The organism is Polaromonas sp. (assembly GCF_029945925.1).
Lineage (GTDB): Bacteria > Pseudomonadota > Gammaproteobacteria > Burkholderiales > Burkholderiaceae_C > Polaromonas.
In genome coordinates this window covers 56,514-111,247 of record NZ_JAQSDN010000049.1, presented here as the reverse complement: position 1 = coordinate 111,247, position 54,734 = coordinate 56,514, and the positions used below count along the sequence as shown (strand labels likewise).

Sequence of the window (54,734 nt, the reverse complement as noted above, 5' to 3'; positions counted from 1 at the left end):
CCATCAGCACTGGCGAATCGGCGCAAGCGCCCATGCATTCGCTTTGCTGCACGGTGAACAGGCCATCGGCCGTGGTCTCGCCTGCTTCGATGCCCAGCTTGTGGCACAGGTGCTCCAGGGCCTTTTGGCCATCACGCAACTGGCATGGCAGGTTGGTGCACACGTTCAGCTTGAACTGGCCCACCGGCTGCTGGTTGTACATGTTGTAGAAGGTGGCGACCTCGCGCACCGCGATGGGCGCCATGCCCAGGTACTCGGCGATCAGCTTCTCGCCTTCGGGCGAGATCCAGCCGTTCTCGTGCTGGAAGATGGACAGGCAGGCCATCACCGCGGATTGTTTCTGATCGGCCGGGTACTTGGCCACTTCGCGGTCGAAACGCGCTTTGGTTTGTTCGCTGAGCATGGGTTTGTCAGTCATCTCGCTTCTTAGCGGTCGATCTCACCGAACACGATGTCCATCGTGCCGATGATGGCCACGGCGTCGGCCAGCATGTGGCCACGGCTCATTTCGTCGAGTGCGGCCAGGTGCGGGAAGCCCGGCGCGCGGATCTTCAAGCGGTAAGGCTTGTTGGCACCATCGCTGGACAGGTAGATGCCGAACTCGCCCTTGGGATGCTCCACGGCCGCATAGGCTTCGCCTTCCGGCACGTGGAAGCCTTCGGTGAAGAGCTTGAAGTGGTGGATCAACTCTTCCATCGAGGTCTTCATCTCGAGGCGGGAAGGGGGGGCCACCTTGTGGTTGTCAGTGATGACCGGGCCGGGGTTGGCACGCAGCCAATCCACGCACTGTTTGATGATGCGGTTGGACTGGCGCAGCTCTTCCACGCGGACCAGGTAGCGGTCGTAGCAGTCTCCGTTCTTGCCCACGGGAATGTCGAAGTCCATGCGGTCGTAGACATCGTAGGGCTGGTGTTTGCGCAGGTCCCAGACGATGCCTGAACCACGCAGCATGGCGCCTGAGAAGCCAAGGTTCAGAGCCCGCTCGGGCGAGACCACGCCGATGCCCACGGTGCGCTGTTTCCAGATGCGGTTGTCGGTCAGCAGGGTTTCGTATTCGTCGATCAAGCCAGGGAAACGCTGCGTGAAATCGTCGATGAAGTCCAGCATGGACCCCTGGCGGTTTTCGTTCAGGCGCGCAATGGTCTTGGCGTTCTTGATCTTGCTGACCTTGTACTGCGGCATGGTGTCCGGCAGGTCGCGGTAAACGCCACCCGGACGGAAGTAGGCGGCGTGCATGCGCGCGCCTGATACGGCTTCATACAGGTCGAACAGGTCTTCGCGTTCGCGGAAGCAGTAGATGAGGATGTTCATCGCACCGCAGTCGAAACCGTGACAGCCCAACCACAGCAAGTGGTTCAGCACCCGGGTGATCTCGGCGAACATCACGCGGATGTACTGGGCACGCTCGGGCACGTCGATGCCCATCATCTTCTCGATGGCCAGGCAGTAGGCGTGCTCGTTGGCCATCATCGAGACGTAGTCCAGGCGGTCCATGTAGGGCAGCGACTGGATGAAGGTCTTGGACTCGGCCAGTTTTTCAGTGGCGCGGTGCAGCAGACCGATGTGCGGGTCAGCGCGCTGGATGACTTCGCCGTCGAGCTCGAGCACCAGGCGCAGTACGCCGTGGGCAGCCGGGTGCTGGGGCCCGAAGTTCAGGGTGTAGTTCTTGATCTCGGCCATGATTACTTCAGGCCTCCGTAGTTGTCTTCACGGATGATGCGCGGGGTGATCTCGCGCGGCTCAATCGTCACCGGCTGGTAGATCACGCGACGCTGTTCGGGGTCGTAACGCATTTCAACGTGGCCCGAGGTCGGGAAGTCTTTGCGGAAGGGGTGGCCGATGAAGCCGTAATCGGTGAGGATGCGGCGCAGATCGATGTGACCTTCGAAGATGATGCCGTACAGGTCAAAAGCTTCGCGCTCGAACCAGTTGGCAGAACTCCAGACGTCGTTGACCGAGGCCACCATGGGCAGGTCGTCATCGGTGGCGAAGACCTTCAGGCGGAGGCGCCAGTTTTTTGCCACGGACAAGAGGTGGCTGACCACGCAGTAACGTGGACCTTCGGCATAGATCGAAGCGGCGCCATCCTTGTACGTGGAGTAGTCCATCCCACACAGGTCCTGAAGCTGCTCGAAGCGCAGTTCAGGGTGGTCGCGCAAGGTGGTGGCCACCTGGATGTATTGGGCGCTGGACACGGTCAGGGTCAGTTCGCCCTTGAGGTTGTCCAGCCGCTTGACGGCATCGCCCAGCACAGAGTGCAGCGCGGCTTGCAGGGTGTCGAGTTTGGTGCTCATTGAAACAGTCCTGCGCTCTCAGCGGGCAATGGTGTTTTCGCGGCGGATCTTGGCCTGCAATTGCAGAACACCGTACAGCAGGGCCTCGGCCGTGGGCGGGCAGCCCGGCACATAGACGTCCACTGGCACGATGCGGTCGCAACCGCGCACCACCGAGTAGCTGTAGTGGTAATAACCACCACCGTTGGCACACGAGCCCATGGACAGCACCCAGCGGGGTTCAGCCATCTGGTCATAGACCTTGCGCAAGGCTGGTGCCATCTTGTTGCACAAGGTGCCTGCCACGATCATCAGGTCGGACTGACGGGGGCTGGGACGGAACAGCATGCCGAAACGGTCGATGTCGTAGCGCGCTGCCCCTGCGTGCATCATTTCAACCGCGCAGCAGGCCAGGCCAAACGTCATCGGCCACAAGGAGCCAGTCTTGGACCAGTTGATCAGCGTGTCCGCCGATGTGGTGATGAAGCCCTCTTTGAAGACGCCTTCGATACCCATGTTGATTACCTCATTCCCAGTCCAGGGCGCCCTTTTTCCACTCGTAGGCAAAGCCCACGACGAGGATGCCCAAAAACAGCATGATGGCGGTGAAGCCTGCCATGCCCACTTCCTTCAGGGCCACAGCCCAGGGGAAGAGAAAAGCGATTTCCAGATCAAACAAAATGAACAGAATGGCCACGAGGTAGTAGCGCACGTCGAACTTCATCCGCGCGTCTTCAAAGGCCTCGAAGCCACATTCATAAGGGGAATTTTTAGCTGCATCAGGACGACGCGGGCCCAGCAGGAAGCCAAGCAACTGAGGGACCACCCCGACTCCGACACCCACCAAGATGAAGAGGATGACGGGCAGGTAATTCTCAAGATTCATCATGACTGGCAGCTCTCAGGCAGGACAGAACAGGCAACATGCGATTGAAACACATTCGAAAAGCAAAAAGCGCGCTGAGCTGCGAACTCACACGCGCCTACCTTAGGTGGCTTTGCAACACTGTCCGCGAACATCAAGCAAAATAGCGAGAAGCAGGCTGATCATTGGGTGGTGCGAAGACACGGTTTGAACACTTGGTGCCGACGGCGAGACTCGAACTCGCACAGCTTTCGCCACTACCCCCTCAAGATAGCGTGTCTACCAATTTCACCACGTCCGCGGTTTTTAGCTGTCCGGATTGCATGAGGAACCTTGCGGTTTTTGGCTTTCCGGGCAGTCTCAGAGTTTACCCTGAATTTGTGCCGTTCCCTGAGCAGCACGGCACCTTTATGGCGCTATTTCGTCGGGATCTGACCTGCGCCTGAAGCTGCCGGCGCAGGCGGTACGGCGACCGCACCGGCTGTGGGTGCGGGGGTGGCCGTGCCGGGGATCTGGCCGGCACCGGGAGCGACCGGCGCTGGCGCCGTGATGGCTGCGCCTTCCAGCACGCTGGTGCCGGTCTGTGGACGCGCGTTACCGAAATAAGCCAGGGCCAGCGTGCAGACAAAAAATACCGCCGCAAGAACAGCCGTGGTGCGCGACAGGAAGTTGGCACTGCCGCTGGCGCCAAACAGGCTGCCGGAACCGCCGCTGCCAAAAGCCGCACCCATGTCGGCACCCTTGCCGTGCTGCACGAGGATCAGGCCAATCATGGCCAGCGCGGTGATCATCTGGATCGCCAGAACAATGGTTAACAAAGCGTTCATGTTTACTCCTAATTGAATAGCCTGCTCCGCCCGTCAGACGGCGGCTGCAGCAATAATCGTCAAAAAATCGGGGGCCTTAAGCGACGCGCCGCCGATCAGGCCGCCGTCGATGTCAGGCTGGCTCAGCAGCGTTGCGGCATTGGCCGCATTCATGCTTCCGCCATACAGAATTTTCACGCGAGCGGACTGGTCCGTCGCCGCCTTGAGCTGGGCCCTGAGCACCGCGTGCACGGCCTGCGCCTGCTCGGGTGTCGCGGTCCTGCCGGTGCCGATGGCCCAGACCGGTTCATAGGCCACGACGATCTCGCTGATGCAGTGGCCATTGGCATGAATCACAGCCGCCAGCTGGCGTTTGACGACACTTTCCGTCTGCCCCGCTTCGCGTTCTGCCAGTGTCTCGCCGACACAGACAATCGGCGTGATGCCCGCAGCCAGCGCCTGCTGCGCCTTCTCGGCCACCAATGCATCGGTCTCGAAGTGGTATTGGCGGCGCTCCGAGTGGCCGACGATGGCGTAACGGCAGCCGAAGTCCTTCAGCATGGACGCGCTGATTTCACCGGTGTAGGCCCCGGAGGCCTTGGCCGAGACGTCCTGCGCACCCAGATCAATGGCAGCCAAGGCCGGCAAGGCTTGGGCCAGCGCCTGGAACTGCGCCAGATACGGCGCCGGAACACACACCGCCACCGCACACCCCGGCTGCGCCGGCAAACCGGCCGCCAGTGCCTGCAGCAAGGCTTCGTTGGCAACCAGGCTGCCATTCATTTTCCAGTTTCCTGCGATGAGCTTTTTCATGGGCTGGGTACCTGCCAGGTCAAGACGATTTTTCCGATGTGCTGGTTCGACTCCATCAGCGCATGGGCCTGGGCGGCATCTGCCGCGGCAAAGGTGCAGTGAATCACGGGTTTGATCGCGCCACTGGCAATCAGCGGCCAGACCTTGTCCCGCAGGGCCGCGGCAATCGCAGCCTTGAACTCGATCGAACGCGGCCGCAGCGTCGAACCGGTGATGGTGAGGCGCTTGCGCAGCACCAGGCCGGCATTGAACTCGGCCTTGAGGCCGCCCTGCACGGCAATGATCACCAGACGGCCGTCTTCGGAGAGGCACTCGACCTCACGCGCCACGTAGCTGCCGGCAACCATGTCGAGAATGACATTGACGCCCTGGCCAGCCGTCAGCTTCTTGACCTCTTCGGCAAAGTCGCTGGTTTTGTAGTTGATCGCGTGGTCGGCACCGAGGGCCAGGCAGGCGGCGCACTTGTCGTCGCTGCCGGCCGTGACCAGCACCGTGGCGCCCAGCGCCTTGGCCATCTGGATGGCCGTCACGCCGATGCCGCTGGAGCCGCCCTGGATCAACAGAGTTTCGCCCTTTTGCAGGCGCACCCGGTCAAAGACATTGCTCCAGACGGTAAAAAATGTTTCGGGCAGCGAGGCTGCCTCGATATCGCTGAGTCCCGCCGGCACCGGCAGACATTGGCCCACCGGCGCCACGCACAGCTCGGCATAACCGCCGCCCGCCACCAGCGCGCAGACACGGTCGCCCGCCTTCAGGCCGGCTTGCGCCATGGCCGCGGCGTCGCCGCCAACCACCACGCCAGCCACTTCCAGCCCCGGAATATCGGACGCCCCGGGCGGCACCGGGTAGTTGCCGGTGCGCTGCAGGACATCGGGGCGGTTCACCCCGCTGGCACTGACGCGGATCAGCAACTCGCCTTCGCCGGCAACCGGCGCAGGCCGCTCGCCCAGACACAGGACGTCGGGCGGACCGAAGGAAGTGATTTCGACTGCTTTCATCAGGTACATGCTCATTGTTGGCCGCAGCGCCCGTCAGACGGGCGCGAGCAGCTACCAATCAGATAGCAGTTCAGCCCTGGTCCTGGCCTTGGGCCGGACGATCGAGCAGCGCCTTCATGGACAGCTTGACGCGGCCTTTTTCGTCGGTTTCCAGAACCTTGACCTTGACGATCTGGCCTTCGCTCAGGTAGTCGGTCACGCGCTCGACACGTTCGTGGGCGATCTGGCTGATGTGCAGCAGGCCGTCCTTGCCGGGCAGCAGGTTGACGAGGGCACCGAAGTCCAGGATCTTGGTGATCGCGCCTTCGTAGACCTTGCCGATTTCGACTTCGGCGGTGATCTCGGCGATGCGGCGTTTGGCTTCATCGGCCTTGGCGCTGTCGTTCGACGCGATCGTGATGGTGCCGTCTTCCTCGATGTTGATCTGCGTGCCGGTTTCTTCGGTCAGCGCACGGATGACGGCGCCGCCTTTGCCGATCACGTCACGGATTTTTTCGGGGTTGATCTTCATGACATAGAGGCGCGGTGCGAAGTCAGAGACCTCGGTCTTGGCTTCGCCCATGGCTTCCTGCATCTTGCCGAGGATGTGCATGCGGGCTTCCTTGGCCTGGGCCAGCGCGACCTGCATGATTTCCTTCGTGATGCCCTGGATCTTGATGTCCATCTGCAGCGCGGTGATGCCGGCGGTGGTACCGGCCACCTTGAAGTCCATGTCGCCCAGGTGATCTTCGTCACCCAGGATGTCGGTCAGCACCGCAAAGCGGTTATCTTCCTTGATCAGGCCCATGGCGATGCCGGCCACGTGGGCTTTCATCGGCACGCCGGCGTCCATGAGTGACAGACAGCCGCCGCAGACCGAAGCCATCGACGAGGAGCCGTTGGACTCGGTGATCTCGCTGACGACACGCATGGTGTAAGGGAACTCTTCCTTGGTCGGCAGCACCGCGATCAGCGCGCGCTTGGCGAGGCGGCCGTGGCCGATTTCGCGGCGCTTCGGGCTGCCCACACGGCCGGTTTCGCCGGTGGCGAACGGAGGCATGTTGTAGTGCAGCATGAAGCGGTCTTCATAGTCGCCGGACAGAGCATCAATGCGCTGCGCGTCGCGCTCGGTGCCCAACGTGGTAATCACCAGCGCCTGGGTCTCGCCGCGCGTGAACAGGGCCGAACCGTGGGTACGGGGCAGCACACTGTTGCGGATTTCGATGGGGCGCACGGTGCGCGTGTCGCGGCCGTCGATACGCGGATCGCCGGCCAGGATCTGGCTGCGCACGATTTTGGCTTCGATGTCGAACAGCATGCCTTCGACCGCAACGCCATCGAATTCGACGCCTTCGGCTTTCAGGCCCATCTTGGTCCAGGTGGTCACTTCACGCGTGGCGTGGGTACGGGCCTGCTTGTTGCGGATCTGATAGGCCTTGGCGAGCTTTTCTTCGGCCAGCGCAACCACCTTGGCGATCAGCACCTCGTCCTTGGCGGGCGCACGCCAGTCCCAGACCGGTTTGCCGGCGTCACGAACGAGTTCGTGGATGGCGTTGATGGCGATATTGCCTTGCTCATGGCCAAACACGATGGCGCCGAGCATGATTTCTTCGGACAGCTGCTGGGCTTCGGACTCGACCATCAGCACAGCGGCTTCGGTGCCGGCCACAACCAGGTCCATCTTCGAATCCTTCAGCTGGGTCTTGCCGGGGTTCAGCACGTACTGGCCGTCGATGTAGGCCACGCGGGCGGCACCGATCGGGCCGTTGAACGGAATGCCGGAAATGGCCAGCGCGGCGCTGGAAGCGATCAGCGCAGGAATGTCGCCTTCGATTTCAGGATTGAGCGACAGCACATGGATCACAACCTGCACTTCGTTGAAAAAGCCTTCAGGAAACAGCGGGCGGATCGGGCGGTCGATCAGGCGCGAGGTGAGTGTTTCGAACTCGCTGGGACGGCCTTCGCGCTTGAAGAAGCTGCCGGGAATGCGGCCAGCGGCATAGGTTTTTTCCAGGTAGTCGACCGTCAGCGGGAAAAAATCCTGCCCGGGCTTGGCCTCGGTTTTGGCGACCACGGTGGCCAGCACCACGGTGCCATCCATATCCAGCAACACGGCGCCGCCGGACTGGCGTGCGACTTCGCCGGTTTCCATCGTGACCTTGTGCTGGCCCCACTGGAAGGATTTGGTGACTTTGTTGAAAATGCTCATGGTTTATCTCCACTAGTTTCAAGCACTTGAGGCAGTGCAGGAGCCCGGAGGGGTGGCTGGCAGAACACGATGCCATTCCACAAAATGCCTGGGATACCAGGTCTTTTCTTGTGGAATGACACAGCGCGTGATCGTTTTGCCTTGCTCCGAAGTAAAAAACGCCTGAGCTAGTGAACTAACTCAGGCGCCTTGCAGTCGTTTTAGCGCTTATTTACGCAGGCCAAGCTTGGCGATCAACGCAACATAACGGGCTGCATCCTTGGACTTCAGGTAGTCCAGCAGCTTGCGGCGGCGGCTCACCATGCGCAGCAGGCCACGGCGACCGTGGTGATCCTTGGCGTGGGTCTTGAAATGGGGCATCAGTTCATTGATGCGGCCGGTCAACAGGGCCACTTGAACTTCAGGGCTGCCGGTGTCGCCGGCGGCGCGTGCGTTGGCCTGAACGATGTCGGCCTTGATGGATTTCGCGATCATGGGTTTTCCTTGAAATGACTTGCGAGCGGTACAGTGTTCCCGACGTGGGAGTTGACCGTGGCCGCCGTGTTCTGCGAGGTGCTGCTTCATGAATGAAAAAGCACGCCTTGGGCAGAGCCTTGGATTATAGCCCAGTCTCCGGATCGACTCAGGCGCCGGGCAGCCAGCGGGCCAGGCGCTCCACGCCCTGCTCCAGCCTGGCGACGTCCCGGCTCGCAAAACACCAGCGCAGCCAGCCCTGGGCCTCGGGCGCCGGGTTGACCATGAAGGCATTGCCGGGGGCCAGTCCGAGGCCGGCCTCCACCACCAGGCGTTTGGCGGTGGCCAGCGAATCGCCGAAGCGCGCCTGGTCCGACAGCCTGAAAAACGCATACATGCCGCCCCGGGCCGGCGCTACTTCCACGCCCGGCAGCGCCTGCAGCAGCGGCACCAGCGTGTCACGGCAGGTTTTCAGGTGCGCCACCAGCTGCGGCGTGACGTCATCGGTTCTTGCCAGTGCCACCAGGGCGGCCCGCTGGACGAACACCGGAGCGCACGAGGTATTGAACTCCACCAGCTTGCCCATGTGCGGCGTCATGCCGGGCGGCATCACCAGCCAGCCCAGGCGCCAGCCGGTCATCAAAAAGCTCTTGGAAAAGCTATGGACGACCACCAGCCGGTCTTCCGGGGCCGCGATATCCAGGAAGCTAGGCGCGCAGCCGTTCTCCGTGGGCTCGAAATAAAGCCGCTCGTACACCTCGTCGGCCAGAATCCAGGTGCCGGTGCGCCGGCAGTGCGCGAGCAGGGTGTCCTGCTCGGCGCGGCTCAGGGTCCAGCCGGTCGGGTTGTTCGGTGCGTTGACGATCAACAGCCGGGTCCGGGGCGTGATGGCCGCCAGCAACTCGTCCATATCGAGTTGCCACTGGCCGGCCACCGGCCGCAGGCTCACACAGTGCAGCTTCGCACCCATGATCAGCGGCTGCGCGGTCAGGTTGGGCCAGACCGGCGTGACCGCCACCACCTCATCGCCGGCATCCACCAGGGCCTGCATGGCCAGCATCAGGGCATTCACACCGCCCGAGGTGACGGCAATGCGGTCCGCTTCAATCGCTGCTGCGCCGACACAGCGCAAGCCCGTGGCGTAACGCGCAATCGCCTCGCGCAACTCCGGCAAGCCCAGGTTGTGCGCGTAAAAAGTCTCGCCCTGCTGCAGCGAGGCGATGGCAGCGTCGCGGATGAAGGCGGGTGTGACCTCGTCACTTTCACCAAACCAGAACTTGAGCACATCGCTGCGCCCCATGCCGGCATTGGCCACCTGGCGGATCATCGACTCTTCGAGGTCTAAAACGGCTTGTCTCATGGGTGTCTTTCAGCGGAAGGGTCTTTGGCGAGCGGTTCAGGGCCGCTGCATCCTGCAGTTGTGCGCCTGTTCGGAGCGCGCTGCAGCTATGGTCTTGATCACGCGAAAACCATAGCCCGAGCCTTCGACGTCAAACCGGACACCGGGTGTCCCCTGTTTGTCCATCACGGCCACCAGCAGCGGTTGCTGGAACTGGTGGTCGGCGCTGCGCATCACGCCCTTGTGGCCGGCAAACAGCACGGTCGCCTTTTCCAGCTGAGCGGCGACGGCGGCGGACTCCACCGTGCGGGCTTTTTCGATGCTCTGCGCCAGGGCCTCGACCATCAACTGCATGCGCATGTGCACATAGTCGTCCTGGGGTTTGGGGAAACGCTGGCGGAAGGACTGGTAAAACGCCTCCGACTGGGCACCCGGCTCATTGGGAAACCAGTCGGCCACGGCGATGACCTTGCCAACGCCGGCATCACCGAGCGCGGCGGGGACGCCCAGTGCATTGCCGTAAAACGTGTAGAAGCTGCCTTCAAAACCCACATCCCGCGCGGCCTTGACCAGCAGGGTCAGGTCGTTCCCCCAGTTGCCGGTGAGCACGGCCTGAGCGCCACTGGCCTTGATCTTGGCGGCATAGGGAAGAAAGTCCTTGACGCGGCCCATCGGGTGCAGCTCGTCACCGACGATCTGCACATCGGGGCGCTGGGCGCCGAGCTGCCTGCGGGCTTCGCGCAGCACGGCCTGGCCGAAGCTGTAGTCCTGCCCGATGAGGTAGATGCTCCTGACCGCCTTGTCGTCCTTGAGCACATCCATCAGCGCGGCCATGCGCATGTCGGCGTGGGCATCGAAGCGGAAGTGCCAGTAGCTGCATTTTTCATTGGTCAGCACCGGGTCCACCGCGGAATAATTCAGGTACAGCACGCGCTGGGCCGGCTGGCGCTCATTGTGTTTGTTGATCGCATCAATCAGCACCGCAGCGGTCGACGACGAGTTGCCCTGGGTCACCAGCGTGATCCCGTCATCCAGGGCGGAGCGCAGGGCCGACAGGGCCTCCTCGTTCTGGCCCTTGCTGTCGTAGCGCACGAACACCAGGGGGCGATTGCCGCCGGGCAGCTTGAGGCCACCGCGCGCATTGACGCGCTCCGCCGCCCACACCAGGTTGCGGAACACGGCTTCGCCGGTATTGGCAAACGGTCCGGACAAACTCTCGATCAGCGCGACGCGGACCGGAGCTGGCGCCGCCACGGACTGCTGTGCAGAGGCAACGGCAGACCACAGGCAGGCGCTCGCGCCTAAGGCCAGTACGACACGTTTCAAGACCCGGGAACTGAAAAAATACATTCTGGAATTTCCTTGAAATACGCCTTGGCACGCTTACCTGCTGTGCATGCGGCGATCACGATTGGGAGCCGCGAAGTGTAAGGGGAAAATTTTCCCGATCAACCCAAAGGAGTCCTGATGTTCTATTCACTTGCCGGCCGTCCTGCGCGAAACTTTCAGCGTCCCGCCTCCTCGCTGGTCAGCAATGGCGCTCTTGACAAATTCCTGAGCGACACCCTGGGCTCCCTGTCCGACAGCCGCACCGCCCAATCGGCGTCGGTGGAAGACGGCGACAAGGCCTATTCACTGCAACTGGACGTTCCGGGCCTGGCCAGGGAACAGCTGGACATCGGCATCGAAGGCGATGTGGTGCGTATTGCCAGCAAAGCCGATGCAGCACGCACGGTCAAGGCGGCTTACCGTTTTCCGGTGGAAATCGATGCCTCGGCCAGCACCGCGAAACTGGAAAACGGCGTGTTGACCTTGACGCTGGGTAAAAAGGTCCCGGTCAGCACAGTGACGCAGCTCGCTATCGGGTGAACCCGGCCCCCACGTTCACTTTGCCAGCATGTCGTCCCTCTCGAGGCCTTGCCGGCCGCGGCTCGCGAAACGCCTAGCCGCTGTCGCCTGGATGATGCAGGCGACAGCGGCTGGGGGTTACCAAAAAGCCTGCAAACGGCCTTTGACGACCTTGGAGTCGATGCGCTTGAGCGGACTGTTGCCTTTCTTGATGCAGTCTCCGCTCTTCACATCGAACACCCATTGGTGCTTGGGACAGGTCAGGGTACTGCCCTTCAGTGCCAGCTGCGGTATGTCGGTGGTCTGGTGCGGGCAACGGCTGTCGTACACCTGAAAAATTTTCTTGTTGCGATAGATGAACAGGCCGCGGCCATCGCATTCGGTGCGCGTGACTTCACCATCCCCGACGGCTGAGCTGGCCATCACGTCGTGCCACTGGCCAAGGCTGGTCAAGGCCTCGGGCTGGAACCCGGGGATCTTCATGTCCAGAATGATGTCCACGGCCCAGATGATTTTGGCCAGTCCCAGCGCTGGAAACGCCATCAGCAGCGCATCCAGAACCTCCATCGGCGTGCAGCCCTCGCGCAGCGCACGACCCAGGTATTGGCGAAAGCCGCGATCGGTCTGGGCATGCACTTTAGTGATGACCGAAATCAGATTCCTTGTTTTGGGGTCCAGGTGCTTGCCAGCATCTTTCAGGAACGCGAAATAATGGCCCAATGCCTCGGGCCGGGCTTTGAGCAGGTAGTTCAGTGCATCACTCATGACAGGAAGAATCCGGGGTTATTTAAAATGCAGAGCCAGCACAGGGTGTTCTGACAAACCCATCACCTTTTGCGCCACCCCCCCGACCAGGGCACGACCAATCCGGCTGTCCCCTCGGCTGCCCATGACGATCAGATCAGACCCACTGCTGGTCACGGAGGCCAGAATTTCCGTGAATGGTTTTCCAATTCGTACCTCACCTTGTGCAACCACGCCAGCCAGCCGTGCCTGATCCTGCATCCCGTTGATGAAGGCCTGCGCCGGCTGGCGCTCCTCTTCGGAGGCGACGACGCATACCAGATGCAGTGGCAAACCACACTCAGCGGCGACCGCGGCAGCCGTGGCGACGACCTGACGCCCTTGCGCCGTAGGCTCCACAGCGGCCAGCACGCGCCGGCGCCACATGCATCCCTCCCGCGGCACAATCAGCACATGACAGGGCGCGTGCGCGACGACTTTGCTCACCATCTCGCCGACCAGCAGATTCGCCAGAAAGCTCCGCTTCCCGCGGCGGCGAATGATGATCAGGTCGCTGCCCTGCTCCCGCGCCTCCTGCACGATCTCACAATACGGCTCTTCACCGCGTCGCACGCGCAGGGCTATCGTCACGCCGACCGCGTCCGCCTGGGCGCGCAACTGGGCGATCTTGGTCGCAGCGTCGTGCTCGGCCCGCGCCGCAAGCTGCGGCGCCAGCGCCTCATATTCCGGATTACTCACCAGGGGGAGGACGGTGGCCAGCGGCAGCTGGCAGCGCTGCGCCAGGTCCATGGCCACCGTTTCGGCTCCGGTGTCAAATTCGGTGTGTTCGGTGGCCAGCAACAGACGCGAGAAGAGTTCCGCCATGCTCAGTGCCCTCCTGTCAGAATACCCGAGGCGGCCAGTACCAGCACCGTCGCCACCACGGCACAAATCCCTGCATAGGCGTAATCACGCCGCTTCAGATACAAAGGGATCAAGCCCAGCAAGGGTGGCAGCGAACAGCCGGCCAGCAGTGCAATGCCGATCAGGTTGGACAGGTCTCCTTTGTGCGCCAGGGCCAGCCAGCCCCAGCCCGTGGGGGTGTTCGTGCTTTGCAGGTAGGCACTCACCGGCAGGTTCCAGACGCTGGGCAGTTGCTCCAGAGGCACATGCGGCTGGAGTACCCCGAACAGATAGGCCGCGAAACTGAGTAGCAGCGCCAGTACGCCGACGCGCGTACCCCAATCCAGCAGCAAGGCGTAGCGCCTGGCCTCGGCTTGTTGCTGCTGGGCATTCGTAGAGTTTGCGGTGCTCATCGATCGCTCGCTTTCAGACCCACAGGCCCAAGCCTTTGAACAGGGCGCGTATGCCTGCAAACAGCAGCAGGGTGATGACCATCTTGCGGATGACCGATCCCTTGAGCACATGAAGCAGGCGGGCGCCTATCCGCGCACCCAGCATCATGCCTACGACTGAGGGCACGGCGATCATCGGCAATACCGCGCCGCGGTTCAGGTACACCCAGGCGGCCGAGGAATCGACCAGCGACAACACCAACCCGGACGTACCCGCCGACACCTTCAGCGGTGCACCCATCAGCAGGTTCAGGGCCGGCACATTGGCCCAGCCAGCGCCAATGCCGAACATCCCGGCCATCACGCCAATGCCCAGAAACAGCACCAGCCCCAGAGGCGTTCGGTGTACCTGCCAGTCGATGGACCGGCCTGAAGCGCCATCAATAAAGACGCCATGAATTCCCAATGCCGAAGACAGCCGGTCGGGTTGCGCCACGTGGGGGAATTCTGATTTTTTGGCGGCGAGCATGAGCGCCACAATGCCCAGCACGATCAGTCCCAGCGCTGTCTGGATCACCGGGGCGGGAAGCGCCAGACCGAGCAATGCCCCTGCAATCGAGCTCATGCAGGCCAGAAGCGCCAGCGGCAGCGCCAGGCGCAGGCTGGTCAGGCCACCGCGCAACAGCAATGGTCCGGCCGCCAGCGCGCTGGCCAGCGCTACCAGCAAACCTGCGCCACGCACGAAGTCCAGATGAAAGGGGAAAAACCCTCCGATGATGGGCACAAACAGCGTGCCACCCCCAATGCCGGCAGGCACCGCCACGATGCCGATGAAAAAACAGGTCACAAACAGCGCCAGCGGCCAGAACCACCAGGGCAGTATGCTGGCCGGTGCCACATTGCCAGCGGCATGCACGGGACCGGCCAGGAGCACAAGGATGGCCAACATCATCCCGGCCCATTGCAACTGCTTGAGGAATGCCGCAGTGGATGGTGTGCGCGTGGCGACGTCGTCCATGAAGGGGAATCGGGTTGTTTCGTCGCCGCTGATCTGGGGTTTACATGGCCTTGCGTATCGTCATCGCACCGCGAATCTGGCCAATCGAATAGCCCACGCCCCTGTCGCCGGGATACAGCGTGCGTAATTGCGTCATGACTTCCGGCTTGAGGGTGTCCGTCGCACCATGGCAGGCCAGGCATACCTGCTGTACGGGAAGCGCCCGCATGTAGCGATACTCCTTGCGATCGGCCTGTGCCACGACCTCCCATTTTTCCAGTGTGGCCGGGCTCTCGCCAGCGGCGGCGCGTCGGTCAAAGTCTTCCAGGGCAGCCTGTTCCCATGCATCAGGGACCGCCTTGGGGTTGCGCTGGCGCAGGCTGACGCGCCGGATGGCCCAGCCAGTTTGCGCCGATGCGGTCCTGGCCATCTGCGGTGCTTTTTCGCGGCAGACGCCAATGGCAGACTCCGGTCCGCCTTTGGCGATTTCTTCGCTCAGCACTTGAAGCAATTGGGGGGGCACCGAGCCAGCGACCTTGCGCGCCTCGACCAGCCATGGAGCATCGGCGAAGGCATTCAGGCTGGCGAGTAAGGCCATGGAGCACAGGATTTTGCGCATGGAAACGTTCCTTTCAGGAGATCGTCTGGTAGTACAGGTTCTGCGGGTGGTTGGCCTGGGCAAAAAAGAACCAGCGCTCCGCCAGCAAGCCGGTGTACTGCAGTGCAAAGGCCGCAGCCAGCATCGGCGTGGACGAGGCCGATACGCCAAGGGCCAGGCACAGCAGCGGAAGCGGGAACACCAGAAGCAGAAAAGCCCACTTGATCGAACGCAGCAAGGCTGCGCTGCGGCCATGAAAGAATTCGCGCGTATTGAAGGAGCCGCCCATGAAACCCTGGGCCTTTTGCACGATGCGCGGGTGTTTGATGCCGATGGCGCTTTGCAGCGTGGATTTTGGCTTGAGCCGGGCGTTACGCAGCAGTGAGGCGCTGCGGCTGACCCAGGCCAGCAGAGTCAGCATGCTTGCAGCCATGGCGTAAGGCACGACCAGGCCGGGCGCGTCGAAATTCGCCACCAACAGCGTGGCCAGGGTCAGGCCCGATGCGCAGCCCAGCAGGAAGTAGTTCACCAGGGTCAGCGGGCTGGCCCACTCTTGCAGGAAGCGTACCGAGGCGTAGATCATGGCGGTGCAGGCGAACAGCGCGAGACAGGCCAATGCGGTGGCGGCGCCAATGATCCTGGTGTGGCTTGAACCCAGAAAATGAGCGCCACCATAGAGAGACAGGCCCAGCATGAAAAGTGGCAGGACGATGACCTCCCGTGACAACCAGGAAGTGCGCCACATGGCCGCGGAACGCCACGCACGCTCCGGGTGCCCGAGGTGAAAAAATGAGGCGACCAGACCCAAAGCGCTCAGCCCGAGTGCGACCAGACTTCCCGAGAACAGAAATCGCTGGCTTTGCACCGGGGTGAGACCGCCCACGCCGGAGATCTCGGTGCCGTACAGCGCCAGAAAAAGTCCTTGTGCGGCGCCGATCAGCGTGGTCAGAAAGATGACTGAAAAAGCGGGTTGCATGGTGTGCAGGGTTGGGGTTCAGGTGGCGAAGTCTTCGCGCCCCGGATCACGGTGGGCGTGTTCAGGTTGCTTGCCGTCCAGCTTCAGCGGGTTGTCCACGCGCTCGAGGTCTTCGGGGTAAATGCGTATTTCGGTCTTGCGGCGCGGCAAGTAGTGGTTGGCCGGACGTGTTCCCCATTCGGGCATGAGCTGATACCCCCCTCTATCGGCGATGGCCCTGGATACGACCGATTCCGGATCGTGCACATCACCGAACAGGCGGGCGCTGGCTGGACAGGCCAGAACACAGGCGGGCTTGCGCTCGCTCTCCGGCAGTGCGGTATCCGTGACACGGTCCACGCACAAGGTGCATTTGGTCATGACCTTGCGCTGCTCATCAAACTCGCGCGCGCCGTATGGGCAAGCCCAGCTGCAGTACTTGCACCCGATGCACTTGTCGTAGTCCACCAGCACAATGCCGTCCTCGGCGCGCTTGTAGCTGGCCCCGGTGGGACACACCGGCACGCAAGGCGGGTCTTCACAATGCAGGCAGGATTTGGGGAAATGCACCGTTTGCGTATTCGGAAATTCACCGACTTCAAAGGTCTGCACCCGGTTGAAGAAGGTGCCGTTCGGGTCTGCACCATAGGGGTTCAGGTCCACCAGCGCGCCCGCCGCGCCAGATGTGTTCCATTGTTTGCAGCTGGTCACACAGGCGTGGCAACCAACGCACACATTCAGGTCGATCACCAATGCAAGCTGGGTCATTGACGCCCTCCCCGGCCCGCAAACCAGGCCAGCCAGCGCGGCAGCACTTGCAGCATGCCTGGTGTGGCGGGCACCGCCTTGAACTGTGGCCAGGTTTGCTCAGCTTCGTCCTCCTGCGCCTTGTAGATACGCACCCGTACGTCGTACCACGCAGCCTGTCCGGTGATGGGGTCGGAATTGGAAATGGACGCGCCGGCACTCGATGGTGGCAAGGCTTCCGAAATCAGGTGGTTGAGCAGGAATCCCCGCTGCGATTCGTTGGCGTCGGGGGTCAGGTTCCAGGCGCCGGCGGATTTGCCGATGGCGTTCCAGGTCCAGACCGTGCCGGGCTCCACCGCTTCGGAGTAGCGGCACATGCAGCGCACCTTGCCCCATTGGGACTCCACCCACATCCAGCCGCCATCGGCAATACCTGCCGCGATCGCGGTTTTGGTATTGACGAACAGGTAGTTGTGGGCATGGATCTGGCGCAGCCAGGCGTTTTGCGAGTCCCAGGAGTGGTACATCGCCATCGGGCGCTGGGTGATGGCGTTGAGTGGATATCTGGCCGTGTCCGTGGCCTGCTCTTCAAGCGGAACATAATAAAACGGCAGCGGATCGAAATAGGTTTCCACCCGTTTGCGCAAGTGGTCTGGTGGCTGCTTGCCGGGGCGCTTTCCCTGGGCTGCACGACGAAAATCCTGCATGAACTCTGAGTAGATGTGGATGACGATGGGATCCTTGTCGCGCCGGATGCCCACCTTTTGCGCCCACTCCATGTAGCCGCGGTTCCAGTTGCGCATGTACTGGTGTTCCGGTGGCATCTCGAAATGGAACACGCAGTTGTTCTTTTCATACATTTCCCACTGTTTGGGGTTGGGCTCGCCGCGCATGGACTTTTCGCCGCCTTTGCCACGCCAGCCTGCCAGAAAACCGATGCCTGAACCCGGCGCGGTTTCGTAGTTGACAATGAAGTCCGGGTAGCTCTTGAACTTGCGCGTGCCGTCTGCCAGCGTGAAGGCGGGTAGCTTGAGCCGACCCGCCAGTTCCACCAGCACTTCCTGAAAGGGCCTGCACTCGCCTTTAGGCGGGAGCACGGGGATGCGTACCGAATCTGCCGGACCATCGAACTCGGAGATCGGACGGTCCAGCATGGACATGCAGTCGTGCCGCTCCAGATAGGTGGTGTCAGGCAGGATCAGATCGGCAAAGGCCGTCATCTCCGACTGGAACGCATCGCACACCACCAGGAAGGGGATCTTGTACTCACCGCTGTTCTCGCCCTCTGAGTGCTTGTCATTGAGCATCTTGCGCACTTCGGAGGTGTTCATGGTGGAGTTCCACGCCATGTTCGCCATGAAGATCAGCAAGGTGTCGATGCGGTAGGGGTCGCCGCGCCATGCATTGGTGATGACGTTGTGCATCAAGCCGTGGGCTGACAAGGGATGTTCCCAGGAAAAACCCTTGTCGATGCGCACCGGCTGACCCTGGTCGTCCACGAACAGATCATCCGGGCTTTCGGGCCAGCCCAGCGGCGCGCCGTCCAGCGGGGTGTCGGGCTTGACGGCCTGCGGCCCCTTGGGCGGACGTGCGTTCGGCGGCACCGCACGCGGATACGGGGCCTTGTGCCGGAAACCACCGGGACGGTCGATGGTGCCCAGCAGCGACATCAGAATCGACAGCGAGCGAATCGTTTGAAAACCGTTGGAGTGCGCCGCCAGGCCGCGCATGGCATGGAAAGCCACCGGGTTGCCCGTGACCGACTCGTGGCGTTGACCCCAGCAGTCGGTCCAGGCGATGGGTAACTCGATCTTCTGGTCACGCGCGGTGATACCCATCTCGTGCGCCAGGCGCCGGATGGTGGCAGCCGGGATGCCGGTAATTCCTTCAGCCCACTCGGGGGTGTAGGGCTTGACGCGCTCTTCCAGCAACTGAAAGGCCGGTACGGCGGGTGTGCCGTCGGGCAGCTTGAAGTGCCCCAGCAATGCCGGGTCAGCGCCTTCCGTATGGTCGGCGACGTCCCGGTCAGTGAGCCGGTCCCACCAGTAAAAGTTGGCTGGGCGCAGCGGATTGACGACATCGCCCTGCGGGTTGCGCAGCATCATGCCGAAGTCGTCGCTGCCGGCATCCTGATTCACCAGTTGACCGGCATTGGTGTAGCGCGCGAGGAACTCGCGGTCATACAGGCCCAGCTTAATCAGTTCGTGGATCAGCGCCAACAGGAGCGCGCCATCGGTTCCCGGCTTAATCGGCACCCACTCATCAGCAATGGCCGAGTAGCCGGTACGCACCGGGTTGATGGAAACAAAGCGCCCGCCGCCGCGCTTGAATTTGGACAGCGCCACCTTCATCGGATTGGAGTGGTGATCCTCGGCCGTACCTATCATCACAAACAGCTTGGCGCGTTCCAGATCGGGGCCGCCGAACTCCCAGAAAGAGCCGCCAATGGTGTAGATCATCCCGGCCGCCATGTTGACCGAGCAAAAACCGCCGTGCGCGGCGTAGTTGGGCGTGCCGAACTGGCGTGCGAACAGGCCGGTCAGCGCCTGCATCTGGTCGCGCCCGGTGAACAGGGCAAACTGCTTGGGGTCGGTGGCACGGATCTTCTTCAGACGCTGTTCCAGCATCGACAAGGCCTCGTCCCATTCGATCTCGACGAACTGGCCATCACCCCGTTCGCTGCCGGGTTTGCGCAGCAGCGGCTTGGTCAGACGTGCCGGCGAATACTGCTTCATGATGCCTGACGAACCCTTGGCACAGATCACGCCCTGGTTCAGTGGGTGCTCCGGGTTGCCCTCGATGTAGCGGACCTCGCCGTTGCGCAAATGCACCCGGATGCCGCAACGACAGGCACACATGTAGCACGTTGTGTTGCGCGTCTCGGTGGTGGCTTCGGCCAGCGGCGCAGTGCTCGGATCGTGAAGCGGTGTGGCAGACATGCAGTGGGCGCTTTTCTCGCTGGCGGGTCAACAAAAGAGGCCGTGCAAGCGGTCCATGACCAGCGTGCAAGGGCAGAATTTTCAGAGTGCCCCTATTAAAAACAAGGGCACCCGGCCCCGTCTATAGCCGACACGGGTTAGCTGGTGTAACCCGAATGGGTAGCGTGGCGGCTACCCCTTGCCCGAACCGGATTTCGGGCCCCGACCTGGCGCTTTCAGGACATTCCACGGCGCCCTGGGGTTTCACGGGGGTTTTCACGATAGATCAGCCCCGACTAATGAACTAGCATGTTCGTTACCTCAACATGAATCCGACCCATACCCTGTTCACCCCGGCGTCCACCGCAACCGCAGCAGACGGGGATCCTATCGTCTCCGAATTGACGACGGAACTTGCTGCAGGTAGTGATCTGGAGCCGCTACTGGAGCGCTTTCTGGTTTCCATCGTTGCGCTGGCCGGAGCCCAGGCCGGGGCCGTGCGCGTCCTGACCGACGACGGGCAATATATGCGGCTGGTAGCGCAGCAAGGCTTGCCGCCGCATGTGCTGAGCACCGAACGGCTGGTGGAGCGCGACTGCGGCATGTGCGGTATCGCCGCCGGTACCGACGTTTTGGTCTGGGTGGACGACGTGCGATCCTGCGACCGACACGGTAGCAACGCCTATTTCGGACTGCAATGCAAGAGCGTGCTGGCCATATCGCTGCCCCACGGCAAACAGGTACTGGGGATTTACAACCTGTTTTTTGAAGCCAATGCCCAGATTGACCCGCAGACGCAGACCATATTGCGCCTGATTGGCCAGTTGTTGGGACTGGCCCTGCACAATGCCCGGATTGAGCGCGAGCGCCTGCGCGTGACGGTGATGAAAGAGCGCCAGGAAATGCTTAATGAAGTGCATGACGCCATTGCGCAGACATTGGCTTACGTCAAAATGCGACTGCCCTTGCTCAACGATGCCCTGCTGGCTCATGATGACCAGCGCTCGCTCAAATACTTTTCGGATGTCAAGAAGGCCGTGGGTGATGTGCATGACAATTTGCGCGAGGTCATGACCTACTTTCGCACCCGCATGGATCCACTGGGCCTGCTGCACGCGCTCCATGGTATCGCCGACGGCTTCCTTGACCGCACTGGCATCACACTGGAAATCAGGAATTCGGCGCAGAATCTGAACCTGACCGACGAACAGGAAGCGCAGGTGTTTCACATCATTCAGGAAGCGCTGGCCAATATCGCGAAGCATTCGATGGCCAGCCGCGCCGTTCTGGCGATTGACAAAACGCCCCGACAGCTCGAGTTCCTGATCGAGGACGATGGACGGGGCATGGCCGAGCTATTCGGGGGAGCAAGCATGGCAGAACCGGCAGCAGCGGCCCATTTCGGACTGGAAATCATGCAGGGCAGAACGCAGCGCCTGGGCGGAAGTCTGGAGGTCGGCAGGAATGAAGGGGGCGGCACCCGGGTACGCCTGGTACTCCCTGCCAATCCTGCCACTGGGGAGCACGCTACATGACGGCCAAGACCCGGGTGATGCTGGTGGACGATCACACGCTGTGCCGTAACGGCCTGTCCGAGCTGCTGGAACACCGAGGTGACATGGTGGTGGTGGGGTCCACGGGCGACCCTGCGCAGGTGGCGCCTATGCTACGGGAGCAACAACCCGACCTGATGGTGCTGGACTTGCGTCTGGCCAAGACCGACGGCTTGAGTCTGTTGCGCCTGATTCGCGCAGAGGGTTGTGAAACCCCGGTTGTCATACTGACCATGAGTGACAGCGAAGACGACATGTCCGCCGCACTGCGCGCCGGTGTGCGAGGCTACCTGCTCAAGGACATGGAGCCAGAGGAGATCATCAACGCCATCGCAAGGGCCGCACGCGGCGAGATGGTTGTGGCCTCGGCCATGACGCTGAAACTCGCGCAAATACTGCAATCCGGTCCCAAGGGATCGGTCAAGGGCGCCCTGGTGGCCTCGCTTACCGAGCGCGAGCGCGAGGTGCTCGACCACGTCGCACGCGGCCAGAGCAACAAGGTTATTGCCAAAGCGCTGGATATCAGCCACAACACGGTCAAACTGCACGTGCGCCACATCATGGACAAGCTCAATCTGCGCTCGCGGGTCGAAGCGGCGGTGTTTGCGTTTGAGTACCACAGCTCGCCGGACGGGGTCAAGGCGGCGGGTGAGGCCAGTCAAAAAGCCAAAGGCTGATCCTGGCATGACAGGAGGTGGTACAAACGGCCGATCCGCCCACCCCAGTCTTGTTCATGGTTTCGGATCTGGCCAGGGTCTGGTTCCTGGCGTTCGATCCCATCGCAGCCCCGCCTGTTCCTCAATCGGCGAGATTGTCGGCTACGAGTTCCAGCAGGCTCTCGGCCGGTTTGTCCCAGTGCGCATGTTTGGCACCCATCTCGAGCGCGATACGGCATTGGCCGCAGCTCGTGACGAAGCGCTGGGCGCCGGTCGCTTCGACCTGCTGCTTCTTCATCTCGAATACCTTATGGCGTAAGGGTGTGGCGCGCTGGTTCGACACCACGCCGCCGCCACCGCCGCAGCAATAACCCGTGACCCCATGGTCCTTGAGCTCGATCAGCTCGAAGCCGAGCGCCGCCAGCACGCGGCGCGCCGCCGCCTCCAGCCCACCGCGGCGCACGATCTGGCAAGGGTCGTGGAAAGTCACGGTCTCACCAATCTTGTTGACGCGGATCTGCTGGCTTGCGATCAACTCGTCCAGGAACTCGGTCATGTGAATGATGCGCACCGGCAGTGCCTGGCCGTACCACTTGGCCGCCTCCCAGCGCGCCGCGCCGTAGGCATGGCCGCACTCGGGCAAGATCACCGTCCTGGCGCCTATCTTCACCGCGGTGTCGATCAGCGCGCGCGTGAGCTTCTCCTGCAACTCCAGGTCGCCATTGTTGAAGCCGATGTTGGACGCGTCGAAGCCGCCCTGGTGCATGGTCCACCTGGCCCCAATGCGGTTGAGGATCCTGGCAGCGTCCGCCAGCGCCTTGGTGTGTTCGCCCAATTCAGCGGGCGCGGCGGTGACCAGGATGTCGGCGCTGTCCAGGTCGCAGGGAATCACGACGCCGTGCTCGGCAGACACCTCGGCCAGGATGTCGGGCAAGTCTTCGCCCGGTGTCGCGGTGCTGCCCCACTGCCGGGCCGTGCGGTCCATCAGCGCCAGCCGATCCGGCACCAGCCCGGCCTTGAACATGCCGTGGCGGGCTTCCTTCACCAGTTCGGCGATGTCGATGCCCATAGGGCAAACCACGGTACAGCGGCCGCACATATTGCAGGAGTCGTAGAGCAGTTCCTGCCAATGCTGCAGGTCGGTGATGCTTGGCTTCTTGACCAGACCGAGCGCGCGCACCAGAGGCGCAAACGGGCTGGCCTCACGCAGATAGGCGCGGCGGAAGGGCTCGAGCTTGTGGATAGGCGTGTACTTGGCATCGCCAGTGGCCACATGGAAGTGACAGGCCTGCGCGCACAGGCCGCAGCGCACGCAGGACTCCATGTGCAGCGCGGCGGTGACGCCGAAATCCGACACGAAGCTGCGCATGGCCGCATCGACGCGCACTTCGTCGCTCTGCTCGCCCTGCTGGTCGAAGGCAGGTGTTACGTCGGTCGCCGTCGTCATGTGCCCCCCTTGACCCTGCGGGCCGTCCCCCCGAGGGGGAGCGAGCACCTTCGGAGCTGCCGTACGGCGCTCATAACTTGACGCCCCGATGGCTGAACCGCACGCCGGTGGCGCCGCGCGAGAAGACGAACAGGAAGGCGTGCATGAGCTTGCCGAACGGAAACCAGATCAGCAGCAGTTCCAGCGTCAGCAGGTGAACGGCCAGCGGGCCAGCGTAGATCACGTGGTCGCGCGCCAGAATGGCTGCAGAGGGCTCGCCCACCACCGCCATGCCTGTGACGAGGGGCAGGAAAGTGATGGTCCAGGTAATCATGTCGTCGGCGTTGGAGATCCTCCTGAGCACCGGGTCCGTCAAGCGGAACAACAGCGCCAGCAGCAGCGAGACGATGGTGGCGCCGGCAGCGAGGTACATCACCATGTCAGGCAAGGCCGGCCACGACAGGCCGGTGATGCGACGTATGAGCGCGATGTGCGGCGCGTAGCCGAAAAACACCAGTGCGAGCCCGATGTGGAAGACGTAGCCGTTGATGCTCGTGACCAGCGCCGCTTGACCGAACTCCCTGCGCGGCCACATGCCGCGCACGATGGCGCGCAGTGCGCCCGTCAGGTTCGAAGGCGCGCCCGGGCGCGGTGGCGAGAGGTCCCGCATGCGCGGTCGCCGCAGAATGCCGCCCAGACGCCATAGCGTGCCCAGCACGAACACGACGAGGGCAAAGCTCAGCGCCGGGCCACGGGCGAAATTCAGAAAATCCAAGATTCAGTCCCTTCAGGCAGGTAAGGTTTTCTCCAAACCAGTCTCGAAAACTGTCATGCGGATGCGTTCTTCAAAAATGCATGTCTTCACGCTATTGTGAGCGCTATCGATGGATGGAACCACGCCAGCGTCTCATGCAGTCTGACAACCTCACCGATGATCGTCAGGCACGGTGATTTCAGGCCCTGCTCGGCCACAAGTTCTGGCATGTCAGCCAAGGTTCCGGTAACGACTTTCTGGGTCGTGATCGTACCGTCCTGAATCACGGCAATGGGCAGCGTGGGGGCAGCACCGTGCTGCATCATCTGGCGGCAAATCTCGGGCAGTCCACCCAGACCCATATAGATCACGACCGTCTGGCGTGGTCTGACCAGGCTGGGCCAGTCGAGGTCGGCCGTGCCGTCCTTGAGATGGCCGGTCACAAACAGGCAGCTTTGCGCGTAGTCGCGATGCGTCAGAGGGATGCCGGCGTAGCTGGACACGCCCGAGGCGGCTGTCACGCCGGGCACCACCTCAAAGGCAATGCCATGAGCCGCCAGCGCCTGCAACTCCTCGCCGCCGCGCCCAAAGATGAACGGATCGCCGCCCTTGAGGCGCACCACCTGCCGGCCTTCGCGGGCGAGTTTGACAAGCAGCGCGTTGATCTCCTCTTGCCGCATGGTGTGCTCGTTGCGGCGCTTGCCCGCGTAGATGCGTTCGGCGGTGGGCGACACAAAGTCCAGCACCGCACTGGACACCAGGTGGTCATAGACGACCACGTCAGTCCGCTGCAGCAGGCGCACAGCGCGCAGCGTCAACAGCTCCGGATCACCGGGGCCGGCGCCCACCAGATAAACGCACCCGGCACCAGACAAGAGGGTCGTGTTGTCGGTTTTCAATGCGTTCTTTTGGTACTGCCGCAGCCACCACCGCTGCAGCCCCCACTGCCGCAACCGCCGGACAACGCTTGCTCGGGCGCATCCTGGGACTGCCGGCCATCAATGAAAATAAAGTTGAACTCGCCGGGCTGGAGTTCCACGTAGTCCAGCAAGATTTCATTCAGCAATTCCTGGTGTTCGTCGGCGATCACGACCGCCACACCGTCCAGGTCAAGCTTCATGTCTTCTTCGCTCGGGTCGTCAAAACCCATGCCGTATTGCATTGAGCCGTCGGCGTCGACCCTGGCAGCAATGCGCAAAACCATCTCCTGGGCGCCACTGGCGATGGCTGCCTGCTGGATTTGCCGTGCAGCGGCGCTGCTTAATGTAAACATGTCGTACTCCTGATCAGTTGGGGACAGTGATTTCTGTCCGATATATCAATGTTCACCCTTGGTCTTCAACAGACCGGCCAAACGGTTGCCTTGCTTTTGCGGTCCACCAACCGGAAAAAGCGTGTGAAGGTAATGGTTGTTGCCATGTTCAGTCCCCCAAACTTTGGCAAAGTGCCAAATCATCGCGCGTACCTGCGCCTGCACCCTGTGCTCCTCGAAGTACGCCCGCAAAAAAAGGATCACTTGCCAATGTTCATCGGTCAGCGCCAGGTTTTCCGCCTTCGCCTGTATCCGTGCAAAGTCCTCAGACCAATCATCCAGGTTTTTCAAATAGCCTTCAGAGTCGGTAGCAACGGGTTGGCCATGGACCAGCACGCTGCGCGCGACCGCGCTGACCTGCGGCTTCGACGCGATGCTGAGCGTGCGTACAAAGGCGACAAACTGCGGCGCCCATTCCGTGCCCGCCCCGCTGCGCAGGTGGGCGTAGGAGGCGAGCACGTTTCGGTAGACGATGCCGTCGCGCTGGCCATCCACGCCATGCCCGCGCATCACGCGATAGGCGAATTTCAGGTCCGGCGCCAGGTTTTCCAGGCTGGAGTAGTGGAACTCGTGCCCGCGCAGGGTTTGCGGCGCGGCGCCCGCGCGGGCAGACCAAGGCGCATCGGCCGTCGTCTGCAGTTCCATATAGCCGCGACCCACGGGGCGCTCGTGCACCAGCACATCCGCAGGAAGTGCGCCCACCATCTGGTAAACATCGTCGTGCCATCGAAGTGTGCGTGCGAGATACATGAGACCGCCACATTCGGCATAGACGGGCATCCCCCCTTCAATGGCGGAGCGTATGCTTTGGCGCATGGGGGCATTAGCCTGCAACTGCGGCATGAACATTTCCGGGAAACCGCCGCCGATAAACAGACCATCCACTTCAGGCAGGCAAGCGTCCTGCAAAGTATTGAAGGGCACAATCTCGGCCCCGGCCGCTTCCAGGGCGATCAGGTCGTCCGGGTAGTAAAAGCCAAAGGCCTTGTCGCGCGCCAGACCGATGCGAACGCGTGGCTGCGGTGTCGCCGCCTGCACTGCCGGTTGCGCCGATGGTGTCGGCGGCAATGGTGCGACACTCGCGGCAAGCTGCAACACCCGAGGCAAATCAAGCTGCGCGGCAATCAGTTCAGCCATGGCGCGCACGCGCTGCGCGGCGTCATCGAGTTCATGGCTGGGCATCAGTCCAAGATGGCGCTCCACCACCGCCAGACGCGGATCGTGCGCGATGGCGCCCAGCACCGGCACATCGGTGTAATGTTCAATCACCGCACGCAGCTTGGATTCGTGACGGGCACCGCCCAACTGGTTGAGGATGACACCGGCAATGCGGATGCGCGGATCAAATGCCTGGTAGCCCAGAATCAGCGGCGCGATGCCGCGTGTCATGCCGCGGGCGTCCAGCACCAGCAGCACGGGCAGGTCCAGCAACTGCGCCAGTGCGGCGTTGCTGTTGCTGCCGTCCAGTGCCAGGCCATCGTACAAACCTTTGTTGCCTTCCACGATGCTGATATCAGCCTGCGCAGCGTGGCGGGTGAAGCAGGTGGTGATCTGCTCAGGCGTCATCAGGTAGGGGTCGAGGTTAAAGCAGTCGCGTCCGCTGGCCTGACTCAGCCACAGGGGGTCGATGTAGTCCGGCCCTTTTTTGAAAGGCTGCACGGCCAGGCCTTTGGTCGACAAGGCGGCGCACAGGCCCACCGTGATGGTTGTCTTGCCCGAAGATTTGTGCGCAGCCGAAACCAGAAAGCGTGACATGCCGGATCGGTTTCAGGTACTCACGGCCGCGTTCGCTGCGCTGCTTGCCTGTAGCGCGGCGTCGTCCAGGCGCTCGGGCAGAAAGCCCAGAAATTTCAACGCCAGTGTGACGATCAGGCCCGCGATGGCGACGCCGCCAAAACCCAGCAGCCACTCCGGCAGGCTGGGCGAGTAGGGATTTACCACGCCGTCAAAAAAGCTGCTGCTCACTTGCCGGCCAGGGAACAACACCAGCGGGAACGCTTGCCCACCGATGATGGTGACGTACATCTGCGCAAACCCTCCCCCCACCACCAGGGTGGCGCTTGCTGCAATGCGCAAACGCATCTGGCCAATGCGCGGATGCAACAGTAGCAGCATCGGCAGCACACCGCCCAGCAACACCTGACCCAACCAGAACAGGATGGTGTGCAAGCCTCCTTCCAGCAGGATGAAGCGTTCGAAATCGTGGTGCTTGGTGAAGTACAGATTGGTCAGGTGATAGACCAGTACAAAATAAAGGCCTGCCGCAATAAAAATCACCTGCAGCCGCGCAAACCGTGCCATCAATGCATCGCCCAGAGGGCGACCACTGCCCTGAAAAGCCAGCATCAGGACCAGAATGAATACGGCCAGGCCATAACTGAGCGACAGCGCAATGAACAAGGGTGCCAGCAGTGCCGAATCATAGGCTTGACGGGCCACCAGAAAACCAAAAATCGAGCCGGTCCCGGTGGTCAGCGCCATGCGCCAGACAAAGGCGAACAAACCCGCCAGCGGCGTGTAGCGGTTCATGCGCCGCTCCATCATGGTCCACAAATAGGCGATGACAAAACCCATGAATCCCGAATAGAGAAAGATGTTCAACGCGAAAATGGACTTGAAGTTGAAGTGCGTCATGGCCACAACCAAGCGGTCGGGGCGGCCCAGATCGAGCATCAACACGGTCAAGCCACCGAGCAGCAACGCGATCGCCAGCAGCCCGGACAGCGGGCCCAGCGGTTTGAATTCCGCCTTGCCGAATACCGAGGCCATGGAGGCCACATTCAGCGCGCCCGATGCGGCCACCACCAGAAACACCGCAAATACGTGGGGCAGTCCCCAGACGACCTGGTTGTTCATGCCGGTCACGATGTGGCCATGGTGTTCCATGAACCAGGCCGCCCCCAGGCCGGACAAGGTGACCAGCGCCAAGCCCCCGAGCAACAGGTAGTAGCCGGGACTGGCGCCTTGCAGTTCACGCAGCGTGCTTTTCATGGGGATCATGCCTTGTTGCTTCAAATGCCGGTGTAGCGCACACCGGTGTTCAGATTCAGGTCTTCACGAATCTGGCGCGAGGGGTAACTCGCCACACGTCGGGAGATTTCGCTGTTCGGGTCGTTCAGGTCGCCAAACACCATGGCACCATGACCTGCGTCGGAGCAGGCGCTGACGCATGCGGGTTGCTCGCCGCGGTCCACCTTGTGCACACACAGGGTGCAACCTTCCACCGTCCCCATGCCACGCGGCACATCCGGCTTCTGATCATTCTGCGGCTCATGGACGAAGGAGCGCGCCTTGTACGGGCAGGCCATCACGCAATAGCGGCAACCAATGCAGGTGTGCTTGTCCACCAGCACAATCCCGTCTGCGCGCTTGAAGGAGGCGCCGGTGGGACACACATCCACGCAAGGCGGCTCGGCACAATGCTGGCACATCACGGGCAGAGACTGCGTTTTTCCGGTCCGGACTTCCTTGATTTCTATCTTCCGAATCCACTGTGAATCGGTCGTCCGGGTGCCCCCCGAAAGTCCATTTTCGGTATTGCAAGCGGTAACGCAGTCGGTGCAGCCGCTGGTGCATTTGCCGCTGTCAATCAGCATGCCCCATCGGACTTTGTTACTTGCACCCGGGCTGGGTGCGCTGGCTGGGGGTCCGGCCTGCGCGATCTCGATCAGCCGGACACCGGGCGCGATCATGACCCCCGCCAGACCGGCTGCAGCGACGCCCAGAAAACCACGTCGACCGGTCTTGGCGTCAGTCGTTCCGGTCGATGGGCTTGTGCTGTCCTTCTTCATGGCTTGAGTTGTTGCTGCATCACCATCTGCCGCAATTGCAGACTCAGCGGCGGCTCACCTGGTTTGCCATGCTGGGGCAGCAGGGAATGGAAGGATGTCTGGGGCGGTTTGCTGGCGTGGCAGCCGAAACAGTCAATTTTTACCGCTGCGTAGGTATGACAATTGATGCAAAAGTTGGTGCTCGCTGCAGTCACACTGCCAGTGGTTTGACTGGCATGACAGACTATGCAGGCCTTCAGGCTGTACTTCCCGGTGCGAATCCCGCCGCGCAGTGTGTCGTCGCGCTGGTGCTTGAGCAGCTCCATGTGGTTACGCCGCATGAATGCGGGGTCTTCCACACATTTGTCGCCACGCGCCGGCTCGATCACAGGCTGCGGCACACGGCTGGCCGCGGGAGAAGGCGCCAATGCCTGCGCCCACGCTGCCGGACCTGCAGGCAGCAACAGGGCCAAACTGCACAAACTTCCGGCAACGGCCCGGCTAAGCGCGCCAAGTTCAGCCATACCGCTAATCTCCCAGTCCCATCTGGATATAGCCGGTGGGACAGACATCGGCGCAGATGTGGCAGCCGATGCACTTGCTGTAGTCGGTGTCCACATAACGTCCCATCGTGGACTTGGATTTTGGCACCTTGAACACCGCCACCTGCGGGCAATAGACCACGCAGTTGTCGCACTCGAAACACTGACCACAACTCATGCAGCGCTTGGACTCGGCGACGGCCTGGGCCTCCAGAAGGGATTGCAGCCGCTCCTCGAAATTATTCAGTGCCTGCTCGGCAGTCAGCGTGACCATGCCACGGCGGTTGCGCGCCACGTACGGAAAGTGGCCCAGGAACAATTCCTTGTGGGAAATCACATAGCGGTCCGAGCGGTTGTCAAAATTGTGAATCGCTGCGCTGCTCTTGTCCGTGCCGCGTATGGGTTCGTGCACTTCACTGAAGGCATACCCCTTTTCCAGCATCTTTCGCTTCAGATCAAAGGCATGCACGTCGATCTTGGGACGTTTCTCCAGCGCTTCGTTCTGCAGAAAGCGGTCAATGCCGTCAGCCGCGATCGCGCCATGCCCGATCGCAGTTGTCAGCAGGTGCGGGCGTACCACGTCGCCGCCCACAAAAAATCCGGGCTGACCCTGCACCTGGTAGTTCTTGTCGCTGCTGATGGCACCTTTGCCGTTGTTGAATTCGTCCAGCCCGGTGAAATCCACCGCCTGGCCTATGGCCGAGACGATCAGGTCGGCGGGAATGTCCTCTTCCGTGCCCTCGATGTTCCTGATCTCGAGTCGCCCGCCCACGACCTTGGCCTCGCATTGCATCACGCGCAGTGCAATGGCGCGACCGTCCGGCCCGCGCACCACCGCCACCGGGGCCATGCCGCCGCGGATGGCAATGCCTTCGGCCAGGGCTTGCTCGACCTCGTGTTTGGTAGCCTGCATCTTGTCCACGGAGAAGATGGTGGTCAAGGTCACCTCTGCGCCCTGGCGAGCCGAAGCCTCCGCCACATCGTGTGCCACATGGCCGGCAATGGCGCGCTCGGGTCGATCGGACTCGTGTATCTTGTCGATGTGACCCAGGCGGCGCGCCACCGTGGCGACGTCAATCGACGTATCGCCACCCCCGACCACCACGACGCGCTTGCCCACATGGCGCAGACGGCCATCATTGAAGGCCTTGAGGAAGGAGGTAGCCGTCACGCAGTTGGGCGCGTCCGCACCCTCGACCGGCAAGGCACGACCGGCTTGTGCACCCAGCCCCAGAAACACCGCGTCGAATTCAGCACGAATCTGGGCCATGCTGATGTCGGTGCCGATGCGGCAGTTCATGCGCGTTTTGACGCCCAGGTCCAGAATACGCTGGATCTCGGCGTCCAGCACATCACGCGGCGTGCGAAAGCCCGGAATGCCATAACGCATCATGCCGCCGAGCTCTGCACGCTCATCGAATACGGTGACTTCGTGTCCCTTGAGTGCCAATTGGTACGCCGTTGACAAGCCAGCCGGCCCGCCGCCTATCACGGCAACTTTTTTCCCGGTCTGGGTGGTCGGCTTGGGGTAAGCGAGTCCATTTTCAATCGCGTAGTCGCCCAGGAAGTGTTCGACGGAGTTGATGCCGACGAAATCCTCCACCTGGTTGCGGTTGCAACCTGACTCGCAGGGGGCCGGACAAACCCGCCCCATGACGGAGGGGAAGGGGTTGGCCTGCGTCAGCCGGCGGAATGCGTATTCCTGCCAGACCATGCCAGTGGGCGGCTTCTCGATGCCGCGCACGATGTTGAGGTAGCCGCGAATGTCCTCACCGGCGGGGCAGCTGCCCTGACACGGTGGCGTGCTTTGAATGTAGGTGGGACACTTGTGCGAGTGGCCTGCATCAAAAATCTCTTTTTGCCAGGACCCGACCTTGTCGTCGCCGTCCTTGTAGCGACGGAAGGTCAGTGGTTTGACGGCGACGGATTCATTGGGCGCGGACATGTTGGAGTCTCCTGATGTTTGTATTTGCAGCAAGCGGGCGGGGCTACTTGTCACCCAGGCGGATCGCCTTGCTGACCAGCTGGTGCACACCACCCACCATGCTCATGTTGAAGCCGTAGTAGGGCAATACCTTGGTGAATTGGGCTTTGCAAATGGCGCAGATCGTGGCCATGAAATTCACGCCGTGGTCGTCCACGACGTTCTTCAAGGCCTCCATGCGAGGCAATGCACCCTTGACGCGCAACTCCATCAGATCGTCCGTCAGCAAGCCACCGCCACCCCCGCAGCAAAAAGTGCTTTCATGGATGGTTTGCGGCGCCATGTCATGGAAGCGATTGGCCACGGACGTGATGATTCGCCGCGGAATGATGAACTGTCCGCCCGGCATGTTGCCCATGCGCGAGGCACGCGCCACGTTGCAGGAATCATGGAAGGTGATGATCCGATCGTCGTTGGCGTCTTTGTTGAAGCTGAGCGCGCCGCGCTGAATCAGGTCATCGGTGAACTCGCAGATATGCTGCGGCACCGGGTAACGTTGATCGAGATAGTCGAAAGGTCCAATCAGCGTGTTCCAGAAGCTGTAAGCGACACGCCAGGCATGACCGCACTCGCCCACCACGATGCGCTTGACCCCGAGTTCCAGTGCGGCTTCACGCACCCGCAAAGAAATATTGCGCATCTGCTCGTAGTTGCCGATGAACATGCCGAAATTGCCAGCCTCCGAGGCGTGCGAACTCAGCGTCCAGCTGATCCCCGCGGCGTGGAACACCTTCGCGTAGCCGATCAGGCTCTCCACGTGGGGTTCGGAGAAGAAGTCGGCCGAAGGCGTTATCAGCAATACCTCGGCGCCCTTGACGTCAAGCGGGAACTTGATGTCCAGACCGGTTTCGTCTTTGGTGTCTTCTTCCAGGCCTTCCAGCGTGTTTTCCAGCGCCGGCCCCGGGATACCCAGGTTGTTGCCGATGCGGTGCACCTTGCCGATGATTTCGTTCGAGTATTTTTGCCCCATGCCGATGGAGTCCATGATCTCGCGGGCGGCCATGGTGACCTCGGCAGTGTCGATGCCGTAAGGGCAGAACACCGAGCAGCGACGGCATTCCGAGCACTGGTTGAAATAGCTGTACCACTCGTCGAGCACTTCGCGCGTCAGGTCTACCGCACCCACCAGCTTGGGGAACCACTTGCCCGCAAACGTGAAGTAACGCCGGTAGATCTTGCGCATCAGATCCTGGCGCGCCACCGGCATGTTCTTCGGGTCTCCGGTGCCCAGAAAATAGTGGCACTTGTCAGAGCAGGCGCCGCAATGCACGCAGGCGTCCATATAGACCTGAAGCGAGCGGTATTTGCCCAGCAGCTCGCCCATTTTGGCCAGGGCTTTTGCCTGCCAGTCCTCCACCAGTTCTTCGGGGAAGCCAAGCGCCTTCTGAATCGGCGCACCCGCCACAAAAGGTTTGAGGTGCGACGTGGCCCCCACCTGTACCAGCGGGATGACCGGGTAGCTCTTGAGCTTGGGGGTTTCAAATGCGGCGGTGGCCATGATGATGGTGGGTGCTCAGGGTCGTTTGTCCAGCGCGGCGGCCCAGGCCGAGACATGCCGGACTTCGCGGGCGTTGTCGGCCTGATTGCGGGTGGGGCTGAAAAACAGGCCTGGTGCATGCAACAGCTTGCTGATGGGAAAGATGATCATGAGCAGTGCAACCAGCGCCAGATGCACCAGCAGCACCGGGTCGGTCGGCAAGGGCTGCCAGTCAAACCGCATCAGGCCGAGCATGAATGCCTTGACGGCGACGATGTCGGTATGCGCCACAAAGCGCATACCGAGCCCGGTCATTCCGATGGCCAGCAGCAAGGCAAGCATCAAATGGTCGGACGGCGTGGAGATGTAGCGCACGCGATCCACCAGCCAGCGCCGTGCCCACAAGCCGCCCAGGGCCGCAACAAAAGCAAAGCCCGCATAAGTGCCAAAAGGCTGGATCAAGACGACAGGCAACCACACCGGCTCCTGAAAATACCGCAGGTGGCGCAGCAGCACCAGCAGCAGCGCGGCATGAAAAGTCCAGCCGAAGATCCAGGTCCACTTGCTGGACTTGAACAGGCTCTCGAAAAACACAACCTCGCGGGCCATGCGCCAGCCCACACCGGCGGAAGTCATAGGCGCTGGTGTGGTGGGAATCCTCAGTGGCGCCGGCGTTTTCGCGTAGCTGCGAATCTTCAGCGTCAATCCGACGACGAACACCAGGGAGGCGACGTAGAACAGGACCGCATAGAAAATCGTCAGCAGCGACATGGGTGGTACCGGGGGGTTAATCGACGTGTCAGAAACCGGGGGAATACCGCTTCTTCATTCAGATACAACCGGTGGGTTTGGGCAGACCGGCGATCTTGCAGGCCTGCTTGGCCGGGCCATAGGGAAACAGGTCATACAGGTACTTGCTGTTGCCTTTTTCTTCACCAAACTGCTTGCCGATGGCCTTGGTCAGCACGCGCACGGCGGGCGCAATCTGGTACTCGTTGTAATACTCGCGCAGGAAGTTGATCACTTCCCAGTGGTTGTCGGTCAGCGCCACTTTTTCTTCTTCCGCCAGATGCGCGGCGGCATCGGTGGTCCAGTCGGCCAGATTCAGTAGGTAGCCCTCTTCGTCGGTGTCGTAGGTCTTGCCGTTGATCTCAAAGCTCATGTATTTCTCCAGTAAAAAAGGGGTAGCGAATCGTGTTCAGCTCACAGCCACGAGTGCGAGGTCTTGTGTCCCACGGCCAGGTCCACAAAGCCGCCGTAGTCGACCAGCGTGACGCCGTCGATCAGTTTTCCAGTCACGCCGCGGGCATCCATGTCGGCTTGCAAGGCATAGACCTTGAGCGTGGTGCAGGCCTGGCGCACACGGGATTCGGCAGCGCTGCCTGCGGTAGCGGCGTAAATGCCGTCTTCAATGAACAGCACGGCGTTGCCGGCTTGGGCCATGCGCAAACAAGTGTCCAGGGTGCTGGTCTGGAAAGGCGATTTATTGATGATGTGCAACATGGGTCTTGTCCTTTGTTTTCAGAAGCTCAGGATCACGTCCTGTTGCTGCATGAGCTGACCCATTTGCTGGGCGTCGAGCACTTCGACGGGAACCAGCAGGTCCTTTTCGGTCAACCCGCGCTGCGCCAGCGAGGTGCTATCGACATAAAGCTTTTCCACGTCGTAGCCGTCGAGCGCACGGTAGCTGGGTGAGAAGTTCTTGATCCCTATGCCCTTGGTTTGTTGTCCCTTGACCAGTTCATAGACACCGTCGTCGATGAACACAAGGCTCACGTCCTGATCAAAAGTGGCGGTGATCAAGACAACCTCCAGGCTTTCCAGGGCATAAATGGTGCCGTAGGGTGCCTTGCGGTTCACGAACATGAATTTCTTCACTTTGGGGCCGGCCGCCGGATTTGTTTGCTGTTCACTCATGTCGGGTGTCTTCCCTGTAGTCAATTAGTCGCCAAACGTGATCAGGCGATCGGCCTTGATGCCGCTATCCGCCAGTTGGCCCAAACCCGAGATGCGAAAGCCCGGCGCCAGAACTTCTTCCTTGATGCCACGGCGCAAGGCCGCCGCCACACACACCACCAGGTCCACCTTGTGCTCTGCAGCCAGGGCTGACCAGCGGTTCACCACATGGCGGTCGTCCTGCGGTGGCTCGGTGAGGCGGGTCGCGTTATTGACACCGTCGTGGTAAAAAAACACGCGCTGGATTTCATGGCCTTTGGCCAACACCGCTGCCGCGAACTGATAGGCCGTGTCGGACGCCTGGTGCGTATAGGGCCCTTCGCTCACAAGTAAACCGAATTTCATGGTGGGTTTATTCCGGTATCAGTCAAAAACGGATGTGGGTTGAAGCATTCAGGCTGGAGCGGGCGCCGCGCCAGTCATCAATCAGGTACTTGGTAAAGGGCAGATCGCACTTCTCGAAAAATTGCGGCCAGCCGATGCGCTCGATCCAGTCCGACACCCGCTCCCAGGAACGCGCATCTTCCTTGTAGGTGTAGAGAATTTTCTTGACCATGGCCGACACCTCGGGCCAGCGCGGCGGGTTGTTGGGCAGACCCGAGGCCACCATCTTCATGAAGGTAGGTTTGCCGCGCGCATTGGAGTTCTTGCCACCCACCCAGATCGCCAGCTTGCTGTGCTCGGGGTCGTTGATCTGCATCGGAGGACAGGGTGGATAGCAGGCACCGCAGCACATGCATTTGGCTTCATCAATTTCCAGCGACGGCTTGCCATTGACCATGGCGGGCCGGATGGCCGCAACCGGGCAACGCGCCACCACGGTGGGGCGTTCGCACATATTGGCCACCAGATCATGGTTGATTTTGGGCGGCTTGGTGTGCTGGATGATGATCGCGATGTCCGCCTGACCGCCGCAGTTGATCTCGCAGCACGAGGTGGACAGATGCACCCGATTGGGCATTTCTTCCTTGATGAACTCGGCATGCAGGTCGTCCATCAGGGCCTTGACCGCGCCCGAGGCGTCGGTGCCCGGAATGTCGCAGTGCAGCCAGCCCTGGGTGTGCGCAATCGCCGATACGGAATTGCCGGTGCCGCCCACCGGAAAGCCATTGCTGGTGAGCGCTTCAACCAACGGAGCCACGCGCGCGGGGTCGGAGACCATGTACTCGATGTTGCTGCGAATCGTGAAGCGCACATGGCCATCGGCATAGGCGTCGGCAATGTCGCACAGCTTTCGGATGGTGAACAGGTCCATCTGACGCTGCGTGCCGGCGCGCACCGTCCAGATTTCGTCGCCGGTGTGCGACACATGGTGCAAAACACCCGGCCGGGGCCGGTCGTGGTACTTCCAGTTACCGTAGTTCTTGAGCATCAGCGGATGCAGGTACTGCTTGTTATCGGGTACGCCGCTCTCGATGGGGGTGCGCATGGTTGCCATGTTGGTCTTCCTGTGTTCGTCAGAATTTCAGGCCGCCGCCTTGCGGGCATTGATCTTGGCCACCTCGTCGTCCCAGCCGTCGGTGCGGACATAGGGGTTGGTGCGCGGCGTGGAAACCATGTTGGGATCGATCTCCAGACCGATACCTTCCAGGAAGTTGACCAGGCCGATGCGCTCGATCATCTCGCCGGTACGCTCGTGTTCCAGTGCGTTCTCGGCAAAGAAGTCGATAGACTTCTGGGCCAGTTCCACCAGAGCCTGGTAATCCTCATCGGTCTTCATCGGCATGAAGGGCGTCACCACGGTGCCCATCAGGTCACCGATCTTGAGCGTGCGCTTGCCCCCCATCAGCACCGTCACACCCTTGTCCGTACCCGTGGCCAAGGCACCGGTCATGACGTTGATGCAATGCATGCAGCGCACGCAGTTGGCGTTGTCGATTTCCAGCGACTGCGTGTCGTTCAGGGCGACGCTGGAAATCTTTGGCCCCTTGGAGACGTCCTTGGTCTCCTTGAGCATGATGGCCTTGGTCGGGCAACGGCTGACCACATCGTTCACCAGTTCGGTCATGCCGTGTTTGGCGAACCATTTGCGGGCAAGGGGTTCGTCGGTACGCATGTTGTCGCGCCAGGTGCCAATGACCGCCATATCCGCACGCTGGATGGAATTCATGCAGTCATTCGGGCATCCCGAAAACTTGAACTTGAACTTGTACGGCAGCGCCGGGCGGTGCATGTCATCCAGGAAGGTGTTGACCACCTGGCGATGCGCCCGCGCTTCGTCAAAGCAGGACTGCTCGCAGCGCGCCGCACCGACGCAGGACATGGAGGTACGCACCGCCGGGCCGGCACCACCGAGGTCAAAGCCCAGTTCATTCAGCTCATCGAATGCACCCTGCACGTTCGCCGTGCTGGCACCCTGGAACATGATGTCACCGGACTGACCGTGAAAGGCGATCAGGCCAGAACCGTGACGCTCCCAGATGTCACACATCTTGCGCAACACATCGGTGTTGTAGTGCATGCCCGCCGGTGGCTGTACCCGCAGGGTGTGGAATTCCCTGGAGGCCGGGAACATCTCAGCGACTTCGGAGAAGCGCGGAATCACGCCGCCGCCGTAGCCAAACACCCCCACCGTTCCGCCCTTCCAGTAGCCCTTGCGGGTTTTGTAGGAGTGCTCCAGCTGACCCATCAGGTCGGTCATATAGTCGCTCTCTTTGGCCAGACGCTTCAGACCGGTGACAAAGCTGGGCCACGGACCGGCCTCCAACTGGTCAAGCATGGGGGTGTCGTGCGGTTTCTTGCTCATGGTGTGTCTCCTGTCAAGGGGGTGAGCGGGTGCGCCCATCGAAATCAACGTGGCCTTGTTGACGTCTGCCTCTTCGGGCCGGTTCACGGTCAACTCTGGAGCAAATAGTACGGTTGCCCCTGCGTGCTGCGATATCACCCTCGTTGATTATTCTGTGCTACCCATTAGAGCTATATGCCCCCACCCGTGCCGGTTATAGACGGCACGGCCCGCCATTGCGCCCAATGGCAGTACCGACGATTTATCCGGTCCGGCGGCGTGGACTTTCACGACGCAGTTGCACCAGGATGGTCGGCAGAGAGTTAAAGACTGGCCACATGACGACCGTTACTCCGCTTGAAAAGCTGATCAGTCCGCTCGGCGGGCAGGTCATCGAATTGCAGCAGCTGGACTATGACGCGGGCGGCATGAGTCTGCTACGTACGCGTATACGCGAGAAAAGCCGTTTCACGGTGTTTGAAATCGACCCTCAGACGGCGCGCCTTTGGGGCGAGGCCTTGCTGCGCTGGGCGCAGACGCAGCCCCAGACGGTGCCCCCAACCCAGGAGCCGGAATGAGCCCCCCGCAAGCACCGGACAAGGCGGCGGTGGACGCTGCGTTTCCCATCCAGGGGCAGATATTGCCGCGCGACCATGCACAGGCGCTGCAACAGGGCCTGTGTGCGCAGTTACCCTGGCTGGACACAGATCCTGTGGCAGGCATACATCCCATCAAGGTGGTGCAGGGCAGCGACGAACATGCCCTGCTGTCCCGGCGAACGTGCTTGTTGCTGCGGGTGGGGGCGGAGCGCGCGGACGAACTGCTGGCGCTGGCAGGGCTTGACCTGACTGTGGGTGCCCATCTCCTGCGCTTGGGGCGACCGCACCTGCGCGAGCTGCTGCCCCACTCCACCCTGTATGCGTACAGGGTGGCGGCAGGCAGCGCGGACGAAATGACGTTCATGGCGGCGGTGGATCGGGAACTGGCCGAGTTGGCCATTGGCGGCGAGCGGGTATGCGGCAAGCGCCAACGCGTGCTGGCGTCAGGCCGTGTACTGGACACCTTCAGCCTGATGCTGCACGCACTGCCGCCGGAACAATCGCTGCGTCTGCAGCAGCATGGCCTGGGGCCGCACCGGCTGCTGGGTTGCGGGATATTTGTGCCGCACAGGTCAGCGGCGGCGGTGTAGGGGTTTCCTGGGCAACTGAAGAAACGGAGACGTAAAAATGAGCTACAACATCCATGGCGTGGAGCACGAGACCGACGATCAGGGCTACCTGCTTGAGCCGGTATTTGACGATGAGGCGGTGCGCGTCATCGCCTCGGCCGAACACATCGAGTTGACCGATGCGCACTGGGAAGTTATCAACTACCTGCGCGACCAGTACCGCGAAAACGGCCACACGCCGAATTTCCGTGCCATGCTCAAGGGCATGGCCGACATACGCCCTGAAGTGGACAGCAAGTATCTCTACGATCTGTTTCCGACAGGGCCCGCCAAGCAAGGTCCCAAGGTAGCGGCCTTGCCGCAGCCCTTGGGCAAGGGTGGCTATTGAGATATGGCCCCCACGCTTGCCACTGCGTGTGCTGCGCTGCCCCCCGAGGGGGCTGCTTCTCCTGGGGGCGGCCCGGCGGAGAAGCTCGCCCCCACGCTTGCCACTGCGTGTGCTGCGCTGCCCCCCGAGGGGGCTGCTTCTCCTTGGGGCGGCCCGGCGGAGAAGCTCGCCCCCACGCTTGCCACTGCGTGTGGTGGCTTGACATGGCCCCCACGTTCGCTGGTTTGATATGGCCAACATCAGAATCAAGAGCCAGTGGTTCCGCTCAGGAACCGCCAAGACCCCGCAGCAAACCGCCAGTGCGATGGCCTTCATCGTCTGGCGCGTGACGCAGAACATGCTCAAGCAGATGCGCTCGGCCCACTTTGACATCGACATCGGGCCGCAGTACTTTGCCTTCACGCGTGAGGTGCTGGTATTTCTGGCCCATGTGCTGGACCGCATGGCGTTTGAGCGCATGGGCTCTGAGGAGCGTGGCGAGTTCATCCATGCATTGGTAAGGCGTCTGGCCGAGGTGTTGCAGGAGAACGAGGACAACCTGCTGGGCGAACCACCTGCGGGCCAGCCCAGTCACTATGACGAATTCATTGACCTGTTCAACGAGCTGGCAGACCACTACGCCGAGTTTGGCTTTGGCCCCGACGGGCCGGACTTTGCCTTCGTTCGCTACCTCGGGCATCGCATCGAGGCGCTCATGCCGCAAAAGGACCAGCGCTGGGTGGTTGATCAGATCATGGCCACCGAAGTACCCGAGGCCGTGGAAATGCTGCAGCGCGCCATGCAGGACGTGCTGTCCACCGAAGCGCGCGCGCCGCGCGCCGCCCGCACCGCCACATCCGGCGACTGAGCACAGTGCCATGATGAACACGCCGTTCGACCTTGAAGCCCCAGCCGCCTACCAGCGCTGGCGTGACGCCAAGCGCGCCAGCCATCCGCCCCGCGCGCAGGACCTGGTGGTTGACGTGACCGACCCCCGCAGCCTCAGTGATGCCGAACGGCAAGCGCTGCTGCAACGCTGTGCCACGGCCAATATGGCGATCTACCGCAGCCCGGTGTATGGCCCGGACAAGGCTATTCCTCGCCAACTGGCGCAGCAGTTAGGGCTGCACCGTCTGGACGGCAACTGGCTGGCCGACGAAGACGGTATTTCGCAGATCGAGGTGGCGACGAAGGTGGGTGATCGCACCGCGTTCATTCCCTATACCAACCGGCCGATCAAGTGGCATACCGATGGCTACTATCACCCGCAGTCCCGGCACATCCGGGCGATGATTCTGCATTGTGTGCGGGCGGCCGCCGCAGGCGGCGAGAACGCCCTGATGGACCACGAGATGGCCTACATCGCTGTGCGCGAAGCCAACCCGGACTGGGTGCGCGCGCTCATGGCGCCCGACGCCATGACCATTCCCGAGCGGCTTGATGAAGACGGTGTGGCGCGCGCCGAGCAGTCCGGGCCGGTGTTCTCGGTAGATGAATCCAGCGGCGCGCTGCACATGCGCTACACGGCACGCACTCGCAGTGTGCAGTGGAAGGACGATGCGCCAACGCGCGCGGCGGTCGCTTTCCTGGAGCAGTTGCTGGGGTCTGACGGGCCGCACCGGATTCGTGTGCGACTCGAGCCCGGCATGGGGCTGGTGTGTAACAACGTGTTGCACGACCGCGCCGGCTTTGCGGACGATCCCGAGCACCCCCGGCTGCTGTACCGTGCCCGGTATCTCGATCGCATCCGTTCGCCCGGGCCAGCCAGGGCCGGCGCCACTGCACCGGTTTCATTTGGCAAATCAGCTTTCGACCCTTTTAAACAGGGCGCAAGAAGCTACTAAAACAATAGCGGAAGAGCACCATGTCACATCAGGTCAGCGTATGGCGTGCCGCCCAGTTGGTGGGCGTGGCGCGCGGGGTGCTGCAGCAACAGGTGCGCGACGGCACGCTGGTCCTGAGTGACGGACTGGTGTCCACCGATGCCTTGCTGCGCCTGTACCCCGGCGCCAAGCTTGAGGAATCCGGTTTGCTGGAGCGCGTGGCGCAAATCCGGGACGAAGCATTCGGCAGGCGCGTGCGCGAGCGCATGTTGCCCAGCCAGGAAGTGCTGGCGCAGCGGCTGTTTGCGCAAAGCCAGGAACTGGCCGACGTGCGCAAGCACCTGCAGCGTTACCACGGCCTGGTGATCGCGCTGCAACAGCGCATTCGGGAACTGGCCGCAAAGCGTCCTGGCGATGCCACCTGGCAGGCGCTGGAACAACAGGTTACCCAGGGCCTGGCGCAGGCGTTGGCCACCGAATCAGTCGATTTGCTGGAGGTGATGGACGATATGCTCAAAGTGATGTCGGCACAGGTGACGGTGCGCCCCAGTGGGCACGAATTCTCGGTGGAGGGGCGTGCCACCCTGTTGCAGTCGGGGCTGCAGGCCGGGCTCAAACTCAACTACGGCTGCGGCAATGGCAGTTGCGGCATGTGCAAGGTGCGCGTGATTTCCGGCGAGGTTGTGAAAACCCAGCACTTTGACTACGCCCTGTCGGAAGCAGAAAAAACCCAGGGCTACACCCTGATGTGCTGCAACACCGCCGCCAGCAGCGAGCTCACGCTGGAGCTGCTGGAGGCCAGCGGGCCGCTGGATATCCCTGAACAGCACATCGTGGCGCAAGTGAGAGCCGTGACTGCACAGGCGCCCGATACGCGGCTGCTGCATCTGCAGACGCCGCGTACGCACAGGCTGCGCTTCCTGGCCGGCCAGTCGGTGTCGCTGGGGTGGACGATGCCAGGGCAAGGCGATGCGCATGCCACCCACCCGATAGCCAGTTGTCCCTGTGACGACCGGAATCTGCTCTTTTTCATTTCCCGCGATGAGTCCGACGCTCTGGCGCGGCACCTGTTTGCGGGTGATATCCAGCCCGGCGCCGCCGTCAGGGTGTTGGGGCCAACGGGTGAGTTCGTATTGGCCGATGGACACCGTCCGCTGGTATTCGCCGCCTGCGATGGCGGCTTCGCGCCCATCAAAAGCCTGATCGAGCATGCGCTGTCGCTGGATGCGGCGCCTTCGCTCTCGCTGTTCTGGCTGGCCACGGGCAGCGATGGGCATTTCTTCAGCAACCAGTGCCGCGCCTGGTCCGAGGCGCTGGACCAGTTTGAATTTGAGTTGGTGTCACATGCAGATGTTGCAGTCGGCGCCCGGCAGATCGCCCAAGCCATGCGGGCCGACCTGTTTGACATTGACTGTGATTTCTATCTGGCCGGGCCCGCTGGCTTTGTCAGCACACTGCATGATGAACTGCGCGCGGCAGGCGTCGCAGCGGCCCAAATAGTCACCCAGGTGCTGTGAGTCGACACCTATTTACCGAGTTTTCACATGCTGCCAGGCCCGGATTCCTCAACATCGCATGGGAGCACCTATGCCGATGCGACTTCCCCAGCGGCCGATACCCTGGTGCCCGACTGCGCGGGCGGCGAGTCCTTTGCGCTGATGGTGCTGGGCCACAGCATGGCACCCGAGTTCAACGAGGGCGAGATCATCATCATCGAGCCCGACGGAATGGCCCGGGACGGCTCCTATGTGCTGGCCTGGCACCAGCAAGCCTGGACCTTCAGGCAACTGCTGCGCGCTGGTACCGGCTGGGTGCTGCACCCGCTGAACCCGGCTTTCGCCGATGCGCCGCTGCCGGACCTGAGCGCCGTGCGCGGCGTCATTATCCAGAAGGCCCTGCCGGGGCGCCGGCGCGCTTCCAAACACTACATCTGAAGTCGTCACCCCGACAGATTGAATCCGACCCATGCCCTACTACATCTACCTGATCAAACCCTTCGCGCAGCTGGAAAAACTGTCCGAGTCCGGAACCTTCCAGCAAGCGTCCATCCATGCCAAGCGACTGCGTGCCGAACAGACGGTCGACTCGCCGGGAAAAATAAAAATCATGTTCGCAGACAATGAGCTGCAGGCCGAAGACCTGTTGTGCCAGGTTCGCACGCCGGGACCCAGGGGCGACGACTGAGATCCTCACCGTGGATGAGCCTGCGTATCACGCGTCACGCCGGACCCTCAACCTCTCACCCTGTGTGTTCGAGAGGGCCCTTCTGGCGGGCTGTGCCCAGTGCGAACTGGCCAGCCGGCACGCGCTGGCCGAGCGCGAAGTCGTCGCCTGCTCGCTTGAAGTGGCCCGTATCAACTGCACGACGCTGGAAAGCCTGTTCCGTGAGCGGGCTACGTTCGCGCTGCGCCTGCCCCGCCCGGGTGTTCCCCTGGTCCACGCCAAAGCCATGCAGCTGCAATGCGGCGGCCTGCGCGGCTTGCAGGCCGCGGTGGCGGCGCCCACGGCTGACGTCCATGCCATGGTGCAAAAGGCCAAGCGCAACGATGCGAGCCTGCTGGAGTTGCCCTGGGGAGAGATTGTCGCCAGCATGATGGCGTGGCAGCCGCGGCGCCGCGCCCAGACACCCAAGCCCTAGTACTGCAACCCGAAAATATCGAAACATGAAAGCGCGCCTTCGCACCCATGGCGGCGTTGCAATCCTTGCGAAGGCGCACAGCCTTCGCTGCGGCTTGCGCCTTGCCCTGGGCACGAAGTCATCACTTTCATTTTGTTTCGCTACTTCCGTGCTGCAGTACTAGTGCCAGGCCGCCGGGCCACAAGAGCCGTGCGCCTTTTCAGCGCTGCTGCCACTTCATCGTGACGACCGCGCCGGAGACGATGCCCGTCAGCGCAATGAACGAGCCCAGCGCCAGGGTGGAGACGCCCGAGAGACCCTGGCCAATGGTGCAGCCAAGCGCTGTGACGCCACCGAAACCCATCAGCACTGCGCCTGTCAGCTGGGTGCGCAAATCTTCCAGCGAGGCAAAACCTTCCCAGCGAAACTGCCGCGTGCTGACGGCATAGGCAAAGGAGCCGAGCACAACACCGATCACCGTAGCGATACCAAACGTCACACGCATCGACTTGTCCGTCCACAACATCAGCAGCTCCAGGCTGAAAGCCGTTGGCGCGACAAAGCTCAGCGATTCCAGCGTGCGGGTGTTGGTCGCGAAATACACGGTTTCCAGCGTATCGGGGTTTTCACCATAGCCGATGTTCCCGGTCAGAAACCAGGCCGCGACGATCAGCAAACCAAGAACAATCGCGCCGGTCACTTGTGACAGATTGCCGCGAAAGCGTTTGTCCTTGAAGACGAACACCAGCAGACCCAGACCTGCCAACAGCGCGGTGGTGAGCAAGGCGGTTTTTTCGGGCAGGCCGGTCAGCCTGGCCAGAATTTGCGACAGCCCCTGCGTGGTCAGACCCCATTGGGACAAGTCGAGCACCACCGTATCCAGATAGCTGGCACGCCACTGGCCGAACAAGCCCTTGAGCGTCATGTAAGCCGAAATCGCCAGAAATACCAGCACCACCAGCGAGCGCACACTGCCGCCGCCCAGGCGCACCAGATTCTTGTTGGTGCAGCCCGCCGCGATCGTCATACCCACGCCAAACAGAAAGCCCCCCAGCAGCATGGAAAGCCAGCTCAGCGACGGGCGTTGATAGACGGACTTGGAGAGATCGATCAGGCCAAAGTAATACAGCAGGTTGGAACCCACCACGGCCACCGCAATCGTGAGAAGCCACATGCGCATGCGCCCCCAGTGCGCCATGTTGACAATGTCAGAGATAGCCCCCATGGTGCAGAAGTTGGTCTTGTTGGCGACTGCGCCAAAAATAAAGGCCAGAACAAAGCCGCCCCATACGACCATGGTGGCTGGGCTGATTGCTTCGCTCATGTCAAACGCTCCAGACTGGAAAATGACGGCTTGCTTCGTTCGTCGCCACCCGCGACGCGGGTGAGCGTGTCCCGAATGCTTTCAGGAGACACTGAAGATGCCCATGACCTGCGCCGTTCCCAAGGCCGGCAGGCCAGCCTGTGACAAGCCAGGCAGGGTAGAGCACAGGAGCAGATTTTTTTCATGACCTTGTTCTATTTCGGTTTTGACCGTACTGTCACACTGCCGATCCCGTCCGGGATGGCTTCGCAGTTGGTGGATGCCGGCACAGGCTGTACCGGCAACAGGGTTTCTCAAATAAACAGGCAGACGTCGGATTCGCCCGCAAACTTCATGAAGGTGGCGGCGCCGCCGTACTCCACATCCTTGATGAACTCGCTGGTCTCAAACTCGAACAGGTCCACCGTCATCTGGCAAGCGACAAACTTGACCTCCGCCTCGAGACAGAGGTCACGCAGTTCCTGCAAGGACGCCACGCCTTTGGACTTCATCTTGTTCTTCATCATCATCGTGGCCATGGATTCCATGCCCGGCAGCATCTGCACCATGACCGGCATCGGCACAGGCATGGGCATGGCGGGATTGGCCAGCGGGCTGATCTTGACGCCATCCAGGCTCTTGCGCAGCAACTGAAGTCCGTAGAAGGTAAAAAAAATCTGGACCTCCCAGCCCAGCGCTGCCGCAGTGGACGCCAGGATGAAAGGCGGATAGGCCATGTCCAGCGTGCCTTTGGTGGCGATCAGCGCCATTTTTTTGCTTGCCATGCGTATGTGCTCCGGGGTGTGTTGAGCTGCGCTCTCGGGCTCAGGCTTTCTTGAGATAGAAGACGTGCTTGCCGCTTTCGGTGCCTTGTTCCAGCAGTGTGTTGCCGGTCTGCTCGGCAAAGGCGGCCATATCGCAGACCGATCCGGGATCAGTGGCGATGACGCGCAGCACCTGCCCGGAACTCATGTCGGCCAGCGCCTTCTTGGTTTTCACGATGGGCAGCGGGCAGGCCATGCCAGATGCGTCAAATTCCTTGTTGAATTCCATGTCTTGTCTCCGTTGATTCAATGATTGCAACCTGTTGCTGCGGCGGAAACCACAAACCATCCCCGGCAACAGGCACCGTGTCCGCTGTAGAGATTGATTTTTTAGTAGCTGTCGCGCTCCGTCTATCACCGCGAAGGGTGATGCTGCGTAACCCATATGGATAATGGGGTTTTTGCCCTTGCTGGCGACACCCTGCCTCCGGTGGCGGGCAGCCAGTCATGTGTCACCCAGCCGGGGGATGTTTTCCGGGTCTGACAAGAGTGCAGCCTGAGATCGGCGTCGAAGGCAATGTGCGGCGCATAGCCAGCCAGAACGACGCTGCAGCCAGCAGCGCCAGACTGGAAAACAGCGTGTTGAGGTTGACGCTTGAGGGGAAATCCCCGTCAACAAGGGGATGCCGCTGACCGGCCACCGAGCCGGCTGCACAACGGGCATCAAGCCTAGACCGCGATCTCCGCCAGACCCCAGCGCGGCTTCACGTCAAAGGTGTAGCCGCGCTGCAGGCTTTCCAGGCCTGCCTGCAGCCGCATGCCGGCCGCCAGCGCGATCATGGCGCCGTTGTCGGTGCACAAATGCATTTCGGGGTAATGCACCCGAATACCCTTTGTCGCGCAGGCCGCGTTGAGCTGTTCACGCAGCAGGGTATTGGCCCCCACGCCGCCGGCCACCACCAGCCGCTTCAGGCCGGTCTGCTCCAGCGCTTTCAACGATTTTTTGACCAGCACTTCCACAATGGCCGCCTGCGTCGAGGCCGCCAGGTCGGCCCGGGCCTGCTCGCCCATGGGCTCACCGAGTTTTTTTGCCTGCGTCAGCACCGCGGTTTTGAGGCCGGAAAATGAAAAATCGAGGTCGCCGCTGTGCAGCAGGGGCCGGGGCAACTTGAAGGCCTGGGCGTCGCCGCCCAGCGCCAGCTTGGCCAGGTGCGGCCCGCCAGGATAAGGCAGGCCCAGCAACTTGGCTGACTTGTCAAAGGCCTCACCGGCGGCATCGTCAATGGTTTCACCCAGCAACTCGTAACTGCCCACCCGGTTCACCCGCATCAGCTGGGTGTGGCCGCCGGACACCAGCAGCGCCACAAATGAAAACTGCGGCGGATCGGCGCTCAAAAAAGGCGAGAGCAAATGCCCTTCGAGGTGATGCACCCCCATCACCGGCTTGCCCAGCGCCGCTGCCAGCGAACAGGCCACGCCGGCGCCCACCAGCAGCGCGCCGGCCAGGCCCGGGCCGCGCGTGTAGGCCACCACGTCCACATCGGCCAGCGAACGCCGCGCCTGACCCAGCACCTCGCTGATCAGCGGCAACACACGGCGGATGTGGTCGCGGCTGGCCAGTTCGGGCACCACGCCGCCGTAGGCCTGGTGCATGTCGATCTGGCTGTGCAGCGCGTGCGCCAGCAAAGCCGGCACGCCCTGCCCCGAGGCATCGACAAGCGCCACGCCGGTTTCGTCACAACTCGATTCAATTCCCAGTACAAGCATGGCCTCCAGTGTAAAGCGCGGTGCGCCGTTCGCCCCGGTCCGGGCCGGAAGCGGCCCGGGGCATGAATGTTGCTGGACAATGACGGACCTCCCTTTGACTGAAACGATGAAATCCGGATTGAGCTTTCTGATTGCCGCCAGGCGCTGCGAAATCAACGACCTCGAGCAACTCACGCGCACCAGCGCGCTGGTCAACGTGATCGGGCGGCTGGTCCACGTGCTGCAGAAGGAACGCGGCATTTCCAATGTTTTTCTGGGCTCGCAGGGCGCCCGGTTTGCCGCGCAGCTGCCTCGCCAGGTGCTCGATTGCCAGCAGGTCGAGGACGAGCTGCGCGCCAGCTTCGACCGCCTGGACACCGATGCCGGCCACCTGAACAACGGCGCCCGGCTGTTCAGCCGCATTGCCTTTGTCCTGCACGAACTCGACGCCCTGCCCGCCCTGCGGGCCCGCATCAGGGCGCAGGAAGTGGCCGCGGCGGAGGCCACGGCGGCATTTGTCAAGCTGATCGCCGGCCTGCTGGCCGTGGTCTTTGAAGCGGCCGACAGCGCCACCAACCCCGAGATTTCGCGGCTGCTGGTGGCCATGTTCAACTTCATGCAGGGCAAGGAGTTTGCCGGCCAGGAGCGCGCGTTTGGCGCGGCCACCTTCGCTTCGGGCCAGACCGACAGCCAGCGCCAGCAGCAATGGCTGCACCTGATCCAGTCGCAGGAACGCTGCGTGCAGGTGTTCAGCGACTTTTCGACGCTGGCGCTGCGCGAACTCTGGCAGACCAGCCAGAGCACCGCCACGCTGGCAGACCTGGAACGCCTGCGCCGCATCGCCTGCTCGGTGGCAACCGGCGTCCTCGACCCCAACCTGAGCCAGACCTGGTTCGACTGCTGCACCCACCGCATCGATGCCATGAAAACCGTCGAAGACCAGCTGGCCGCCGAGCTGCTGCAGCTGTGCGAACAGAAGATCGTGCAGGCCCGCGCCGAACTGCGCGACCACCAGATGATCCTCGCCGCACTCACGGCAAAGGGTGGCAGCCTGCCGGCAGGAACGGGCCAGACCGGTCCCTCGGCCACTTCTTACGGCCCGCACCTGGACCGTTCCATCCTCGAGCTGGTCCAGGACCAGGCGAGCCGGCTACAGGCCATGAGCGACGAGCTGGAGACGGCGCGCGCCTCTCTCAACGAGCGAAAGCTCATCGAACGCGCCAAGGGCCTGCTGATGGCGCACCGCAAGCTCAGTGAAGAAGAGGCCTACAAGATGCTCAGGCAAACCGCCATGAACCAGAACCGCCGCCTGACCGACGTGGCCGAAGCCGTGCTGGCCATGGCGGACTACCTGGCCACCGGAACGCCCTGATTCAGCACAAGGCCTGTGCCGCCTGAGGGCATCCGCACCATGATGGCGCACCCCGGCTGAACGTGTCCTGCATCCCCGGCGCCGCCGCGCCAGGCCGTTTTTCAGAGGCAAACACCAGCCCGACCTCCGCATTGAAATCATCTGGCACGGTTGCTGCTTGGTTAATGGCATGAAGGGGCCAACGGCGGTCCGTTTCAAAAGTCTTCCACGGCTTCACCGGGACAACGGCGTCCATTTCCAGCCTGCTTGCGCAGGCCCGAAATGGGCGCCGTTTTGTTTTTCCTCTTTGATTTTTCGCGTTTCTTTTTTCAGTCTTCTGTTTTGTCACTCAAGGAGTTCCACATGACGCAAACCTCCCCCGCTCCAGGCAAGCCGACACGCCGCGACTTCATCCGCCAGGCCGGCGCACTGGGCGGCGCCGCCACCTTCGGCATCGGCAACCCGGGCGCCTGGGCGGCCGGATCCGACGCGCCGGAGAAGAAGGAAGTCAAGATCGGCTTCATCCCGCTGACCGATTGCGCCAGCGTGGTCATGGCCTCGGTCATGGGTTTTGACAAGAAACACGGCGTGACCATCATCCCGAGCAAGGAAGCGAGCTGGCCCGGGGTGCGCGACAAGCTGGTCAACGGCGAACTCGACTTCGCCCACGTGCTGTACGGCCTGATTTACGGCGTTCACATGGGCACGGCGGGCCCGAAAAAGGACATGGCCGTGCTGATGAACCTGAACCACAACGGGCAGGCCATCACGCTGTCCAAAAAAATCGCGGACAAGGGCGCCGTGGACGGGGCCGGTCTGGCCAGGCTGATGGCCTCCGACAAGCGGGAATACACCTTCGCGCAGACCTTCCCCACCGGCACCCATGCCATGTGGCTGTACTACTGGCTGGCCGCCAACGGTATCAACCCGATGAAGGACGCCAAGGTCATCACCGTGCCGCCGCCGCAGATGGTGGCCAATATGCGCATCGGCAACATGGACGGCTTTTGCGTGGGTGAACCCTGGAACCACCGCGCCATCATCGACGGCATCGGCGTGACCGCCACCACCACGCAGGACATCTGGAAGGATCACCCCGAAAAGGTGCTGGGCACGACGGCCGACTTCGCCAAAAAATACCCGAACACCGCACGCGCCGTGACGGCCGCCATCATCGAGGCCGGCAAATGGATAGACGCCAGCCTCTCCAACAAGAACAAGATGGCCGAGACGATTGCCGAAAAAAGCTACGTCAACACCAGCGTCGACGCGATCAACCAGCGCATCCTGGGCCGCTACCAGAACGGCATGGGCAAGACCTGGGATGACCCGAACTACATGAAGTTCTTCAACGACGGTGCGGTCAACTTCCCTTACCTGTCCGACGGCATGTGGTTCCTGACGCAACACAAGCGCTGGGGCCTGATCAAGGACCACCCGGACTACCTGGGCCTGGCCAAACAGATCAACCAGATCGACATCTACAAGGACGCCGCCGCTGCCGCCAAGGTCAGCGTGCCCAAGGACGTGATGCGCAGCCACAAGCTGATGGACGGCACGGTCTGGGACGGCAAGGACCCGAAGAAATATGCCGATTCTTTCAAAATCCGGGCCTGATCAGGCTGCATCAAGGAGATCACCATGGTCAGTGCCGTCTTCCACAGCCCGCTCGAAGCAGCCGCCCCGGCGGGCCGCAACGCGGACAAACCCAGGGAATCAGCCGCTACACAATTAATAGCTTGTTCCCCTTACCCTACGGGGGCTACAGCCCAAAATGACATGAAAACCAGCTCACCGGCGGCGGCCGCCGCCAAATCCTCGCGCGATGCCTCCTGGCTCTGGCTGGGCATTCTGCCGCCGCTGCTCGGCATGGGTTTGCTGGTACTGGTCTGGGAACTGGTGTCCATGGGCACCGGCGCCAGCATTCCCTCGCCGAAAGACACTTTTATCCAGGCCATCGAAATCTTCAAGGACCCGTTCTACAGCAAGGGGCCGAACGACCAGGGTGTGGGATGGAACGTGCTGTCCTCGCTCAAGCGCGTGGCCATGGGCTTCGGCCTGGCGGCCGTGGTGGGCATTCCGGTGGGTTTCATGATTGGCCGCTTCACCTTCCTGAGCCGCATGTTCAACCCCCTGATCAGCCTGCTGCGTCCGGTGTCGCCGCTGGCCTGGCTGCCAATCGGCCTGCTGGTGTTCAAGGGCGCCGATCCGGCCGCCATCTGGACCATCTTCATCTGTTCGATCTGGCCCATGATCATCAACACCGCCGTCGGCGTGCAGCGCGTGCCGCAGGACTACATGAACGTGGCGCGCGTGCTCAACCTCAGCGAATGGAAGATCGTCACCAGGATCCTCTTTCCCGCCGTACTGCCTTACATGCTGACCGGTGTACGGCTGGCCGTTGGCACCGCCTGGCTGGTCATCGTCGCGGCAGAAATGTTGACCGGCGGTGTCGGCATCGGCTTCTGGGTCTGGGACGAATGGAACAACCTCAATGTCAAGAACATCATCATCGCAATTTTCGTGATCGGCATCGTCGGGCTGGTGCTGGAATTTGTGCTGATCAAGATCGCCACGGCCTTTACGTTTGAAGAAGTGAAAAGCTAGGCCTCCGGCCTGCCAACCAAGGACGCATCATGAGTTCATTGACCACCAAATACATCGAGATCCAGGGCGTCGAGCAGACCTTCAAGACCAAAAAAGGCCCGTTCTGCGCATTGCAGAACATCAACCTGACGGTCGCCAAGGGCGAGTTTGTGGCGCTGATCGGCCACTCGGGCTGCGGCAAGTCCACGCTGCTCAACCTGATTGCCGGCCTGACCACGCCAACGCAAGGCACGCTGCTGTGCGCCAACCGCGAAATCTCCGGTCCGGGCCCCGAGCGCGCGGTGGTGTTCCAGAACCACTCTCTGCTGCCCTGGCTCACCTGTTTTGAAAATGTCTACCTTGCGGTGGAGCGGGTGTTTGCAGCCAAAGAGAACAAGGCGCAACTCAAGGCCCGCACCGACGCGGCGCTGGCCATGGTCGGTCTCACCGCTGCGGCGCAAAAACGCCCCGGCGAAATCTCGGGTGGCATGAAGCAGCGCGTCGGCATTGCCCGCGCACTGTGCATGGAGCCCAAGGTGTTGCTGCTGGACGAACCGTTTGGCGCCCTCGACGCCCTGACACGTGCCAAACTGCAGGATGAGCTGTTGCAGATCGTTGCCAACACCCAGAGCACGGTGGTGATGGTGACGCACGACGTGGACGAAGCCGTGCTGCTGTCCGACCGCATCGTGATGATGACCAACGGCCCCTCGGCCACCATCGGCGAAGTGCTGAGCGTGGCCCTGCCCCGCCCGCGCGACCGGGTGGCGCTGGCCGAAAGCTCCGAGTACCTGCATTACCGCAAGGCGGTGATCGATTTCCTCTACACGCGCCAGGGCCACGTCGAAAAAGCCGCCTGACCGGCAGACGCAGGGCGCACCACCCGGTGTGACTGACACCGCAGCAGGCCGAACGGGGACAGGCCGGCCTGGCGAACGTGGGGCCTGTCGCCGGCATGCCAACCGCGCTGGTAAGCTTCCGGCCATGACGCTTGTTTTCATGGAATAAAGAGATGGCCCTGATTGTGGTCATTGATGACGATGAGGCGATCCGCACCCTGATCGCGGCTGCCTTGCGCTTTGAGGGTTATGAGGTTGTGGAGGCGGACAACGGCGCCGCCGGGCTGGCGCTGGTGCGGGGCAACGCACCCGACCTGGTGGTCAGCGATGTCAACATGCCCGTGATGGACGGTTTTGCCATGTTGCAGGCGCTGCGCAACGACCCCGCCATCCAGGCCACACCCGTCATCCTGCTGACCTCGCTGCAGGAACGCGCCCACGTCCGCACCGGCATGACCAGCGGCGCGGACGACTACCTGACCAAACCCCTGGTTTTCGAGGAACTGCTGGCAGCAACCGCCACCCAGCTCAACAAGCAGCTGATGCGCCAGTCCGTCCAGGAGCAGGCGGTCGGCGCAGCAATCGGGCAGGCCCTGAGGGAACAGGAAAAGAAGCTGGGCAGCCTCTATGAAAAAAGAATGCTGGCCGAACTCGCCGACAAATGGCCCTCGGCGGAAACGCTGGTCGCGGACCGCAGGTTTTCCAGCGCCAGCGTTCTCTTTGTCGACGTGGTCAACTTCCCGGCGCTGGCTGAAAAACTCTCCAGCACGGAACTCAGCGAGGTCGTGCGCGAGTTTTACAAGAATGCGGGCGATACCCTCTATCTTTTCGGCGTCTTCCACATGCAGTTTGTCGGCGAAGGCCTGCTGGCCGTGTTCGTGGACAGCACGGACACCGAGACCGTCAACCACGGCCTGCGTGCCACCCGGGCGGCCTTGGGCCTGATCGACGCCGCCCAGCGGGTGCAGGGCTTTTTGCTCAGCCATTTTTCCGGGCGCTCGCTGCCGCGTTTTGAAATCTGTGTGGGCCTGAACAGCGGCCCGGTGACGCTGGCCAAACTGGAGGACCCGTTGTGGGGCAACGCCCAGGTTCTGCCGGTCGGCGAAAGCGTCAGCACCACTCTGCAGCTGCAGAAGCAGGCCACCTCGGCCGGCTGGAAGATTGCGGCGAGCGCCACCTTGCTGCGCGAGGTCGCCGGCGCCGTGAAGACAGGGCGGCGCAAGCGCTTTTCCCTGCCGGGCCGCAGCGGTGCCGTGGATGGCACCGAGGTGCTGGGCGTCGGGCTTTAAGCGTCAAGGCCTCTTTCCAGCCAGCCTCCCGAGACGGGGGCACACCCTGCACCATGACAAGCCCTGCGCATGCCCGCCTTTGGTGCAGACGGCGAACCACCCGGACCCATGCGGCAACCAGCGCTGCATCGGGCTGAGTGCAGTGCACGGGTAGAAAAGGCCGGCCTTCCCGTGCGCGCCACGGCCACGCCTTGAGGCGCGCCACCCATGACGCCTCATGGCACAACTTTTGCGTAGACCTTCACGGGCGCAACGACGCGCCCACCCGCAACCAGCACATTGCGGGTTCTGCGCATAACGACGTGCGTATTGGTGTCCCTCATACCGGCCACAGCCGGGTCCCTGTTCTGCAGGAGAGAACATCATGGTCTTCACCCCCCATTTTTCGCAAGCCGGCACGGCTTTGGCGCTTGCGCCTACGGCACCGGCCCCCATTGGAGTGGCACGATGAAAAAATCAAAACTGGTCATGGTCGGCAACGGCATGGCGGGCGTCCGTACCATCGAGGAACTGCTCAAGGTTGCGCCCGAGCTGTATGACATCACGGTGTTCGGCGCCGAGCCGCATCCCAACTACAACCGCATCCTGCTTTCCCCCGTGCTGGCCGGTGAGCAGACCCTCGACGAGATCGTGCTCAACAGCTGGGACTGGTACAAGGACAAGCACATCACCCTGCACGCCGGCAAGAAAGTCATGGAGGTCGACCGCATCCGGCGCGTGGTGCGCGCCGAAGACGGGACCGAGGAAGGCTACGACCGCCTGCTGATGTGCACCGGCTCCAACCCTTTCATCCTGCCCGTGCCCGGCAAGGACCTGAAGGGCGTGATTGCCTACCGCGACATCGCCGATACCAACGCCATGATCGATGCATCGGTCAAGTACAAAAAGGCTGTGGTGATCGGCGGCGGCC

The 54,734-nt window shown here is 62.0% G+C and carries 60 protein-coding genes and 1 tRNA gene (2 of these 61 cut by a window edge); 18 read left to right on the top strand and 43 right to left on the bottom strand.

The window, feature by feature from the left end:
• From nuoE to PSV40_RS17780, 13 genes are all read right to left on the bottom strand, one after another.
• Positions 1–403, bottom strand: partial view of an NADH-quinone oxidoreductase subunit NuoE gene (gene nuoE, locus PSV40_RS17840; RefSeq protein ID WP_300540357.1) — the 5' portion only. Its footprint begins 83 nt before the window's first position; the window shows 403 of its 486 coding nt (coding positions 1–403); its start codon is at positions 401–403; its stop codon lies beyond the left edge, outside the window.
• A 23-nt stretch (positions 404–426) separates the two neighbouring features.
• The gene (locus PSV40_RS17835) at positions 427–1,680 is read right to left on the bottom strand and encodes an NADH-quinone oxidoreductase subunit D (RefSeq protein WP_300540264.1); all 1,254 of its coding nucleotides are present in this window, start codon (positions 1,678–1,680) and stop codon (positions 427–429) included.
• A gap of 2 nt (positions 1,681–1,682) precedes the next feature.
• Positions 1,683–2,294, bottom strand: a complete 612-nt coding sequence (locus tag PSV40_RS17830; protein ID WP_300540262.1) for an NADH-quinone oxidoreductase subunit C — start codon at positions 2,292–2,294, stop codon at positions 1,683–1,685.
• An 18-nt stretch (positions 2,295–2,312) separates the two neighbouring features.
• Positions 2,313–2,789, bottom strand: a complete 477-nt coding sequence (locus PSV40_RS17825) for an NADH-quinone oxidoreductase subunit B family protein (protein WP_300540260.1) — start codon at positions 2,787–2,789, stop codon at positions 2,313–2,315.
• A gap of 10 nt (positions 2,790–2,799) precedes the next feature.
• The gene (locus PSV40_RS17820) at positions 2,800–3,159 is read right to left on the bottom strand and encodes an NADH-quinone oxidoreductase subunit A (protein ID WP_230179739.1); all 360 of its coding nucleotides are present in this window, start codon (positions 3,157–3,159) and stop codon (positions 2,800–2,802) included.
• A gap of 195 nt (positions 3,160–3,354) precedes the next feature.
• Positions 3,355–3,439 (bottom strand) — tRNA-Leu (locus PSV40_RS17815).
• Positions 3,440–3,554: 115 nt separating this feature from the next.
• Positions 3,555–3,965: a preprotein translocase subunit SecG gene (gene secG / locus PSV40_RS17810; RefSeq protein ID WP_300540259.1), complete on the bottom strand. Its 411-nt coding sequence runs from the start codon at positions 3,963–3,965 to the stop codon at positions 3,555–3,557.
• A gap of 33 nt (positions 3,966–3,998) precedes the next feature.
• The gene (gene tpiA, locus PSV40_RS17805; RefSeq protein ID WP_300540257.1) at positions 3,999–4,757 is read right to left on the bottom strand and encodes a triose-phosphate isomerase; all 759 of its coding nucleotides are present in this window, start codon (positions 4,755–4,757) and stop codon (positions 3,999–4,001) included.
• On the bottom strand, positions 4,754–5,755 hold the full coding sequence (locus PSV40_RS17800; protein ID WP_300540255.1) for an NAD(P)H-quinone oxidoreductase: 1,002 nt from the start codon (positions 5,753–5,755) through the stop codon (positions 4,754–4,756). The genes tpiA and PSV40_RS17800 overlap by 4 nt, the downstream gene beginning before the upstream one ends.
• A 70-nt stretch (positions 5,756–5,825) precedes the next feature.
• Positions 5,826–7,943: a polyribonucleotide nucleotidyltransferase gene (pnp, locus tag PSV40_RS17795; RefSeq protein ID WP_300540254.1), complete on the bottom strand. Its 2,118-nt coding sequence runs from the start codon at positions 7,941–7,943 to the stop codon at positions 5,826–5,828.
• 207 nt (positions 7,944–8,150) lie between these two features.
• On the bottom strand, positions 8,151–8,417 hold the full coding sequence (gene rpsO, locus PSV40_RS17790) for a 30S ribosomal protein S15 (RefSeq protein ID WP_096665963.1): 267 nt from the start codon (positions 8,415–8,417) through the stop codon (positions 8,151–8,153).
• A gap of 148 nt (positions 8,418–8,565) precedes the next feature.
• A complete protein-coding gene (locus PSV40_RS17785) occupies positions 8,566–9,756 on the bottom strand; it encodes a pyridoxal phosphate-dependent aminotransferase (protein WP_300540252.1) in 1,191 nt (396 codons plus the stop codon).
• Positions 9,757–9,792: 36 nt separating this feature from the next.
• Positions 9,793–11,085, bottom strand: coding sequence for a branched-chain amino acid ABC transporter substrate-binding protein (locus tag PSV40_RS17780; protein WP_300540250.1), 1,293 nt, complete (start codon positions 11,083–11,085; stop codon positions 9,793–9,795).
• 117 nt (positions 11,086–11,202) lie between these two features.
• Here PSV40_RS17780 and PSV40_RS17775 point away from each other — a divergent pair, with 117 nt between their 5' ends.
• A complete protein-coding gene (locus PSV40_RS17775) occupies positions 11,203–11,604 on the top strand; it encodes an Hsp20/alpha crystallin family protein (protein WP_300540248.1) in 402 nt (133 codons plus the stop codon).
• Positions 11,605–11,721: 117 nt separating this feature from the next.
• Here PSV40_RS17775 and PSV40_RS17770 read toward each other — a convergent pair whose 3' ends face one another.
• Genes PSV40_RS17770 through PSV40_RS17735 form a run of 8 tightly spaced genes read right to left on the bottom strand, consistent with a single transcriptional unit; the run spans position 11,722 to position 19,837 of the window.
• Positions 11,722–12,348, bottom strand: a complete 627-nt coding sequence (locus tag PSV40_RS17770; RefSeq protein ID WP_300540246.1) for a Rieske 2Fe-2S domain-containing protein — start codon at positions 12,346–12,348, stop codon at positions 11,722–11,724.
• A gap of 18 nt (positions 12,349–12,366) precedes the next feature.
• Positions 12,367–13,191, bottom strand: coding sequence for a universal stress protein (locus PSV40_RS17765; protein WP_300540244.1), 825 nt, complete (start codon positions 13,189–13,191; stop codon positions 12,367–12,369).
• Positions 13,192–13,193: 2 nt separating this feature from the next.
• A complete protein-coding gene (locus PSV40_RS17760) occupies positions 13,194–13,622 on the bottom strand; it encodes a hypothetical protein (protein WP_300540242.1) in 429 nt (142 codons plus the stop codon).
• Positions 13,623–13,635: 13 nt separating this feature from the next.
• The gene (locus PSV40_RS17755; protein WP_300540240.1) at positions 13,636–14,619 is read right to left on the bottom strand and encodes a sulfite exporter TauE/SafE family protein; all 984 of its coding nucleotides are present in this window, start codon (positions 14,617–14,619) and stop codon (positions 13,636–13,638) included.
• Between the two features lie 40 nt (positions 14,620–14,659).
• Positions 14,660–15,217, bottom strand: coding sequence for a DUF3365 domain-containing protein (locus tag PSV40_RS17750; protein ID WP_300540238.1), 558 nt, complete (start codon positions 15,215–15,217; stop codon positions 14,660–14,662).
• A gap of 13 nt (positions 15,218–15,230) precedes the next feature.
• Positions 15,231–16,172, bottom strand: a complete 942-nt coding sequence (locus PSV40_RS17745; RefSeq protein WP_300540236.1) for a DmsC/YnfH family molybdoenzyme membrane anchor subunit — start codon at positions 16,170–16,172, stop codon at positions 15,231–15,233.
• Positions 16,173–16,190: 18 nt separating this feature from the next.
• On the bottom strand, positions 16,191–16,919 hold the full coding sequence (soeB, locus tag PSV40_RS17740) for a sulfite dehydrogenase subunit SoeB (protein WP_300540234.1): 729 nt from the start codon (positions 16,917–16,919) through the stop codon (positions 16,191–16,193).
• Complete coding sequence (locus PSV40_RS17735; protein ID WP_300540232.1) at positions 16,916–19,837, bottom strand: molybdopterin oxidoreductase family protein; 2,922 nt, start codon at positions 19,835–19,837, stop codon at positions 16,916–16,918. The genes soeB and PSV40_RS17735 overlap by 4 nt, the downstream gene beginning before the upstream one ends.
• A gap of 305 nt (positions 19,838–20,142) precedes the next feature.
• Between PSV40_RS17735 and PSV40_RS17730 the strand changes: the two genes are divergently transcribed.
• Positions 20,143–21,351, top strand: coding sequence for an ATP-binding protein (locus tag PSV40_RS17730; RefSeq protein ID WP_300540230.1), 1,209 nt, complete (start codon positions 20,143–20,145; stop codon positions 21,349–21,351).
• A complete protein-coding gene (locus PSV40_RS17725) occupies positions 21,348–22,046 on the top strand; it encodes a response regulator (RefSeq protein ID WP_300540228.1) in 699 nt (232 codons plus the stop codon). The genes PSV40_RS17730 and PSV40_RS17725 overlap by 4 nt, the downstream gene beginning before the upstream one ends.
• Positions 22,047–22,167: 121 nt before the next feature.
• On the opposite strand, the gene PSV40_RS17720 is transcribed toward PSV40_RS17725, so the two are convergent.
• From PSV40_RS17720 to dsrA, 17 genes are all read right to left on the bottom strand, one after another.
• The gene (locus PSV40_RS17720; RefSeq protein ID WP_300540226.1) at positions 22,168–23,472 is read right to left on the bottom strand and encodes a (Fe-S)-binding protein; all 1,305 of its coding nucleotides are present in this window, start codon (positions 23,470–23,472) and stop codon (positions 22,168–22,170) included.
• A gap of 70 nt (positions 23,473–23,542) precedes the next feature.
• Entirely contained in the window at positions 23,543–24,226 is a 684-nt protein-coding gene (locus PSV40_RS17715) for a hypothetical protein (protein ID WP_300540225.1), read from the bottom strand.
• A gap of 86 nt (positions 24,227–24,312) precedes the next feature.
• Positions 24,313–25,104, bottom strand: coding sequence for a uroporphyrinogen-III C-methyltransferase (gene cobA / locus PSV40_RS17710; protein WP_300540223.1), 792 nt, complete (start codon positions 25,102–25,104; stop codon positions 24,313–24,315).
• Complete coding sequence (locus tag PSV40_RS17705) at positions 25,101–25,478, bottom strand: hypothetical protein (RefSeq protein ID WP_300540222.1); 378 nt, start codon at positions 25,476–25,478, stop codon at positions 25,101–25,103. Before PSV40_RS17705 ends, cobA begins: the two co-directional genes overlap by 4 nt.
• Positions 25,479–25,523: 45 nt before the next feature.
• Complete coding sequence (locus tag PSV40_RS17700; RefSeq protein ID WP_300540220.1) at positions 25,524–27,272, bottom strand: cobyrinate a,c-diamide synthase; 1,749 nt, start codon at positions 27,270–27,272, stop codon at positions 25,524–25,526.
• 12 nt (positions 27,273–27,284) lie between these two features.
• The gene (nrfD, locus tag PSV40_RS17695; RefSeq protein ID WP_300540219.1) at positions 27,285–28,508 is read right to left on the bottom strand and encodes an NrfD/PsrC family molybdoenzyme membrane anchor subunit; all 1,224 of its coding nucleotides are present in this window, start codon (positions 28,506–28,508) and stop codon (positions 27,285–27,287) included.
• A gap of 20 nt (positions 28,509–28,528) precedes the next feature.
• Positions 28,529–29,308 carry a sulfate reduction electron transfer complex DsrMKJOP subunit DsrO gene (gene dsrO, locus PSV40_RS17690; protein ID WP_300540217.1) on the bottom strand — a complete coding sequence of 260 codons (780 nt, stop codon included), beginning with the start codon at positions 29,306–29,308 and terminating at the stop codon, positions 28,529–28,531.
• Positions 29,305–29,613 (bottom strand): hypothetical protein, encoded by a 309-nt coding sequence (locus PSV40_RS17685; RefSeq protein WP_300540215.1) that lies wholly within the window; start codon positions 29,611–29,613, stop codon positions 29,305–29,307. Before PSV40_RS17685 ends, dsrO begins: the two co-directional genes overlap by 4 nt.
• A 202-nt stretch (positions 29,614–29,815) precedes the next feature.
• Complete coding sequence (locus tag PSV40_RS17680) at positions 29,816–31,774, bottom strand: NAD(P)-binding protein (protein WP_300540213.1); 1,959 nt, start codon at positions 31,772–31,774, stop codon at positions 29,816–29,818.
• Between the two features lie 43 nt (positions 31,775–31,817).
• Positions 31,818–33,311: a sulfate reduction electron transfer complex DsrMKJOP subunit DsrK gene (dsrK, locus tag PSV40_RS17675; protein ID WP_300540211.1), complete on the bottom strand. Its 1,494-nt coding sequence runs from the start codon at positions 33,309–33,311 to the stop codon at positions 31,818–31,820.
• Between the two features lie 15 nt (positions 33,312–33,326).
• A complete protein-coding gene (locus tag PSV40_RS17670) occupies positions 33,327–34,061 on the bottom strand; it encodes a respiratory nitrate reductase subunit gamma (RefSeq protein WP_300540210.1) in 735 nt (244 codons plus the stop codon).
• A gap of 58 nt (positions 34,062–34,119) precedes the next feature.
• On the bottom strand, positions 34,120–34,452 hold the full coding sequence (locus tag PSV40_RS17665) for a TusE/DsrC/DsvC family sulfur relay protein (protein ID WP_300540209.1): 333 nt from the start codon (positions 34,450–34,452) through the stop codon (positions 34,120–34,122).
• Positions 34,453–34,493: 41 nt separating this feature from the next.
• A complete protein-coding gene (gene tusB, locus PSV40_RS17660) occupies positions 34,494–34,793 on the bottom strand; it encodes a sulfurtransferase complex subunit TusB (RefSeq protein WP_300540207.1) in 300 nt (99 codons plus the stop codon).
• 18 nt (positions 34,794–34,811) lie between these two features.
• Positions 34,812–35,207 carry a sulfurtransferase complex subunit TusC gene (tusC, locus tag PSV40_RS17655; protein WP_300540206.1) on the bottom strand — a complete coding sequence of 132 codons (396 nt, stop codon included), beginning with the start codon at positions 35,205–35,207 and terminating at the stop codon, positions 34,812–34,814.
• 24 nt (positions 35,208–35,231) lie between these two features.
• Positions 35,232–35,591, bottom strand: a complete 360-nt coding sequence (gene tusD, locus PSV40_RS17650) for a sulfurtransferase complex subunit TusD (RefSeq protein WP_300540204.1) — start codon at positions 35,589–35,591, stop codon at positions 35,232–35,234.
• A gap of 22 nt (positions 35,592–35,613) precedes the next feature.
• Positions 35,614–36,684 carry a dissimilatory-type sulfite reductase subunit beta gene (gene dsrB, locus PSV40_RS17645; protein ID WP_300540202.1) on the bottom strand — a complete coding sequence of 357 codons (1,071 nt, stop codon included), beginning with the start codon at positions 36,682–36,684 and terminating at the stop codon, positions 35,614–35,616.
• Between the two features lie 27 nt (positions 36,685–36,711).
• Positions 36,712–37,992 carry a dissimilatory-type sulfite reductase subunit alpha gene (gene dsrA / locus PSV40_RS17640; RefSeq protein WP_300540200.1) on the bottom strand — a complete coding sequence of 427 codons (1,281 nt, stop codon included), beginning with the start codon at positions 37,990–37,992 and terminating at the stop codon, positions 36,712–36,714.
• Positions 37,993–38,309: 317 nt separating this feature from the next.
• Here dsrA and PSV40_RS17635 point away from each other — a divergent pair, with 317 nt between their 5' ends.
• The 9 genes from PSV40_RS17635 to PSV40_RS17595 all read left to right on the top strand — a co-directional run bounded on the left by PSV40_RS17635 (position 38,310) and on the right by PSV40_RS17595 (position 43,967).
• The gene (locus tag PSV40_RS17635) at positions 38,310–38,549 is read left to right on the top strand and encodes a hypothetical protein (protein WP_300540198.1); all 240 of its coding nucleotides are present in this window, start codon (positions 38,310–38,312) and stop codon (positions 38,547–38,549) included.
• Positions 38,546–39,160, top strand: coding sequence for a type I-MYXAN CRISPR-associated protein Cas6/Cmx6 (cas6, locus tag PSV40_RS17630; RefSeq protein ID WP_300540195.1), 615 nt, complete (start codon positions 38,546–38,548; stop codon positions 39,158–39,160). Before PSV40_RS17635 ends, cas6 begins: the two co-directional genes overlap by 4 nt.
• A gap of 37 nt (positions 39,161–39,197) precedes the next feature.
• Positions 39,198–39,527: a TusE/DsrC/DsvC family sulfur relay protein gene (locus tag PSV40_RS17625; RefSeq protein WP_300540194.1), complete on the top strand. Its 330-nt coding sequence runs from the start codon at positions 39,198–39,200 to the stop codon at positions 39,525–39,527.
• Positions 39,528–39,756: 229 nt separating this feature from the next.
• The gene (locus PSV40_RS17620; protein ID WP_300540192.1) at positions 39,757–40,374 is read left to right on the top strand and encodes a hypothetical protein; all 618 of its coding nucleotides are present in this window, start codon (positions 39,757–39,759) and stop codon (positions 40,372–40,374) included.
• Positions 40,375–40,384: 10 nt separating this feature from the next.
• The gene (locus tag PSV40_RS17615; protein ID WP_300540190.1) at positions 40,385–41,350 is read left to right on the top strand and encodes a TauD/TfdA family dioxygenase; all 966 of its coding nucleotides are present in this window, start codon (positions 40,385–40,387) and stop codon (positions 41,348–41,350) included.
• A gap of 20 nt (positions 41,351–41,370) precedes the next feature.
• The gene (locus PSV40_RS17610; protein ID WP_300540189.1) at positions 41,371–42,846 is read left to right on the top strand and encodes a 2Fe-2S iron-sulfur cluster-binding protein; all 1,476 of its coding nucleotides are present in this window, start codon (positions 41,371–41,373) and stop codon (positions 42,844–42,846) included.
• Between the two features lie 27 nt (positions 42,847–42,873).
• Positions 42,874–43,263, top strand: coding sequence for a S24 family peptidase (locus PSV40_RS17605; protein ID WP_300540187.1), 390 nt, complete (start codon positions 42,874–42,876; stop codon positions 43,261–43,263).
• A gap of 31 nt (positions 43,264–43,294) precedes the next feature.
• Positions 43,295–43,513 (top strand): hypothetical protein, encoded by a 219-nt coding sequence (locus PSV40_RS17600; RefSeq protein WP_300540185.1) that lies wholly within the window; start codon positions 43,295–43,297, stop codon positions 43,511–43,513.
• Between the two features lie 10 nt (positions 43,514–43,523).
• Entirely contained in the window at positions 43,524–43,967 is a 444-nt protein-coding gene (locus PSV40_RS17595; RefSeq protein WP_300540183.1) for a hypothetical protein, read from the top strand.
• A gap of 199 nt (positions 43,968–44,166) precedes the next feature.
• Here the strand turns inward: PSV40_RS17595 and PSV40_RS17590 are convergent, their stop codons facing one another.
• The 4 genes from PSV40_RS17590 to tsaD form a co-directional block, all read right to left on the bottom strand.
• A complete protein-coding gene (locus PSV40_RS17590) occupies positions 44,167–45,270 on the bottom strand; it encodes a YeeE/YedE family protein (RefSeq protein ID WP_300540181.1) in 1,104 nt (367 codons plus the stop codon).
• Between the two features lie 293 nt (positions 45,271–45,563).
• Positions 45,564–46,034 carry a DsrE/DsrF/DrsH-like family protein gene (locus PSV40_RS17585; RefSeq protein ID WP_300540180.1) on the bottom strand — a complete coding sequence of 157 codons (471 nt, stop codon included), beginning with the start codon at positions 46,032–46,034 and terminating at the stop codon, positions 45,564–45,566.
• 40 nt (positions 46,035–46,074) lie between these two features.
• Positions 46,075–46,302 (bottom strand): sulfurtransferase TusA family protein, encoded by a 228-nt coding sequence (locus PSV40_RS17580; RefSeq protein ID WP_300540178.1) that lies wholly within the window; start codon positions 46,300–46,302, stop codon positions 46,075–46,077.
• A gap of 440 nt (positions 46,303–46,742) precedes the next feature.
• Positions 46,743–47,780, bottom strand: a complete 1,038-nt coding sequence (tsaD, locus tag PSV40_RS17575) for a tRNA (adenosine(37)-N6)-threonylcarbamoyltransferase complex transferase subunit TsaD (RefSeq protein ID WP_300540176.1) — start codon at positions 47,778–47,780, stop codon at positions 46,743–46,745.
• A gap of 106 nt (positions 47,781–47,886) precedes the next feature.
• On the opposite strand from tsaD, the gene PSV40_RS17570 reads away from it, so the two are divergent.
• Positions 47,887–49,131: a nitrate regulatory protein gene (locus tag PSV40_RS17570; RefSeq protein ID WP_300540174.1), complete on the top strand. Its 1,245-nt coding sequence runs from the start codon at positions 47,887–47,889 to the stop codon at positions 49,129–49,131.
• A gap of 1 nt (position 49,132) precedes the next feature.
• Here the strand turns inward: PSV40_RS17570 and PSV40_RS17565 are convergent, their stop codons facing one another.
• On the bottom strand, positions 49,133–49,459 hold the full coding sequence (locus PSV40_RS17565) for a hypothetical protein (protein ID WP_300540173.1): 327 nt from the start codon (positions 49,457–49,459) through the stop codon (positions 49,133–49,135).
• Positions 49,460–49,473: 14 nt separating this feature from the next.
• On the opposite strand from PSV40_RS17565, the gene PSV40_RS17560 reads away from it, so the two are divergent.
• The 5 genes from PSV40_RS17560 to nirB all read left to right on the top strand — a co-directional run.
• Positions 49,474–50,727, top strand: coding sequence for a CmpA/NrtA family ABC transporter substrate-binding protein (locus PSV40_RS17560; RefSeq protein WP_300540171.1), 1,254 nt, complete (start codon positions 49,474–49,476; stop codon positions 50,725–50,727).
• A 24-nt stretch (positions 50,728–50,751) separates the two neighbouring features.
• Entirely contained in the window at positions 50,752–51,717 is a 966-nt protein-coding gene (gene ntrB, locus PSV40_RS17555) for a nitrate ABC transporter permease (RefSeq protein ID WP_300540169.1), read from the top strand.
• A 29-nt stretch (positions 51,718–51,746) separates the two neighbouring features.
• Positions 51,747–52,556 (top strand): ABC transporter ATP-binding protein, encoded by an 810-nt coding sequence (locus PSV40_RS17550; RefSeq protein WP_293594526.1) that lies wholly within the window; start codon positions 51,747–51,749, stop codon positions 52,554–52,556.
• A 152-nt stretch (positions 52,557–52,708) separates the two neighbouring features.
• Positions 52,709–53,824 (top strand): response regulator, encoded by a 1,116-nt coding sequence (locus PSV40_RS17545; RefSeq protein WP_300540166.1) that lies wholly within the window; start codon positions 52,709–52,711, stop codon positions 53,822–53,824.
• A 447-nt stretch (positions 53,825–54,271) separates the two neighbouring features.
• Positions 54,272–54,734 carry the start of a nitrite reductase large subunit NirB gene (gene nirB, locus PSV40_RS17540; RefSeq protein ID WP_300540165.1) on the top strand. Its footprint extends 1,985 nt past the window's final position, so only the first 463 of its 2,448 coding nucleotides appear in the window; the start codon lies at positions 54,272–54,274; the stop codon falls past the right edge of the window.

What these genes read in the sequence shown, in the direction of transcription:
- ntrB (WP_300540169.1), top strand. Translation starts at nt 50,752, where the DNA reads ATGGTCAGTGCCGTCTTCCACAGCCCGCTCGAAGCAGCCGCCCCGGCG.
- PSV40_RS17605 (WP_300540187.1), top strand. Translation starts at nt 42,874, where the DNA reads ATGCTGCCAGGCCCGGATTCCTCAACATCGCATGGGAGCACCTATGCC.
- dsrO (WP_300540217.1), bottom strand. Translation starts at nt 29,308, where the DNA reads ATGAAGAAGGACAGCACAAGCCCATCGACCGGAACGACTGACGCCAAG.
- tsaD (WP_300540176.1), bottom strand. Translation starts at nt 47,780, where the DNA reads ATGCTTGTACTGGGAATTGAATCGAGTTGTGACGAAACCGGCGTGGCG.
- PSV40_RS17780 (WP_300540250.1), bottom strand. Translation starts at nt 11,085, where the DNA reads ATGTATTTTTTCAGTTCCCGGGTCTTGAAACGTGTCGTACTGGCCTTA.
- pnp (WP_300540254.1), bottom strand. Translation starts at nt 7,943, where the DNA reads ATGAGCATTTTCAACAAAGTCACCAAATCCTTCCAGTGGGGCCAGCAC.
- PSV40_RS17725 (WP_300540228.1), top strand. Translation starts at nt 21,348, where the DNA reads ATGACGGCCAAGACCCGGGTGATGCTGGTGGACGATCACACGCTGTGC.
- PSV40_RS17750 (WP_300540238.1), bottom strand. Translation starts at nt 15,217, where the DNA reads ATGCGCAAAATCCTGTGCTCCATGGCCTTACTCGCCAGCCTGAATGCC.
- PSV40_RS17670 (WP_300540210.1), bottom strand. Translation starts at nt 34,061, where the DNA reads ATGTCGCTGCTGACGATTTTCTATGCGGTCCTGTTCTACGTCGCCTCC.
- dsrA (WP_300540200.1), bottom strand. Translation starts at nt 37,992, where the DNA reads ATGAGCAAGAAACCGCACGACACCCCCATGCTTGACCAGTTGGAGGCC.
- PSV40_RS17755 (WP_300540240.1), bottom strand. Translation starts at nt 14,619, where the DNA reads ATGGACGACGTCGCCACGCGCACACCATCCACTGCGGCATTCCTCAAG.
- PSV40_RS17705 (WP_300540222.1), bottom strand. Translation starts at nt 25,478, where the DNA reads ATGTTTACATTAAGCAGCGCCGCTGCACGGCAAATCCAGCAGGCAGCC.
- tusB (WP_300540207.1), bottom strand. Translation starts at nt 34,793, where the DNA reads ATGTTGCACATCATCAATAAATCGCCTTTCCAGACCAGCACCCTGGAC.
- PSV40_RS17775 (WP_300540248.1), top strand. Translation starts at nt 11,203, where the DNA reads ATGTTCTATTCACTTGCCGGCCGTCCTGCGCGAAACTTTCAGCGTCCC.
- PSV40_RS17620 (WP_300540192.1), top strand. Translation starts at nt 39,757, where the DNA reads ATGGCCAACATCAGAATCAAGAGCCAGTGGTTCCGCTCAGGAACCGCC.
- nrfD (WP_300540219.1), bottom strand. Translation starts at nt 28,508, where the DNA reads ATGAAAAGCACGCTGCGTGAACTGCAAGGCGCCAGTCCCGGCTACTAC.
- PSV40_RS17720 (WP_300540226.1), bottom strand. Translation starts at nt 23,472, where the DNA reads ATGACGACGGCGACCGACGTAACACCTGCCTTCGACCAGCAGGGCGAG.
- PSV40_RS17615 (WP_300540190.1), top strand. Translation starts at nt 40,385, where the DNA reads ATGATGAACACGCCGTTCGACCTTGAAGCCCCAGCCGCCTACCAGCGC.
- PSV40_RS17785 (WP_300540252.1), bottom strand. Translation starts at nt 9,756, where the DNA reads ATGAGACAAGCCGTTTTAGACCTCGAAGAGTCGATGATCCGCCAGGTG.
- PSV40_RS17550 (WP_293594526.1), top strand. Translation starts at nt 51,747, where the DNA reads ATGAGTTCATTGACCACCAAATACATCGAGATCCAGGGCGTCGAGCAG.
- PSV40_RS17835 (WP_300540264.1), bottom strand. Translation starts at nt 1,680, where the DNA reads ATGGCCGAGATCAAGAACTACACCCTGAACTTCGGGCCCCAGCACCCG.
- PSV40_RS17700 (WP_300540220.1), bottom strand. Translation starts at nt 27,272, where the DNA reads ATGTCACGCTTTCTGGTTTCGGCTGCGCACAAATCTTCGGGCAAGACA.
- tusD (WP_300540204.1), bottom strand. Translation starts at nt 35,591, where the DNA reads ATGAAATTCGGTTTACTTGTGAGCGAAGGGCCCTATACGCACCAGGCG.
- PSV40_RS17560 (WP_300540171.1), top strand. Translation starts at nt 49,474, where the DNA reads ATGACGCAAACCTCCCCCGCTCCAGGCAAGCCGACACGCCGCGACTTC.
- cas6 (WP_300540195.1), top strand. Translation starts at nt 38,546, where the DNA reads ATGAGCCCCCCGCAAGCACCGGACAAGGCGGCGGTGGACGCTGCGTTT.
- PSV40_RS17570 (WP_300540174.1), top strand. Translation starts at nt 47,887, where the DNA reads ATGAAATCCGGATTGAGCTTTCTGATTGCCGCCAGGCGCTGCGAAATC.
- PSV40_RS17770 (WP_300540246.1), bottom strand. Translation starts at nt 12,348, where the DNA reads ATGAGTGATGCACTGAACTACCTGCTCAAAGCCCGGCCCGAGGCATTG.
- rpsO (WP_096665963.1), bottom strand. Translation starts at nt 8,417, where the DNA reads ATGATCGCGAAATCCATCAAGGCCGACATCGTTCAGGCCAACGCACGC.
- PSV40_RS17745 (WP_300540236.1), bottom strand. Translation starts at nt 16,172, where the DNA reads ATGCAACCCGCTTTTTCAGTCATCTTTCTGACCACGCTGATCGGCGCC.
- PSV40_RS17610 (WP_300540189.1), top strand. Translation starts at nt 41,371, where the DNA reads ATGTCACATCAGGTCAGCGTATGGCGTGCCGCCCAGTTGGTGGGCGTG.
- PSV40_RS17820 (WP_230179739.1), bottom strand. Translation starts at nt 3,159, where the DNA reads ATGAATCTTGAGAATTACCTGCCCGTCATCCTCTTCATCTTGGTGGGT.
- dsrB (WP_300540202.1), bottom strand. Translation starts at nt 36,684, where the DNA reads ATGGCAACCATGCGCACCCCCATCGAGAGCGGCGTACCCGATAACAAG.
- PSV40_RS17635 (WP_300540198.1), top strand. Translation starts at nt 38,310, where the DNA reads ATGACGACCGTTACTCCGCTTGAAAAGCTGATCAGTCCGCTCGGCGGG.
- PSV40_RS17730 (WP_300540230.1), top strand. Translation starts at nt 20,143, where the DNA reads ATGAATCCGACCCATACCCTGTTCACCCCGGCGTCCACCGCAACCGCA.
- soeB (WP_300540234.1), bottom strand. Translation starts at nt 16,919, where the DNA reads ATGACCCAGCTTGCATTGGTGATCGACCTGAATGTGTGCGTTGGTTGC.
- PSV40_RS17685 (WP_300540215.1), bottom strand. Translation starts at nt 29,613, where the DNA reads ATGGAGCTGCTCAAGCACCAGCGCGACGACACACTGCGCGGCGGGATT.
- PSV40_RS17600 (WP_300540185.1), top strand. Translation starts at nt 43,295, where the DNA reads ATGCCCTACTACATCTACCTGATCAAACCCTTCGCGCAGCTGGAAAAA.
- PSV40_RS17665 (WP_300540209.1), bottom strand. Translation starts at nt 34,452, where the DNA reads ATGAGCTTTGAGATCAACGGCAAGACCTACGACACCGACGAAGAGGGC.
- dsrK (WP_300540211.1), bottom strand. Translation starts at nt 33,311, where the DNA reads ATGGCCACCGCCGCATTTGAAACCCCCAAGCTCAAGAGCTACCCGGTC.
- PSV40_RS17680 (WP_300540213.1), bottom strand. Translation starts at nt 31,774, where the DNA reads ATGTCCGCGCCCAATGAATCCGTCGCCGTCAAACCACTGACCTTCCGT.
- PSV40_RS17825 (WP_300540260.1), bottom strand. Translation starts at nt 2,789, where the DNA reads ATGGGTATCGAAGGCGTCTTCAAAGAGGGCTTCATCACCACATCGGCG.
- tpiA (WP_300540257.1), bottom strand. Translation starts at nt 4,757, where the DNA reads ATGAAAAAGCTCATCGCAGGAAACTGGAAAATGAATGGCAGCCTGGTT.
- PSV40_RS17830 (WP_300540262.1), bottom strand. Translation starts at nt 2,294, where the DNA reads ATGAGCACCAAACTCGACACCCTGCAAGCCGCGCTGCACTCTGTGCTG.
- PSV40_RS17765 (WP_300540244.1), bottom strand. Translation starts at nt 13,191, where the DNA reads ATGGCGGAACTCTTCTCGCGTCTGTTGCTGGCCACCGAACACACCGAA.
- PSV40_RS17585 (WP_300540180.1), bottom strand. Translation starts at nt 46,034, where the DNA reads ATGGCAAGCAAAAAAATGGCGCTGATCGCCACCAAAGGCACGCTGGAC.
- PSV40_RS17760 (WP_300540242.1), bottom strand. Translation starts at nt 13,622, where the DNA reads ATGAGCACCGCAAACTCTACGAATGCCCAGCAGCAACAAGCCGAGGCC.
- PSV40_RS17580 (WP_300540178.1), bottom strand. Translation starts at nt 46,302, where the DNA reads ATGGAATTCAACAAGGAATTTGACGCATCTGGCATGGCCTGCCCGCTG.
- secG (WP_300540259.1), bottom strand. Translation starts at nt 3,965, where the DNA reads ATGAACGCTTTGTTAACCATTGTTCTGGCGATCCAGATGATCACCGCG.
- PSV40_RS17800 (WP_300540255.1), bottom strand. Translation starts at nt 5,755, where the DNA reads ATGAAAGCAGTCGAAATCACTTCCTTCGGTCCGCCCGACGTCCTGTGT.
- PSV40_RS17625 (WP_300540194.1), top strand. Translation starts at nt 39,198, where the DNA reads ATGAGCTACAACATCCATGGCGTGGAGCACGAGACCGACGATCAGGGC.
- PSV40_RS17545 (WP_300540166.1), top strand. Translation starts at nt 52,709, where the DNA reads ATGGCCCTGATTGTGGTCATTGATGACGATGAGGCGATCCGCACCCTG.
- PSV40_RS17590 (WP_300540181.1), bottom strand. Translation starts at nt 45,270, where the DNA reads ATGAGCGAAGCAATCAGCCCAGCCACCATGGTCGTATGGGGCGGCTTT.
- PSV40_RS17735 (WP_300540232.1), bottom strand. Translation starts at nt 19,837, where the DNA reads ATGTCTGCCACACCGCTTCACGATCCGAGCACTGCGCCGCTGGCCGAA.
- tusC (WP_300540206.1), bottom strand. Translation starts at nt 35,207, where the DNA reads ATGAGTGAACAGCAAACAAATCCGGCGGCCGGCCCCAAAGTGAAGAAA.